We start from the raw sequence: 57,671 nt of genomic DNA, 5'->3' as shown, positions 1-57,671 counted from the left end.
GTTGGAAATGCACTTTTTAAATCATTTAAGTGAGGCAGTAGAAAGTCAGAGGCTAAAGACGGTATGGTTTTAATTGTTATCGTATTATTTTGCCTTATAGCTGAAACTGAATTTCGGATATTTACCATTGATTTATCAAGTGAGGCAGCCAACCACAACCCCTTTTCAGTTAAAACAAGCGTGTTATTTTTTCTTTTAACTAGAGCAACTTCCAGCCAATCTTCTAATTTTTTTACCTGTGCTATGACTGCCGAATGAGTTATACACAACTCCTGTGCAGCCTTTGTATAGCTGAGGTTTCTAGCCACAGAGTCAAAATAGTAGATAGCAGTAAGTGGCAATTTCATTTTAGAACCTTAATTTTAGATGTTAGTTTTTCTAACAATAGGCGAATTTTTTCTGACTTGTTAGTAACTTAACAGATGATTAACCTAAAGGAAATTAAATAGTTACATCAACGGAGTAAGAAAAATGTTTACTAAAGCGCTTAAAGATATTGAAAACACTGATTTTTTTGTTCATTGGGGAAATGGAACCAGCCATCGCCTTTTGACTGAAACAGATGGTATGGGATTCACAGTTTGCCATACCAAAGTTAATAAAGGATCTGAATCTGTACTTGAATATAAAAACCATCTAGAGGCATGTTATTGCATTGCTGGACAAGGAGAAATTGAAGACATGAAAGGTAATATCCATAGAATTAGTGAAGGTGTTATTTATGTTTTAGACAAGCATGACAAACATTTTTTGAGAGCTGATGAAGAGCAGGATCTTATTTTGGTTTCAGTATTTAATCCGCCACTCACAGGTACAGAGAAGCACTCACTATCTGCAGATGGATCATCAAGCTACTAACTAAATAGCAAAAAAGGGGCGGACACCTATGAATTACACATACAGCACTTTTGCTATATATCTGCTTGCTATGTTAGGTATTGGCTATTACTTTTACCGTAAAACCAGTACTTCCTCAGATTATATTTTAGGATCTCGAGACTTACCGCCCAGTGTTGCAGCTATAAGCTCTGGTGCTTCCGATTTAAGTGGATGGGCTTTAATGGGGCTTCCTGGAGCATTATTTACCACTGGCCTTTCTGCTATTTGGATCGTTGTATTTACACTTATGGGTGTCTACCTCAACTGGAAACTCGTAGCACCCAAGCTACGTGTTGCCACTGAGGAATTAGATGATTCACAAACAATTCCTGAATACCTTAAAAATCGGTTTAAAACGGACACAAAAACTTTTAAAACGGACTCAAAAACTTTACAGCTAATAGCTTCATTAGTCATGCTCGTCTTTTTTACATTGTATGTAGGCGCAGGACTAAGTGGTGGAGCTGTGCTGTTTGAAAGAGTCTTTAATATAGATTATCACGTCGCTTTATTCATTGGTGCGATTGTTATCGTTTCATATACCTTTATGGGAGGTTACTTAGCAGTATGCTGGACTGATTTTTTTCAAGGGCTAATGATGTCTCTGTCTCTACTCATTACCGCTCTTTGTTTATTTTTTATATTTAACACACCACAAATGAGCCCAGAGTTATCGCAAGTATTAAGTAAACTAACATTTAAAGCGCTAGAACCCAGTGATGGCTGGCTATTTGGACTGATTTCTTTTAGTGGCTGGTGTATTGGTTATGTAGGTCAGCCCCATGTGCTTGTTAGGTTTATGAGTGTTAGGTCTTTAGAGGATGTAGCAATTTCACGAAAGATAGCCATAGTATGGTCTACAATTACAATGATTTCAGCTGTAGTAGTAGGAGTATTCGGCGCTGCCTATTTTGGAAGTGAGCTTAGCGACCCTGAAACTGTATTTATTGCACTAGCCCAAGCCTTTTATCATCCATTTGTTGCTGGAATCATCATCGCAGGTATATTAGCGGCCATAATGAGTACTATAGATTCGCAATTGCTTATTTGCTCTACAACCATTTCTGAAGATTTATATAAAACCTACTTTCGGAAAAATGCGAATGATAAAGAAGTTATTTTAGTTGCACGCATGGGTCTATTAATCGTTACTTTAATAGGTCTTGCCTTAGCTTTTAATAAGGCAGATAAAACTCTGTTGAGTATGGTCGCTTTTGCTTGGGGTGGATTTGGCGCAGCATTCGGCCCTGTTATTATATTTAGCTTGTTTTGGCGGTCTATGACATGCCAAGCGGCGATATGGGGCATGATCATAGGTGCAGTAACATCACTAATTTGGGAAGTATTAGAGGGAGGTATATTCGATATGTTTGGAGTTGTTCCTGGTTTTATCGGGGCTAGTATCACTATAGTTCTTATAACATTGTTTTCTAACTATCGTGCTAAACACCAACAACTTAGTTAAGCGTTAACTTTATAAAAAAAGTCCAGCATTGCTGGGCTTAAAGTCATTTTAGGAGTAGTGATTTACTTAATTAAATGACACCGTAATGATGTTATAACATGCATTTTCAATTAGACATAATTGGTAATCGTACGATGATAATGTAGTACCACGTATATAGTCACGGTAACGGCCGCTATCTAAAGCTATATCTACTAGCTCACCGTTACGGTATACACTTAATGATTCAGCGCCTACATGATCCCAGCTTGGATCAACGCGCATACTATCAAAGCGAGACTTATTAGCACATTTTAAGATCAGCACTAATCCTCATCAACCAAAACCCAACCACCATCGTTATCCACGACCGACTCATCAAACACTCTCACAAATCCTTGCTTCACCAATTCAATACGCGATACTTCAGGTTCACCATCAACTTTGATAATGGGTGCGTCTATAGGCGTAACAGATTGCCATGGCGACGCTTGTCTTATTTTATTTGCCAATACAAAACTAAAGAACGCAGTGTCGCCTGCCATCATACGCAGGTCATCAACGACCAGCTGGACGTCTTGTTTGTTCGGTTCAACAGCGTCATCAAGCATCGTTTGAGTTCGGTAGCCTGTCCAATCACCAGAGAACCAATCCAGCCTGTGTGCATAGGGCTGGCTCGCTATTGGTAAGTTTGCACGTAGCGTCTGCGAATTATCATACTGCGTCAGATAGCGATACTCAGGTAAGCGACTGTCTAAAATGCTACCGCGCATTTCAATCAATCTATTTTGATCGTCTTCAGCGACCGTACGCCACATCAGGATAGTAGGTAGCACAGGCATAGTTTTGATACGGGCTATATTGTCTATTTTGGCAGCTGCTAACGTTTGCTCAGCTTTGTCTTGCGCGTAATATTTTAGACCTAACGAGAGCATCAAATAACCACTACTGATCACCAGCATCCAAATAGCAAGCCGTTGGCAATGGGTTAATAAGCCTGTTTTAAAAGTACTAAGCTTGCTGCCTTTTGTCAGCCCTATAATCATGGCGATGAGCAATGGCAACGTATATAGCGGATCGATGATAAACATCGAGGCAATACTAAAAGGCGTCAGCGATAAAGACTCTTGTAGCGGCCACAGTAATTGCGTGCCATAGACCGTGAAGCTGTCTAAAATTGGGTGGGTCGTGAGCGCCAGCGTCATGGCCGTTGCCAAGCGCGTTGTAGAGTAAGGTAGTGGCATGTTGCGCCACGCATGATAGCGACTGATTAACCACGCACCCACGATGCCGACTGCCGTCAGGACAATTAGCGAATGACTAAAACCACGGTGATACGTCATATTGCTGATGGGATCAGGATAATTTATTAAGACATCCAAATCGGGCAAAGTGCCCAGCATGGCCCCGTATAGATAGGCTTTGCGTCCTTGGTATTTACCCAGTACCGCACCTTGTACACTAGCGCCTAAAACAATCTGACTGAGTGAATCCATGGTTATCTACTTGTGTGGTTTTTTATTTGATTGCTTATTTGATTGCTTATTTGCTTTCTTATTTAGGTATGAGCAATGATTGACTATCGCACAAGGCAATTTCTGGTTCAAAAAACCTCAAAATGGTGAGCGGATAATGCCTCACGTAGCATCGCAATATTATAAAAAGCATGCGCATTGACAGTGTTTTGAAAGAAGATATAGAGCGTATCAAAATGCTGACGCTGATTGGCAATCGCTTGCGCCCAGTCCTGCATCTCCGCCTCGTTATAACGATAATCATGACGGTCAGCCGCGCTCATCGCATCCCACCAGTTTAGGTTATTACCATGCATGCGCAGATAGCCAGTGCGTTCGGTAAATATCAATCGTGATGGTGGTATGCCATTCACCTTTGGGTAATCAACGCTGCACCAAATGAGACCTTGCTGCCGAAAGCTATCGACCACTTGCGGCGTGTGCCAAGCGTTATGACGAAACTCAATGGTGAGTGGGTAGTCTTGAAACCAACTGACAAGCTCTGCCAGATAGAGACGATGCTCGCGAGTACGATCAAAGCCGTGTGGGAACTGTAGTAATAAAGGTGCTAAAGCATTTGCTTCGATAAGTGGAGATAAGGCGTTTAGAAATGCTTGTGCATGCTCGCTTGTGCCTTTGCGTGCATGAGTAAAGTCTTGATGCAGCTTAACGGCGAACTTTAACTCGCTGTCGGCTTGTACATAAGCTTTATCAACCATACCAGCAAAGGCCTTTTGTCCAATAGGCGCATAGAAGCTGCTGTTGATCTCCACTGCGCCATATTGCTTGGCGTACTCACGTAAAAAGTCCGTTTTTTTAGTGCCAGTGGGATACAGCGTACCGAGTAGATCGGTATCGCTATAGCCACCAGTGCCAAGATAAATACGCGGGGTAAGGTTACTGTCCATGTTGACCACTCACTGCCGTTTGGGTGATAAAATTTGCTACGATATCTTCTATCGCCTATTATTCGCCAGCTACTTTTTACGCGACCAGAGCCATTCAATCAGTGCCAGTAGCGCATCATTATTTGTGCCAATGTTATCTTTATTGTCGCTAAGCTCACGACTATTTAGTTCATGAGAAATGGCTGCGCGTCCGTCATTAAACAGCGACTGCGCATAGTCAGTCGCCTTATCCACGCCCATGAATTTTACATAGGTAGACTTGTCTAATTTTTCATCGCTACCCGCAGGCTTACCAAGCGTATCAGTCGTCATCGTGACGTCTAGCACATCGTCTTGAACTTGAAAGGCCAGACCGATATGTTGGGCGCACTCTTGTAGTGCCATGCGCTGCGGAGCCGTTGCACCAGCACAGACACCGCCCATGAGCATCGCTGCTTCAATCAATGCGCCTGTCTTATCTCGGTGGATGGCTTCTAAATCACCCTGCACGATACTGGCACTGGCTTCTGCATTGAGGTCTAGCATTTGACCCGACACCATGCGTCTGGCACGCGGTGCAAATATTGCCAATAGCTGACTTGCGATGGCGGCATCAAATGGCGCAAAAGTTGGCATCTCTGCGGTCAATACTTCAAAGGCGAGCGTTTGTAGCACATCCCCTGCCAGCAGTGCTGTCGCTTCATCAAAGGCGATATGAGCCGTCGGCTGGCCACGACGCAGCTCATCATCGTCCATACACGGCAAATCATCATGCACCAACGAATAGGTATGCAGCAGCTCCACCGCCAATGCGGCACGGCGCGCCATATCATAGTCAGCGTCATTTTCTAATAGTGACGCTAAGTCATCGCTGACTGCAGTGTCTTTATTAACATTCTTATTACTGTGATCATTCACATTGACAAAAGCACTGGCGACCAGCAGTGGACGTACCAATTTACCTTGACCTGTCATGACATAACGGCAGGCATCGGCTAGTGGGCTAGGGAGCTTGGCATAAGCAAACAGCACGTCGATATCTTGTGCCAATTGCTCGCGTACCATGCTATGAAATTGTTCATTATTATCAAACGATATAAAGCCAAAAGGAGTAGGGTTTAGCGTAGAAGAAACAGTCATAGTCCAACCATTTATAGGGATACAGTTTATAGGAATGCAGTAAAAATTATTAAGGATAAGGTAAAACGACATTAGTGTAGCATGATAGAGCGTATGGCTTGTGTGTGACAAAGTATCAATCGATTGTTTTTCGCGACTGTTTTTCGCGACCATAATATTCTAACAATCTCTCGTTACGTATCATTGATTTCACTGATGGATTGAATGTGTTGTGATAAAGGCGTATGTTTGATGGTTGCTGCTATTATTTATGCGCTGCAAGACAATATTTACTCAAAGCCTGACAGTGCCACGCTTGATTTGAGTATACAATCATTTACTAAAGCACTTTGCGCATAAGGTAAATGCTTACAGGTGATTTAAGAGTGACTTGCGAGTATGGTATTAGCTTGTGACAGTAAGGGGCATAATCCCCTACACTAATTGGCGTAGAGATAGTCTGATGATGAAAACATGGGTTTTATACCTGTATCTAAACTAAGTGGATAACTCATATAAAACCAAATCACAGTCAGTATTTATAACATCAATACTTGCAGCAGTAGCACCTTGAAAGAAATTATATAAATGAAGCGCCGTATTTATTTGTGTTAAAGAAACAATATAGCCATAAATACATAATGATAAGCGCTAGATAATAAAGACATCTTCACTGGTTAATCTGCCATGTTGTTTGTCATGATGACGTTATTTTTGTCTGTCATGATGAGAATACAGACCAATCAGTGCTATTACTTACTTTACTAACAATAACCGGCTATTTTTTACAGTCTAAAAAGTAGCTTTATAAGTTATAAACTTTATAAGTCATAAATTTTATTACATCGTTTTTATTACAATAGAAAGGAGTTCCACATGGTATACCAAGGAAATCGCATCACGGTGACAATGCTAGAGGATGGCATCGCCAATATGCAGTACAACGCCGAAAATGAGAGCGTGAACAAATTTGATGCTGAGACCAATAAGCAGTTTGGTGAAGCAGTTAGTGCGCTAGAAAAAGCGGACGACGTAAAAGGTCTTATCGTTACTTCAGCCAAAGGCGTGTTTATCGCTGGTGCTGACATCACAGAATTCGTGGGTTCTTTCAAGAAGTCAGAAAGCGAGATCAAAGATTGGGTCGTTCATGTCAATGACGCTTTCAATCGTTTTGAAGACCTGCCGTTTCCAAAAGTAGCTGCCATTAATGGTGCTGCAATGGGCGGCGGTTGTGAGATGACCTTGGTTTGTGAATATCGTGTCATGAGCGATAAAGCGATTATCGGTCTACCAGAAACCCAATTGGGCATCTTCCCAGGTTTTGGTGGTACGGTTCGTAGTACGCGTATCATTGGTATCGACAATGCACTTGAGCTTATCGCGACTGGCGCTCCTAAAAAAGCACTAGCAGCACTAAAGCTAGGCTTGGTTGATGCAACGGTTCCTGCTGATGACTTGCAAGATGCGGCAATTGACTTGGTCAAAAAATGTATCTCAGGTGAGCTTGATTGGAAAGCAAAACGTGAAGAAAAACTGGTTCCTGTTAAGCTAAATCAGCTTGAGCAAGCCATGGCATTCAACAGTGCCAAAGGTATGATCTTTGCCAAAGCCAATCCTAAGCAGTACCCAGCACCAGCGCTAGCAATCGCAGCGATTGAGAAGCACGTTAATTTACCACGTGACAAAGCAATCGAAGTAGAAGCCGCTGGTTTTGCAAAAGCGGCTAAAACCCCACAAGCAGAGAGCTTGGTTGGTCTATTCTTAAACGATCAGTTGGTTAAGAAGTTAGCGAAGCAACACAGCAAAAAAGCACATGAAATCAATGAAGCCGCTGTACTAGGCGCTGGTATCATGGGTGGCGGTATTGCCTATCAAGCAGCCAGCAAAGGCTTGCCAATCATCATGAAAGACATCAAGTCTGAGCAATTAGACCTTGGTATGGGTGAAGCCAGCAAGTTACTTGGTAAAATGGTCGATCGCGGCAAAATGACCCCAGCAAAAATGGGCGAAACCTTAAGCCGTATCCGTCCAACGCTTAACTATGGCGACTTTGCTGAAACTGATATCGTTATCGAAGCGGTAGTCGAAAATCCAAACGTGAAGCGTGCGGTTCTAAAAGAAGTAGAAGGCTTGGTTAAAGACGATTGTATCCTAGCGTCAAACACCTCAACCATCTCTATTACGTTCCTAGCAGAAGCGCTTGAACGTCCAGAAAACTTCGTTGGTATGCATTTCTTCAACCCAGTACATCGTATGCCATTGGTTGAAGTTATCCGCGGTGAGAAATCATCTGAAGAAGCCGTTGCGACTACCGTTGCTCTTGCAACTAAAATGGGTAAAGTGCCAGTAGTTGTAAATGACTGCCCAGGTTTCTTAGTTAACCGTGTTCTGTTCCCATACTTTGGCGCGTTTGACTTGCTACTTAAACAAGGTGCTGACTTTGCTCATGTTGATAAAGTTATGGAAAAATTCGGCTGGCCAATGGGTCCTGCATATCTAATCGACGTCGTCGGTCTAGATACTGGTGTTCATGGCGCAGAAGTCATGGCAGAAGGTTTCCCTGATCGCATGAAGCCTGATTATAAAGGTGCTATTGAGCTTTTATATGAAAACAAACGCCTAGGTCAGAAAAACGGTGTTGGTTTCTATAAGTATGAAATGGACAAACGCGGCAAGCCAAAGAAAGTCGCTGACGAAGCCACTTATGAGCTACTAAAAACCACGACTGATAGCGAAACGCAGACGTTTGACGATCAAGCAATCATTGATCGCACCATGATTGCATTCTGTAATGAAACAGTGCGTTGCTTAGAAGACAACATCGTGAGCACGCCTGCTGAAGCTGACATGGCGATGATTATGGGCGTAGGTTTCCCACCATTCCGTGGTGGCCCTTGCCGTTATGTCGACCAAATGGGTCTAGAGAACTACTTGGCATTGTGTGAAAAATACGCATATCTAGGCAAAGCTTATGAAGCCCCGCAAAAGATTCGCGACATGGCAGCCGCAGGCGAGACCTTTTACGCAACAGCGTAATAGGCAGTCACTACTAGGATGAAGTGCCGTACGTTTGCTATTTTTGCATGAAAGCAATTGAGACATGAATCGTCTCCAATAGTGAACGTACGATTATAGTTGGTTCAATTCAATACTAGTACCAAGAAATCGAGCGCAAATGTACCTATTGTACTTTAAGCGAGATTGACGAGTTTATAGTAGTAAATTGGCCTGACTACACTGACAATAAAAATTGAAAAGGAAGATAGTATGACAATTTTAAGTCCAAAAGACGTGGTCATCGTAGATGGCGTACGCTCAGCGATGGGTAAAACTAAAAACGGTATGTTCCGCCACGTTCGCGCTGATAGCATGTCTGCTGAATTGGTACGTGCATTGGTCGAGCGTAACGACTTTGACCCACGTGACGTTGAAGACATCATCTGGGGTTGTGTCAACCAAACGCTAGAGCAAGGCCTAAACATCGGTCGTAACATCGGTCTACTAGCTGGTATCCCAAAGACAGCGGGCGGCCAAACAGTTAACCGTCTGTGTGGTTCTTCTATGCAGGCGCTTCACACTGCTGCTGCTCAAATCATGACCAATCAAGGTGATGTTTTCATCATCGGTGGTGTTGAGCATATGGGTCACGTCGGCATGATGCACGGTGTTGATCTAAACCCTGCTGCTTCTAAGCACTATGCAAAAGCCTCAAACATGATGGGCTTGACCGCTGAGATGTTGGGCCGTATGAATGGTATCACTCGCGAAGAGCAAGATGCTTTCGGTCTTGAGTCACATCGCCGTGCATGGGCTGCGACTACCGAAGGTCGTTTTGATAATGAAATCATCGGCATCGAAGGTCATGATGCTGCGGGTCGTTTGCAACTGTGTACGGTTGATGAAGTAATTCGTCCAGACGCAACGATGGAACAAATGCAAAAGCTACGTCCAGCGTTTGATCCAAAAGGCGGCACGGTTACTGCTGCTACGTCATCTGCATTGTCTGACGGTGCGTCTGCTATGCTAGTGATGAGCGCCCAAAAAGCCAAAGAGCTAGGTCTAAAGCCTCGCGCTCGTATCCGTAGTATGGCAGTGGCTGGTTGTGATGCTGCTATCATGGGTTATGGTCCTGTACCTGCGACTCAAAAAGCACTTAAACGTGCTGGCATGAGCGTCGATGATATGCAAACCATCGAGTTAAACGAAGCATTCGCAGCGCAAGGCCTGTCAGTACTTAAAGCCTTAAACTTGTCGGACAAGCAAGACATCGTCAACATCAATGGTGGCGCGATTGCATTAGGTCATCCACTAGGATGTTCAGGCGCTCGCATCACGGTTACCTTGCTAAACGCAATGGAGCAGTCAGATACTGAAATCGGTCTAGCGACGATGTGTATCGGTCTTGGCCAAGGTATTGCTACTATTATTGAGCGTGTATAATTTTTAGCTAATGTCCAAATAGCAGTAAATATCGATAAAGCTGATATTTGTCGATTAAATTTGTACTAATGTCTTGTAAAATGAGCGCCTCTCACTTAATGTTGGAGGCGCTTTTTTGTGCTCGTAGCAATATAAAATAATATAAGTAATTATGCTAAACCCTAGCATACCGTTATCGGTTGAGTGAAAAAGGTTATCAAAATTAGAACGTGGTTTATTATAAGTGAATGGTGATAGTGCATGGATGATAACAATAAGCGAGGCCAATATAGATATAAGAATAAAAACAGAAATAGAAGCAGAGTAGGTAAACAGGAAAGACGTAAACTTGCTAAGCGCAAAGAACAGAAAGCCAAACGTCCCAAAGGATCGATTAAACTAAAATTAAAGCAGGTATTTTTACCTTATTTAGGTTTGAGTATTCTGACCATTCTACTTTTTGGTGCTTTGCGTTGGTTGCTAGATATTTATTTAGATGTTCTACCTTTAAAGGAAAGCTACTGGGATCTTATCATTCCTTGTTTATTACCCGTCTTGGTCGTTACCATCTGGATGTGGCCGAGATACGAGCTTTTGATCTTAACGTCGGATAAGAGCAGTAGTTCGAGCTGTTTCTTTGTTACGATGGTTTTAGCATTAGCGATACCGCTTTTGATCAGCCAAAACTATTTGTCCAAAGCGGCTTACGAGGTCATTGAAGTAAACAGCTTGAACGATGTTCGTCATTATCCAAAACAAAAATACTTCAAAGTTGAGAATGTTGAGCCAGTAAAATCAGAGAGTGTTTCTTATGTAGAGACACAAGTAGTAGTCAATGGACGACGATTCGAATCGACATTGCATATTGACTATTATATTGCTACACCATTTACAGCCGCTGAAAATATTTGGCTAGGTTCCAGCTACCACACGAAATATGATAATCGTGCAGACCAAAATATTAAAGACAGTCAATACTCAGCGTTTATTAGTGACTCACGCTATAAATACGCCGCTGCAGACCTCTCTAATATCAGATATTTTAGAAAGCTGAAGTCATCAAATGACAGAAGCGCCTATTTGTATACTATTTCTAAGGCTAATAAGCAGTCTAATTTATCACCCTTAGTGTTAATACCTGAATCAGAGGTATTCGTTGACAGTTTAGATCGTGACTTCGTCTGGGGATTTGGTTCATTTTTTATTGGTATGGGGCTGTGCTTGTTGCTTATTCTTGTAGCAGATATTGATAATCAAGAAAAAAAGGGCACGCGAAAACATAGAACTATCAAAAGACAAAAGCCCGTAAAAAAACGAGCACCAGTGAGTGATGTATCAAAAAGCCTAGTAGCTTTGTTTAGAAGTAATAAAAAGCGACCTGCAACGTTGGTTTTAATACTGACCTGTATAGGTACGTTTATACTCACCGTATTCATGGGTATGGATATCATTGCCCCTTTATCCAGACAGATAAATAGTGTAGGTGGGTTGACGATGGACGCGCTGCAAACTGGTCAATATTGGCGAGTAGTGACATCGCTTTTCGTACACGCAGGGATTATGCATTTAGCAATGAGTCTGGGGATGCTTTTTTCAGCCGGTTATATTTTAGAAAAAGTATTAGGTCCTGCACGTTTTATGCTTGCCTTTTTTATATGTGGCATCGTTTCCAATGTTTTAGGGATTTTCTATTATGATATGGACATGGCGGGTACTTGGGGCGCTATATTGGGCATGTTTGGTATTGCGATAACGTTAGTTGTTTATAAGATTTTTAACAAAAAATACAGAGGAATATATGGGGCTACTATGGCTGTCATACTAATCATCCTCTCATCCAGTATGTTTGTAGCTTTCATAAATACGCTCAGTTATATGGTGTATTATCTTCTGACCTTATGTATTGGTATGGTTTTCGGTGTGGTCATGGTTATGACCCAGAAACAGTCTTTGCTACGTAATGCTAGGCGACACAATCTATAGTTACTTGCTTTTGGGTGGCGGAAATTTTGAGTCAAGAGTGACAAGTTGTTATTAAAGCGGATGCTGATTGACGCACTGAACAAAGTATGACTAAATAAGAGTTGGTTCAACAATGATAAAACTAAAACGGATTTGAATTATAAACGTCAGTTGTACAAGGAGTGTGCTATGTCTACTATGATTACCGATCGTACTTATCGAATCGCTCGCGAAAATACGCAAGCCATGATTATTGATGTGCAAGAGCGTCTTACCCCGCATATCTATGATCACGAGAATATCGTCAAAAAAACAGTGACGCTTATTAAAGGTCTCCAAGCGCTGAATGTTCCTATCATGCTCAATGAGCAGTATAAAAAAGGTCTAGGCGATACATTGCCGGAGATACGTGAAATATTAGAAGGCACTAATGCCAAAAGCTTTGAGAAAGTCACGTTTAGCGCTTGCGACAACAATGACTCATGGCACTATCTAGCACAGCAGAATCGCAACATTGTTCTATTATTTGGGGTAGAGGCGCATGTCTGTGTGCTGCAAACCGCACTCGATTTACTCGATAACGGTATGCAGCCAGTGATTATTGGAGATGCGGTTGGGTCACGCTTTCCTTATGATAAAAAGCAAGCCATTCGCCGTATCCGCCGGGCAGGTGGTGTGATCACCACGGTCGAAACTATTTTGTTTGAACTGTGCCGTAGCAGCGAAGACCCTGCCTTTAAAACCATTAGCAATTTGATTAAATAACCAATGTCATAGAATTGATTGACTATAACGGGCTAATGATGGTTTCAAATATTTAATTCTCTTTGGACTGTCTTAAAAAATAGCGCTTATGATATAAAGCGCTATTTTTTTATGAGTATTGATAACGAAAGGCAAACTTCCGCTGTAATCAGTCTTAGCTCTAGTAGAATATATAATAGACTTTAGGAAAAATAAGAAAAAAGTTATAAACTTGCTTAAAAAATTATAGAGATAACCATGTCATCAACCAAACCTATTTTATCAATCGATTCAACACGCGCTGTAGACATCGATATAAATGACGTTACCCATTTTTTACTAGAGTTGGATGCATTAAAACGTGTCAATCGCCGCAGCTATGTGACAGGTACCACGCGCTTAGAAAACTCTGCTGAGCACTCTTGGCATTTGGCCATGGCGTGTTGGTCCATCGCTGGGCAGTTTGAGTTAGATGTCAATCATGAAAAGTTATTGAAGTTAGCACTGGTACATGATTTGGGTGAGATTGATGCTGGCGATACGTTTTTGTATGCCAGTACTCGTAGCACTGCACACGTAGAAGAGCGTGAAGGTATTGCTCGGTTACAAGCTGAACGTGGTAATGGTATTATGAATTTAAGTGAAGTTTGGGAAGAGCAAGAGACAGGCGATAGTAAAGAAACGCAGCTGCTAAAAGTAGTCGATCGTTTATTGCCTTTTTTACTCAATCTAAATACCGAAGGAAAAACATGGATTGAGCTGGGTGTCACTCGCTCGCAAGTGAGCGGTGCACATGCATTTATCAAAGACAGCTTCCCTAGCATTCATGACTGGTTATCAGAAAATATCAAATACGCGACTCAGCAAGGGTGGTTGATTGATTTGTAAAGGGACAGGATGATTGTTTAAACATTTTGCAACTTAGCTATCATTTGCACGTGCTACAGTACTGGTGATTGGTTCAACCAAAAAGAGATTGTTAAATGAGATTATCTATAACTTATAGAACATTATGTACATCGCTGGTCTTGGTCAGTGTATTAGGCTTGGCACAAATGGCTCAAGCCGCGACCTCCATCAGTAGTGGTAATAAATTGGCGCACGATGCCAAAAAGCAAATTGGGGTTACCACCAGTTATGATCCCGCTTATCGTAAATTAGAGTTTCCGCGTGGTGATGTGCCGATAGAAAGCGGTGTCTGCACTGATGTCATCATCAGAGCGTATCGTCTGCAAAACATTGATCTACAGCAATTGGTCAATCATGACATGAAGTCCAACTGGTCAAGCTATCCAAAGAATTGGGGACTGAAATCGACTGATAAGAATATTGACCATCGTCGTGTGCCCAATCTGGAAGCATTCTTTGAGCGTCAAGGCCAGACATTATCAATTACGGATAAAGACAGCTTTCAAGCGGGAGATATCGTGTCATGGCGTTTGCCAAAGAGTAACTTGCCGCACATAGGCATTGTCTCGGACAAAGTAGCCGCGGATGGCACACCGTTGATTATTCATAATATCGGCAGCGGTACGCAAGAGGAAAACATCCTATTTGCCTATCCTATCCATAAGCACTTTCGATATTAAGGTGATTTGAATGTCCTTCAATACTGAAGCGCTTTCGTTATGAGCTATTATTTTTAATAATTAGTAAAAAGTAATCAATGAAAAGCCCCGTTAAGCGTTATGATTTACGCTTAACGGAGCTTTTATTTTTTGCAGCTCTTGTTTTGGGAGTCGGTAGTACATTTATTTGGTATCGGTATTGCCCAATAATTGTCCCATTTGTACAACACTATTGGCTTTCATACTGTCTTGCCAAGCAGCTTTTGCGGCTTTTGGTAGCACTACAATGGCGGTTGAGCCTAAGTAAAAACGGCCAAGTTCATCACCTTTCTCAAAGCTCATGTCATGGTCGGCTTCTTGGATATCATCGGTACGTGAAATCTTGCCTGTCGCTACCGTCTCGATACCAGCGACAATCATCGCTCCGACCATCACCACGGCTGCTTTGCCATACTTAGTATCAAACATACAAACCAAACGCTCATTACGTGCAAATAAGTCAGGCACGTTATCGGCAGTAGTGTTATTGACCGAAAACAGCGTACCCGGTACGTAACGCGTCTTGGTTAAAGTACCATCGAACGGCATATGGACGCGGTGATAATTACTAGGTGCTAGATAAACAGTCGCAAAGCTACCATCAGCAAAATACTGGCCGTCTTCGCTATCAGCAAGTAGCTGCCCGACATCGTAGTAGCGGCCTTTGGCTTGGAGCAGTTTATGGTCTTCGATTTGACCCAACTGAGAGATAACACCATCCGCAGGGCTGACGATGCCGTCAGCAGTCGTATCGATAGGGCGAGCATCGTCTTTTAGTTCACGAGTAAAAAAATCATTGAAACTTTCATAGGCATTAAAGCTCTGGCGCTCATACTCGTCTAAACTGACATGATAAGCTTTAGCAAAGCTACGGATAAATGCGCGTTTGACGTAAGGGTGGCGACTTGCGGCTAGACGGCCTGCAACTTTACTTAGCTGCTGCTGCGGGACAAGCTGTTGCAAGGTGGTGAATAAATTCATAATGAGGTTACCAAAGTAAAGTTCAATGTAATAATTAATGGGCAAATGAATGGCTGCATTTTATCATGGACAGCATGTTATTGTATGAGCATAATCTGTAAGGAGTCAGTAAATGAAAGCACTTATACAACGAGTGAAGGGTGCGAGTGTCACCATTGATGAACAGTGTGTCGGTACTATTGAGCAAGGTGTGTTGGCATATATTGGTTTGGGTCATGATGATACGCTACAAAGCGCGCAGAGAATGGTCGATAAAATTCTGACTTATCGCATCTTTGAAAATGATGATGACCCTGCCAAATATGGTAAATTAGATAAAAACGTCCAGCAAGTAGCTGGTGGATTGCTATTAGTATCACAGTTCACTTTGATGGCAAAAACCGATAAAGGTCGTCGCCCTGACTTTGGTGGTGCAATGGCACCCGATATGGCACAGGCATTGTTCGCACAATTGGTCGCTTATGCCAAAACCCAGCATACGAATGTGGCCACTGGTCAGTTTGGTGCTGACATGCAGGTATCGAGCATCAATGATGGGCCGCTGAATTTCTTATTAGAGGTAAAGTAAATCATCGGATTCAATATTAAGGATAAGGCATTTCAAACAAATGTCATTAAGCTGTCATAATTAATCCGTTTAATAGATAAAATATAGCGAGCACCTATCGCCTTGTTTATAAGTTGAGTTTTGTCATCTAACGCTGAGAATACCGTATGTATAATGAGCAAATTTTGATTGTTGAAGATGAACCTGCGATTCGTGAGATGATCGTAATGACACTAGAAATGGCTGGATTTGATAGCTTACAGGCAGCCGATGTATCAGAGGCGCATCAGCAAGTCGTCGATCATAGGCCTGCGCTTATTTTGTTAGATTGGATGCTGCCCGGAGATAAAAGCGGTGTTGATTTTTGCCGTATGCTCAAAAATGATGAGATATTGTCCGAAATCCCCGTCATTATGCTGACAGCCAAAGGTGAAGAAGATAGTAAGGTTCACGGCCTTGATGCCGGTGCTGATGACTATATGACCAAGCCCTTTTCGACACGTGAATTGATATCAAGAATCAAAGCAGTGTTGCGCCGTAGTAGTGCGCTCAGTAGTGATAAGCCTATCGAAATAGGCAATCTGAGCCTAGATACAAAGAGCCAGCGCGTGACAGCCACAGGCAAAGTCATCGAAGTTGGCCCCACTGAGTATCGATTATTGGCATTCTTTATGAGTCATCCAGAGCGCGCTTATACGCGGACACAGCTGCTAGATCAGGTATGGGGTGGCAACGTTTATATTGAAGATAGAACCATTGATGTACATATTAAACGTCTGCGTACATTACTGCGCCCACATGACTGTGATAAGTTGATACAGACGGTTCGTGGTACAGGCTACCGGTTTTCTAGCTTTATTGAACCCAGTTAGTTGACCCTAAAAGTGCCTTGGCAATCGTGGCCCAATATAGCGAATAGTGGTAAGGATAATAAATGAGCAATACTATGCCAATAGAAAATAACCAGCAGGGCACGTTAGAGCCAACCTCTCAGAAGCATGCAACGGATCAACTTAAAAAAATCAGCAGCGCCGTACAAGCATTAAGAGATGCAGTGATTTTAATTAATGGTGATGATGGTTTGGAGTGGTGGAATCAAGCGGCAGAGGATTTGCTGCTATTGCAAGTAACGGATAAAGGTCAAAGTATTTTTGACTTCATCAGCGCCCCTGAATTCCGTCAATATTATCAGTCCACAACGATACCTAACGATGGCGTTCATATAGAATCATGGCGAGATGCTAAGCGCTATCTAAAGTGTGAAATTACACCGTTTGGTGATGAAAAGCTGCTCATCATTTATGACGTGACACGATTGCATAATTTAGAAGAAATGCGCCGCGATTTTGTCGGGAATGTCTCGCATGAATTGCGTACGCCACTGACCGTAATGATGGGGTATTTAGAAAACTTCTCACATCAGCCAGATATGCCACCGCATTGGCGTCGTGGTTTTGAGTTGATGACTCAGCAGACGGCTCGCATGAATAGAATTGTAAATGATTTGCTCTTGTTATCTCGCATTGAAATCGAGGAGGCTCATGAGCTGACTTATATTGATATGACCAAGCTGTTGACTCATGTTTATGATGATGCGCAAGCCTATAACCAATCATATGGCCATACCATTCATTTGCAGATAGATACTTATGACGGGCTACAAGGTTCAGAGATGTACTTAAATAGTGCATTGTCTAATTTGGTGATCAATGCCATTAAATATACCCCAAAAGGTGGCGATATCTCCATCAGCTGGACCAAGACGTCAGAAGGCTGCAAGTTCGCTGTTGAGGACAATGGTATTGGCATTGCACCGCAGCATATTGAGCGTTTGACGGAGCGTTTTTATCGTATTGATAAAGGCCGTAGTCGTGCCACAGGTGGTACAGGTCTAGGCTTAGCGATTGTAAAACATGTCCTATATCAACATGAGGCGAAATTACAAATTGACTCGGTAGAAGGGGTTGGCTCCACATTTAGCATGGTATTCCCAGCAGCTTATGTTCGATCTGCTCCTACGAGTTAAAATCGCAAATATTACTAATTTATAGACGGATAATATGCCCTAATTCTTTTGCAAAAATGGATACGGGTTCACAGCGCTACCATTGATATATATCCCATAATGGACATGGGGCGGTGTGCCTTTTGCATTGCCACTATCACCAACATAACCAATGATATCACCAGCATTCACCCAGTCGTTGGGAGCAATATCGGCATAATCTTCTAAATGCGCATAGTAGTGTCCTGCGCCGCCAGGTCCAACGATGACCACCACGCGACCACCCAAATTATTTTCACCTACTTTGCGGACGATACCTTGCGTTGTCGACTGTATCGGCGTGCCTCGCGCTGCAAAGATATCAATACCTTCATGCGAGCGGCCTTGACTACGCGCAGCACCCCAAGTATCCGTTAGATTCTGCTCTGGTAACGGCGAGGGTAGACTGTCTTCTGTAGGCAGTGCTTGCTGCAATAGACTCAACTGTTGCCACTTTGACACAACGAATGACTGTGTTTGTTGACTGATACTTGGCAGTAGTTTGTCTAATATAAACAATAGCATCACCAACACAGCAGCTCTAATGAGCACGCTTAGTACACGGCGTAAAAATGTGGGTTTGGCTCGCTGATGTTCATCGGCAGGTAGCATAGGGCTCTCTTAAATTTTCTATATTATTGAATACTATATTGTAGAAGTTCTATCCTTCATTTTCTGTATGAGCTTGTTATATTTGGTTTTTATCCCAATAACTATAAATGTAGCAAGCATGTTTCTATTCACTATAACGCTTCTGTTAGGCTATTTCAGCCACTATTGATGACCCATATTCTATGACTGATTTTGACACTGCACTGATTATCGACACCGAAACAGATCAAGGTCGTGATCCAAGACCTATTCAAGTTGCGACTATTAATGTGGCGACAGGGTTTGAGTGGATGAAATACTTTAATAGTGGTCGTGCCATATCACCAATTGTCATCAAAGTGCATGGCATTACCGATGAGGATGTGGTTGGTCTTGAGTGTTTTGAATTAGACCAATTTGAATTGCCTGAATATCTGATTGGTCATAATGTACGCTTTGATTGGAGAGTGATTGGCAGCCCCTCTGCCAAGCTTATATGTACGGTGCGGCTGGCGAGGGTAGCCTTTCCAGAATGGAGTGCTTACGGTCAGTCCAAGTGTATCGATCAGCTATTGGGGAAGTCTGAAGCAAGTAGAATGACGGTGGCTGCTCATGATGCACTAGGCGATGCACGCATGTGTTATTTGCTATATAAGGCTTGCTGCGAACGTCTAGAGATTGCTCCGACAGATTTTGCAGCGGCGCATGCTATTTCTAATAAAGCGACCCCTGTGAGTAAGATGCCGTTTGGCAAGCATAAGGGCAAGCCAATTAAAGAGGTACCTATCAGCTATGTCAAATGGATGATAGGCAATATTCATAACATGCAGCCGTCGCTGTATTCTGCGTTGACGAAACGTGTTAAGGCAGAAGAGAACGAAAGCTCAGAAAAGTAAATACTCCTCTTAAAGTAAATATCCCTCTTAATGCTGCTTACTAAGCCAATCAACTGCCATCTGCCAAAGCTCTGGTGCTTTGGCATTGGTTTTGCTACTAAAATAACGCATGTGACCGATATGATTTAGCCCGAAATCTTTGGGTTCTAAAAAGCGCTTTTCTACTGGCATTTTTGTAAATACGCGAATCATATCATCCATGTTTTTGCTATTGGCGATATCGTCATCGCTAAAGCCCAACCAAAGCGCTGGCATGCTCAGTTCATCATAAAAATGCGTGTGTATGCTCTTGCCAAAAGCGGTCTTGATATAGCCTGCACCATTGCACCAATCACGCCACTGTCGAGCTACACCGCGCGGTAATGGCTCACCCATGCCGATTTTATCCGATGGTGTATAGCCCAATGTTAAGTTAGCGAGCGGAATAAACGCATCCATAAATCCCATCGCCTTGAGCTTATAAGGCATGCCCATGTTTTTGATACGGCCTGAAGAGCAAGCAACATTGAAGACTGAGGTAATCGCCTGATAGTTGGGCATTAAGCCAATCAACTGACCGCCTGCGCTATGACCGATAAGGTGATAAGACGCATTAGGAAATTCATCTTGCAGCGCATCAAGGACGGCTGGCATGTCATGGCGACCCCAGCTAATCAAAGATGCATCACATTTAGATAACTCAGAAGAAAGCGATTCACCGATACCTTCATTGTCAAAGGTCAGCACCCCAAAACCACTCTCTGCGAGATACCTCGCAAAATGATGATAAAAATGGCGCTTGATACCTGTGGCTGGTGCCATCATGATTGCTTTTTTCGTCGTATCTCTAGGACGATAGACAGTGGCTGCCAATGCCTTATTACGGTCTGTCATGATGCTCAGAGAGTAAACATCTATTTGAGAGTCAGTATCTATTTGATTATTGATAGGGCTGTTTTCCATGGTTTGGCCTTAGGATGTTTTATCATTTTTATCATTTTTATCATTTTTATCATTTTTATCATTTTTATCATTTTTATCATTTTTATCATTGCGTTTGATGAGTAAAGAATCGCTAACCGTCTTGGGCATGTAGTCATTGCGTAGTGATAAATCGTTGCTGATATCTGATAGGGTTGCTTATGTTAAAATAAATCTTAGTGAGGAAGGCACTCGAAGATGACTTCCAAGTTCTATTTTTTTTATTTTAAATGCTATTATCTATCAATGTTTTCATAAAAATCTATTTTTGAATTGAGGGCATGCCCCAGTATACATACACTTTTTAATAACTAAATTTTTAATCAATAGACATTCAATAAAAACAATCGATGTAACATTAAGGAAGCTATATGCAAATGAAGATTAATAACGATACGTATGAAGTTATCACTAGCCAAGACATCACTAACATTGAGCAAGCAGTGAATAAATCAGCATTGACAATGCCGTTAGTGGCAGTGTATTGCGGATCACGTCTCGGTAATAAAGAAATTTATGAGCAAGCAGCACGCGAGCTAGGTCGTGCGTTAGCAGATAACGGTATGGGTTTGGTCTACGGTGGCGCTAGTATTGGGTTGATGGGTGCCGTTGCAGATGAAGTGATCAAGGGCGGTGCACAAGCGATTGGGGTGATTCCAACCTTTATGCTCAAACATGAGATTGCTCATGAACAGCTAACTTGTCTACACTTGACCGATACCATGCATACTCGAAAAACAGTGATGGCAGAGTATGCGGATGCCTTTATTACTTTACCTGGTGGTCTTGGTACATTAGAAGAGATCATGGAGATTGCTACTTGGCGTCAGCTATATCAGCATGAAAAGCCGATGATTATCCTCAATATCAATGGTTTCTATGATCGTATGGTTGAGCATTTAAAATATACTACTGACCAAGGTTTTATGAAGCAAGAAGATCTTGAGCGTTTGGTGGTGTGCAATACGATTGATGAAGCCATTGACCTATTAAAAACCGTAGTAACCATCGATAGTGCTGTCGATACAGAAAAAATGGCTGGTAATTAAGTTCGAGCCTATGCGGTATTTAGCTTGTAATAGATTCAAGTTAAAGGTAGTACAAGGCAGTCAAGCGTAGAGGTATAAAAAAGGAGAGAGTGGCCAATAATATGCCACTCTCTCCTTTTTTTTACTCAATTTTTAAATAGCCAATGATAAGGCTTAAGATAAGCCTGATACCGTATGTCATTTATATGTATATGAGATTGACTATACCGTATCTAAGTCCTTCTTAGGAATACTATGATTCACGCCCGCCATCGCTATGGGAAAGCCACGTTCTTCAGCCAAACCACGAGCGACTCTATCAATAGTTACGCTGTCGTTATGTACTAAATAAGACCACTCATGAGCACCGCGATTTCGATTCGCAGGCGTATCAGGATTAACCAAGCCAAGTTTGGTCAGCTCGTCGACGATTTGATCAGCAGCGATCAGAGTCGATGACGCTTTGACGTTTTCAGCACGCGCATAACGAATATTGGAATACAGGCTCACATCAGCGACTCGCAAGGTGTCATCTTGCCCGGGTATTTGTTGCCCGCCATATAGCGCATTACCAACTGTACGCGCGCTATGGAAGGTCGGTACAAACTCAGCCACATAATCAATCGATTGTTGACTGCGCGCTTGTAACGGTGCCTTGTCCCAGCCGTCTTCGATATAGTGTACATATTGCGGTGGCAATTTGGGTTGGGCGCTGTCTTTGCTAGAAGCGACCAATCCATCATCGAATAAAGTGATGAATTTACTCATGCCATGTATTTGAAAGTAGCCGCCTGGATAAGGGGTCAACTGCGCCATGCCTTCTGGTGTGCCTCGATTGCCATAGACGATAATCTCTGGTATCTGTCCACCAGCATTATCCCAATGCGTAATATAAGAGGATTTAAACTCGACCATGCGAGTCACTTTGACACCGACCATATCGTCGATCACACCAGTACGAAAGCCACAAGCATTGATCAAGTAATCTACTTCGATAGACTCAGTTTGAGGCTTTGATTCGAGGGCTGATTCGAGATTTGATTCGTAACCAGCAGCTTGTTGATAGTCAATACGCCATTTGGTGACATGGTGATCCGCGTTTGAGCAGTTTTCACAGTCGACAGGCATGACTTGCTGTACTTGAGTATCGGTAAAGACATGGGCATGGTCATAATCTGCTAATGCCAATTGTGCAGAGGCCGCTAAGCGAAAGATGTTCCAGCCGTACTCTTGTACGACGATTAATGGAAATTTGACTTTGTTCAAATCCAGATATTTAGCGACTGGTATCATCCATTCATCAACGGTCGTTGGCACAGCAACTTGCTCGCGCTCGGACAGCTCAATCAACTGCTCATGGCTATAAAGCTGATAGTAGTCTTCTGGCTCACCCAGTACTTTATTATTGTCATCTTGAGCGATAAGCTCCCGATAGGCATCGGTCAATATATCGAGGCGTGGCAGCAAGTCTTCGGGTAGGCCACCATCTCGTGTCGGCACGGCAAATACAGTTGGACGTACGTCGATGGTGTAAGGATAAAGACGCAAAATATCGATACATTGTTTTAGTAGGGCGACACAATCCTCGTCAGGTATCTCGCGATATAGATTGCCCCCTGCATGTAGATGACACATCGGTGGGCCATCAATCAGCGATTTGTTTTTTTCAAATAAATACGTCTCAAGCCCTAACGCTGCAAGGCGAATAGCAATAGTTGCTCCAGCCGTACCACCACCTAGAATACCGACGCGTTTGGTAGGATGCGTTTGATTTTTGATAACAGATTGAGTCATTGTCGTTGTTGTATCCTTAATAGCATTCACAGCAAATAGTGCTCGATGTATTCATTAAATATCTTGTGTCTAAATAACTTATAACTGTTGATATGCGTGCAAAGTTGCCAACTTCAATATGTATATTGGGCCGCAATGGTAATATTTTCTATTGTTTAGTAACTCTTAAACTCCATAGCGTTATTTTACGAAAAACTACAACTAATATGACGGCAAATAAGTAAGTGAATACATGAGTTTTGTCAACGAGTAGGTAGGACTGTCTATCCAGTGCGATGGATTTGTTGGCTTGTTCCGTAGGATATAAGCAGTTTTGTAAAGACCACTCTGTATAAAAACAACTGTCTATATGCCCATGCTATATTAAATAGCTTGAAGTCAGGATTGGGTCATTTTTGCTTCTACTTAAATCACATGTAATCAAAGCACATGTACTCAAGTCGTATGATTGTAAGCAAACTCTAAATAAAATTAACCATGACAATAACAAGGACGTTATCATGAAACGTATGCTCATATTATCGGCGTTGACAGGTGTTTTGACGCTCACTGGTTGTTCAACGTTAAATAATGTAACAGGGAAGGATGGTTCTGGCATGCATGAAGTGCAGGCTACTAATAATAATACGGCACCCATTACGAGCAAAAACGGTATGTTGGTTGATGCGAACAATCACATGACCTTATATACTTTTGATAAAGATGCTATGGGGAAATCAGAATGTGGCGCCGCGTGTTTGCTAGTATGGCCAGCATTTTTAGCACCTGATAATGCGAAAGCCTCAGGTCAGTTTGCTGCATTTCAGCGCGAAGATGGTAAGTATCAATGGGCCATGAATGGCAAACCTTTGTACTTCTATGCCAATGATACTCAGGTAGGTGATAAAGATGGCGATAATAAGTTAGGTGTTTGGCACATCGTTGAAATGAAATAAACACACCTACTCTCAATAAAAAAAGCAGCCATCATCGTGGCTGCTTTTTTGTTTGCTAATATTTGCTGAGAGTAGGTAAGTCTGCTTATCAAACACTAACTAGAGATTCAGTGCCTTCAGCTTCCAATACCGTTTCTTTGGTTGGCTCTTTTCTATACAAAGGGAAAAAATCTGAGCTTAAATCGTTTTCAGTAAACCAATTATTCGCAATCAACGCGGCATATTTAGATGAATTGACAACGAGTCTATAGGTCTTAAACAACAGCTCTTGTGAGCTAAACCCTTTTTTGTACTCATATAACGAATCTAGGTTGGAGCCTAGGCCGCCACCAAGATGGAGTAAGTTATAATTATTTTCTCTGCCCCAATTGCGAGCAACATGAGTAATAAGTTTAGACGGCTGTAGATGTGTATAGGCGTTGAGTGTACCACCGAGATGGAACTGCATAATGCCTGATTCTCTACAGGTTGTGTATATCGATGAACCAATGGCTTTGCCGTCTTGATAAGCTGTTATTAGTAGTATTCTGTCTTGAAGGTTCTCAAATAAATTGAAAAAATAGTTGTCATCAAAAAAGTAATACTGGCTAGCATTAACATGTTCCATCGTTTCTTTATAAATGTTTGAGAACACCATGGCGCTTTCTTTGGTTAGGGATTCAATTTTTGTGACAACCTCCATTTTCATGGCTTTTTTGATGCCTCGACGATGACGGTTTTGAGTCTCGCTCCAGTGTTCTTCTTCTGATTTTGTTAAGTCAGACATTAATGTCAGGCCGTGAGTAAGCGCTTTTCCAACGGTAGGCAGCCATTCTTTATTGATGATTGGATGCAGTCGCATGAATAATGACACACAACCCTTTTCAAAGAGAAAAGCTCTTATGCCTTCTAGTACGAGATCGAGCTGGGCATCGGTTAGCGTCTTGTCCATCACAGGACCGCCGTAACCATATGTAGAAGTAGCATCCCAATGCTCTGAATCTATCTCTCGTATGATAATAGGTAAAAACACTTTCTTATCTTTATAGTGAGCGACTATACCTTGAGGCATGCCTTTATCGACGACGGCTGATGCCGAAATCCAGCCAGATAAATGGTATACGTCAAAATGATAGTCTGATATTTGCTTATCCCATTCTTTATCTATATCTATAAAATCAACTTTTATTGTATCCATTTTTCTGCTTCCTCAGTGATATGTATTATATTCGTAAATTCACATATATGAATATAACAATAAATTTCGAGGTTAACAAGCCTACCAAAAGCTTTTATGCGTTTTATTGAATATATAGTTCAATAATAAAGCCGTTATTTTTATATCAATAAAAAAAGCAGCCATCGAGTGGCTGCTTTTAGCTATTTTGGTAATAGTTTTGGTACTTATTTTAGTAAGCAGGTTTAAGTCTAAATCTCATTTTTTGATAGTTTGTGAGTGATAGGTTTTGGTTGAGGATGCTTTAAATTCAATAAACCATACAAGAGTAGTGTGCCCATTGTCACGACCGCTGCTGATAGATATAGACCAGGGTTATAACTTCCGTAAATTTTAACAATATAACCGGTACAGACGGGTGCAATGATTTGAGCTGCACCATACGATAACGTCATTGTTCCCATGAATTTAGCAGGATCACTGGGGAAGAATTTACCAGCCATCGTCAATACTAAACTCACACAAGCAATGAAAGTACCGCCAAATAACACTGCACTGATTATGACCGTCGGTAAGCTGTTATTGAGGGCAGGCAATATGATGCCGATTATTTGCACCAGATAAGCGGCGATTAGTGTCCTAAGATAACCAAACCTCCGAGCAATACGATCCCATATAAGTGCAGCTGGGGTGGCGGCTAAACCAATCAATAAAAAGACAAAACCTCCTTGTCCTTGCAAGCCTTTTGTACTCTCTACAATATCGACGATAAAGGTAGAGCTGACTGCATAACCATAACCTGCACAAAAATAAGCCAGCATCATTAATGATTTGAAAGTCTTGCTTGGTGGATTGTCCTCAATCACTTCTTGATTTTTACTATCGGTGGAAGGGTGTGGCATCCATAACCATGCAGGCACAGCAAAGATAATCGCCAACACAGAGAGTGCTAACCATTGCTGTTGCCAATCTGCTGATATTGACTGCATTGCCTCAAACAATAACGAGGTAATCACAATGCTCAAACCTGCACCTGCGAAATGAATCCCGAGCTCAGCACGGTGGTTATTCTTTACCAGCCATTTCAATATCAATCCTGAAGCAATAATAAATCCGCCTGAAGCACAGACGCCAGCGAGGAACCTTAATATCGCCCAAGTGGTTATATCTGTGGTCAGAACCATAGCTGCAGAGGTGACTACACTTAAAACAAGGTAAACACGATGTAAGTTATATTTGTAATTCAGATTATGCATGCTCGCAGCAATCAAAACGCCAAACATATAACCCATAAAGTTCGTGCTGGCTAACCACCCGCCACCTAACTCTGTCAAGCCAGCGCCTTCTTGCATGACTGGTAGCAATAGACTATACGAAAATCGAGCAACCCCTACGGTCACTATCAAGCTGCAAATTCCAGCCATGTATACACGGACTTTCGTGAGTTCTATAGACATTTTTATTACTTCATATCGGAAAGTTATTAACAAAGAATACGTGACTCTGTTAATCTTAAAAATTGAATTATCTAGAACAAAGTATTCTCATTATAAGAACTGTTTAATAAGTGAATAAGGATTTTCACATGGAGATTTTGACGTTAAAGACGTTTAAAGCGGTGGTTGATGAAGACGGTATTAAAGGGGCTGCTGAAAAACTGCATACCGTTCAGTCGAATATTACCAACCGCATCAAAAAACTAGAAAGGGAACTAGATACCAAGCTATTCAATATCATTGGTCGAAAGCTGCAATTAACCCCGAGTGGGCGACAGCTGTGCGATTATGCTGATCAAATTTTACAGTTAGAGTATCAAGCCACATCGGCCATGCTCCGAAATAAAGACAGTTATGAATTAATAATCGGTATGCCTGAGACATTTGCTGCTGTTCATATGCCATTGGCATTGAAACAACTTAAGTTAAACCACTCTGAAATCCGTGCCAAAATCTATACAGATACCAGTGATAGGTTGGTCTTGGCGGTTTTGAATAATAAAGTAGACTGTGCGGCAATCGGCAATGCACCCAAACATAAAGATCTGGTGGTGATTCCTGTTGTTAGAGAAGAGCTGATGATGGTGACGCCATTAGATAGTGAGCATGATCCTGTCTTATTCGTACGTGATGAAGGTTGTGGTTACAGGACACAGGCTATTATTTGGCAACAAGAAGCAGGCAGAGGGTGTGATGAGCTGATGCTGATGAGTAGCGCTGACGGTGTATTGGGGTGTGTCGCTGCGGGATTAGGCTACACGATCATTGGTAAAAACATGGTGGTCGGCAGTCGATATGAAAAATCATTGGTCATGACGCCACTCAGTCATGGGTCAAAGCAAGTTCAGCTATCGATTGTTTATCGTAAAGACAGCCCACTGGCATCAGGGGTATTAACGCTAGCCAAATTGCTAACGGAATAATATGGCATGCTATGGTCTATTCACTATATAACTATGATGCAACTACTACGATATTCATCTCGCTCACTACACTATGGCATCGACTGCTACGGCTTTTACTACCATTGATACACTATTCTTTGGTATTCTAAACCTGATTGGTCTTTATCAAGATTGTATGGGCATATCATTACAGTCTTAGCGCCCGACTGACTTGCATCGGACGTCGAAAACCGTTAAAATCGCGGTTTGATTTTCCCGCTGGGGAAAGGCTAAGTGAGCAGAGGAATGGTGTTGGGTGCTGGAATAAGCCAGTGATGCAGCTGCCATACTTATAAATGTCCTTAGTGCCTCAGTTACGTATGCCATTGTTGATTTGGCACATCATTTAAGATGTTGCTCAAAAGCACTATACATACATCGGACATAGAGAGTTTATTATGCGTAAAGATATCCATCCTAATTACCAAGAAGTTTTATTCCACGACACTAACGCTGACGTTTTCTTTTTGACTCGTTCAACTGCTAAAACCAAAGCTACTCGTGAATACGAAGGTACAGAATATCCATACTACCCACTTGATATCTCAAGTGCGTCGCATCCATTCTATACTGGCGAACAACGCAAAACTTCTACTGAAGGCCGTGTTGCTAGCTTCAACAAACGCTTTGGTGCGTTTGGTGGCCGTAAGAAAGCTGCTGATACTGACGCTGCAGAATAATTTACACTTATTGTGTAAATATATTTCGCAAAGCAATAAAAAACCGCTGAATATTCAGCGGTTTTTTTTTTGAATTTTAGGGTAGTATTTTTGAAAGGTGAAATTAAGATAATCCCTAAGCAATCGGCGTGTCTAGCACCTGTACTATCAGCTCTGATAATTGCTGTGCCCAATAGCCATACATTAGGCTGCTAGGATGAAAGCCGTCACTGGCAAACATCACGGCGATATCGACAGGTTTGCCATCAAAGTGCTCTTCTATCATCTTTGCAAAGTCAGTTTCCATATAAGTGACACTGTCATGCTCGGCACAGACTTGCTGCAGTATCCTGTCCAAAGTAGATGCTTTGGCACCAATAAAATTATTGAGTGGGGTAGGTATTGCAGGCATTTGTGCCATCGGTGGTAGACTTGAAAAAATCAATTCTCGCACACCAAACTTGCGCTGAGCAATAGCAATGATCTCTTCAATTTGCTGCTGCCATTTACGCGCAGAGACATTAGCAGTGGTGTCATTAACTCCGACACTCAATACCATGACATCAACCGCTTGGCTAGGAGCAGGTAGGATATAAAGCCGACGCAAGATATCAAAGCTAGTGTGCCCCGTAGTTGCTTGCAATGACCATGTTAGCTCATCAAACTGAGTATGAATAGCAGACTGCTGCTGCAGAGCAGGGATCAGCTTGCCTACTAGTGCTTCTTGCTGTGTTTGACTACCAACACCAGCGGCGGCCGAGTCACCAACCACCATGATGTTTAGCGTTTTTTGGACGCCATCTTTTTGTGTATTAGCAGACAGGGTATTAGCAGATTGGTTTAATTGAACATGACCATGCCTTTCGCCATGTGGCTCAGGTAAGCGAACCGTCTCACGCTTGATTCTGCGACCTTGATAAAGATAAACAGGGGCAAGGAGGACATCTCTTGCCACTGTCGCCATTTTATTACTATTTATCATATTGCTACCATCCAGCACGCTCTCGAATAGTCGTTAGGTTATCTTCAATTAATAACTGGCCATCGACATAAACGTCACGCAACAGGTTTTCTGCATCGGCAGATAAGTCATCTGCTTTGATGGTTTTTAGTTTTCCGTTGCTGTCTTTGACCAAAGCCAATCGACCTTTTTTTGAGCGTTTCGAACGGCTAGTGATCGGATCTTTGTAGATGTCTTTCCAGACACCATCGATAGAGATAGAACTGGCTTTCATTGCCCAGCTCATGGTGTCACGGTTGACTTGTTGTAGTAAGCCACCGCCCATACCAAAGGTGACATTTTCAGCGCTGAAGCCTGCTTTCATGATGACATCAATAATTTTGGTTAGGCTTTGCGGACTGATACCATCACCTTGGATGACTCGTACATAATCTGGTAGTACCTTATAGCCTTTACTATTAACGGTCGTTCCGAATTTCACTGCCAAGCGCTCTAATGCTTCGCGGACAACTTTGGTAGGCTCGCCACTGTCTGGTCTAATGACCAGTGTGCCGCCCATGTTTTTTACGTCGTCTTTTAGGCTGCCACCCCAGATATTATCGATGGCATTCCATAAGTCATAACTGTCTGAGACCACTGAGAAGCTTTTACCTTCGCCACCAAACTGTTCAATCATATTGGCAAAGGCTGCTGTCTCACCGTCACGGCCCCATGCAGTCATCGTGCTGTGTTCAGCTGCAGGGATAGAAAACGCTGGCATGTCTTTATCCATTTGATACCAGCGACTGGCAGCTACTAGTGCCGTCATTGAATCCGTGCCCGCAAAGTTTACCAGATGCGCCAAGCTGCCGAGTGCCACAGATTCCTGACTAGATGCACCACGCGAGCCGAAATCATGCAGCCTGAACGTAAGCGACTCTGTGTTGTCTGCTGATTTTTCTAAAGCTTTACGAATGATGTCTTTGCAGTAATGCGAGACGCTGGCGACCGTTGATGGATACCAAATAGCACGTAATAGTGCGGTTTCGATATAGCTTGGCAGCCAGTAAAATTCAGGATCGGTATTGATGACTTGGCAGACGACGTTGGACACTGGCACGATACTGCCTTCGGGTACGGCTTGGATACGTAATGGTAGATAACCATTGTGTTTGTCCACCAAATGCTCCCAACCAGCACGATTGAAAGTCAAGCCGTGCGCTTGAACGACCATTTCGGCTTCGTCGATATCTTGGTGGGTAATAGGGGTGCTTAGGTATTCTTTAATAAAGGCTTGCAAGCCAAAAAATACCACATCATAGTCGCCTTTACGCGCCTCAATGTAGCTTGACAGATACTCACTACCGCTTGGATATTGCACCCAATGTGAGGTTTTATAGCTGTCGCTGTTAAGAATTAAATTATTTAGATTACTGGTATACATCACAGAACTCCTCTGCTTTGAAATGCCGCAGCTGCTTTTATGAAAGAACAGTTGCAGCGGTGAACCCTTGCCGTCTATCGACTTGGGCGGTGAAAGCTGTTGTACAAAAACGTGTGCAAAAATGATAAATCAGGTTTAAAAATAAAAAACTAAGAAAATAAATTATATAGACTGTAGTTGATTATAAGGTTGTAAATCATGTACTAGTCGGTCAACGTTATGTAAATTTACAATCCAACCATTTTGGTAATAATCGCATAGTGGTCTTCGAACATCATGGTGGCATCAAGCTCTGCCAGCGGTAACCAAAAAGCTTTAGCTGCGTCATCGCCACCTTTTACTTTTGGTAGACCTTTTGGATCATTTTTAAGCTGAAAATAAAATGCTTGGGTAATCGTACGACCACGTGCCGAGCGATATGGGTCATCAAAAGTATGCTGACTGTGACAAGAGCCACGCAATACTGGCTCAGGAACTTTGAGACGCGTTTCTTCACGCAGCTCACGAATACAAGCATCAAATAAGGTCTCTTTCGGATTTAAGAACCCACCAGGTAATGCCCACAATCCACGCCCTGGCATACTACGGCGCTCTACCAACAGGATATGTCCAGACTGTACAATCAAAGCATCAGCCGTCATAAATGTAGGCGGATAGGGGGCTGATTCCCACTGTCTTTTATACTTATCAATGAAATCTGCTTCTTCATGCAGCTGATGGTAATCGTCAGTTTTTTTGAAATCATTCAGCACTTTGCGAGTTGACTCGGGCGTACGCTCAGGTGTCGGTGTAGCCCCCATCAGATAGCTATCTCGAATAGGTGTGGCTGATAAATTGTGATAGTTGGGCACCGAGACTGAGTCCCAGTTGGGGAATAGCGATAAATAATAAGATGAGCTGTCTTTTGAGTGACCAATCAACCCAATATCGCTCTGCAAGTCACCAGTGACAGACTTGACGCCTGCTTGCACATACTGTAGCCAGCGGGTGTCGTTGTAGAGTGCATCGTCTAGACCCACGCAGTGAATACGTGCCGCTTCCTCTGCTGAGTAGGCGTCTTTAATCATGGCAGCACGCTCAGCGACGCTAAATGGATTGCGTAAGCTGCGTGGCAGGTTGGCTGAGCCAATAAGCATAATCACATCATCCGAGCGCTTTAATGCCTCGTCGATGACGGCTTTATGTCCACGATGGAACGGCTGAAAACGCCCAATGAAAACCAAATAACGATAGTGTTTACTGCTTTTCTGATCAGGGGTTTGTGTGTCTGAACTTTGCTCTGATAATTCACTCATAGACGCCAATTTCCTACGACTTATATTTCATTGGTAAAAAATTAATAATGCCAATACTGACACAGCCGATGACTCGCTGACAAGTGGAAAGATGTTTGGGATAGTATAACGGTCAATGATGATGTGACGAGTCCAGATAAATACACCCATAATTTTAAGTAGAATGCTGTTCAATCCAACCGGTCACCGTTGGCCAAATCTCTTTGGCAGCGTTACGGCTGATCATAATGCGGCTGTGAGTATAGTCGTCTAAATCACCATCTCTATACGGACAGCAGCCACGGTTTTAGGGTTTAGCATGTTCTCAAGATTTACCCAAACGGCGTGATAGCCAAATCCACCAGCGACCATTTCTTGCTTAGCGTGTTCAATAGACCACTCTTGCTCAATGATTCTATACATAGCGATAATCAGTCCCGTACGGTCAGCACCATGATAGCAGTGTACCAGTACGCTCTTATTTTGTGCCTGCAAATCTTTTATCGTATTTAAGGCTTTAGCGATTTCTTTTGGAGTAACATACCATGATTTAAGCGGTTGATTATATAAGTCTAAGGACGTCTCATTAACAATATCAGCTAGTAATTTTTCATCATCATTTCGATCAAAAAAGCGTAAATTAAGGATAGCGTCAATACGATTGGCTTTAAGTAAAGGGATATCAGCTGCACGTAATTGCTCACTTCGAAACAGTAGCTTATCAACTTGATATAAATTGGTCGCCTTATTAATCAAGACTGCATTTTGCGGTAAGGATGGGGGAGTCGTAAGTTGAGTAGTAGCAGTTGACTGGCAGCCGATCATCAGACTGGCTAGACTCATAGAGCCTGCGACTAATATTGACTTGTAACGCTGTTGCCAGCGATGGTTGTGGTCTATGACACCTTCGTTCGACCTAGTGCTCAAAAGCTGGTTCATAAGCATAATTCTCATACCATTAGTTTTGATTGGTTATCATTCTACCGCTACAGACTATTTGATAGCCACTATCAGCCATAATAGTTTCAACCCTTGCAGTTGTTGTACATAATAAAGCGTTCATTATAGTAAGTGGCTAAGTGGCTAAGTGGCTAAGTGGCTAAGTAGCTAAGTGGCATAGTAACTACCGAGCATGACGCTCAATCCAATCGGTCACCGTTGGCCAAATCTCTTTGGCAGCGTTACGGCTGATCATAATGCGGCTGTGAGTGTAGTCGTCTAAATCACCATGGCTGAGCGCGTATTCGCGAAAGACATTGGCAGGGTTTTTAAAATCATCAAAGAGCATCTGACAGCCATGAGTAGGGGAGATGAATGTATCTCCTCTGGCACTGATGGCGTATACAGGTATGGTGATGTTTGGCATCTGATGTCGATAGTCTAAAAGCTCGTCGTCAGTGGCAGTTGTATCAGTGCTCGCTTGATTAACAATACTTTCATTAAATGCACTTTCATTAAACGTGCTTTGTTTTATGAAGCTGCTTTTAAAGTTCCTTTGCAGATTCCAGTTGTACCACTGACTCATCGTATAATAGCTTTCGTCACAAGCGCCCATCTTTAATTTTCTGGCAGGGATGAAGCCAAGCAGTCGCGTGAGTATTTTGGCTGCAATAATTTTCGCATGACTGATAGGCTTTGACGCTGCACCATAAGCTTGGCAGGCGAACATGCTGATGCTGTTTAGTTTATCGATATAGCGTGGGTTTTGAATTAAAAACATAATCAAACCAATACCGCCGCCACTATGAGTAATACAATGTAAATTATCGAATTTTAATTCATCAAAAAAATAGCGGAAAGTTGCTTCATAGTCATAAGTAGCAACCGTCTCGAAATTAAATTGTTCTTTTGGCATTGAGCTATCACCATGACCGCGCCACTCCATGATGTAGCAGTGGTGTCCAAGGCCAGCCAGATACTCAGCGATTTTTAAGCAAGTTTGTTTGTCCGAAAAGGTCCCGTGCGTCAAAAATATATTTTGAGGTTTTATAATAGGCAAGCTGTTTTCTAATGTGTTGGCTATCGTACTGTCTTCTATAGTATCAACTACTTTCCAAACGGCAATTTTCTCATCATCCTTGGTAGTTATTAGGTGCAACGTCCGTGTCATCATAAAAATTATCCTATCCGAAAAATACGTAATATTTATACAAGGCCATCAAAGCTACCATGCTCATAAAGCCAGTGCACAAAGTTATTCAAACTATCAATACTACGTCAAATCTAAATGACTTGCTCAAACGAGATGTGAACGGTATCGCATAGCGAAAATGCTGAGTATGCTTGATAAATGGTATAGCTGTCTTTATATAGAGAATAGCTTAATATAGAGAGTAACTTGGCAGCCAACACAACTATTAGGCATGTTTGTTTTTCATTGTTTAAATATTGAGTTACTTTGCCAGTAGGTAGCATCATTAAAAAAATCAATGACAACCATTTACAGCGCCCACCGTTCAATTCACAGTAGCGTGGTCGGAATTAATGCTTGATTCAGGTATAATGAGTGCTATAGACGAATTAAACTTTATACTCATGGCGGGCAGCGTCATACAATAATAAATCTCAAATATTGCTAGCCTGCATGTTTTATACAAGCCGTAAAAATTTTAAACATTCAAATTCACGACACAGTAGCCATAATAGATATAGCGTTTGTGTCATAACGCATAGGAAACATTATGAGTGAGCATGACCAAGTTGATAGCCCAGTAGCGCCATCAGCAGACTATGAATCAGCGCTAGATACTGATCAGACTGAAGCAAAAAGTAATATTACTATTACTGAGTCAGCCCAAGGGTACTTAGCGGATTTGTTATCTAAGCAAGATACAGACGGTATCGGCGTACGTATTTTCGTTGAGCATCCAGGCACCCCTCGTGCAGAGTGCTGTATGGCCTATAACCAACCGGGCGAAGAAGACAGCGCTGATTTGCGTTTTACGTATGACAGTTTTTCTGCATTTATCGAAGCGGCTTCAGTTCCTTATCTAGAAGATGCCGTTATCGATTATAATAAAGACCGTTTCGGTGGTCAGCTGACTTTCCGCGCGCCAAACTCTAAAGTACCTAAAGTGGGTGCTGATGCCAGTGTAGAAGAGCGCATCAACTACGTATTACAGTCGGAGATTAATCCCGGTCTGGCCGCCCATGGTGGTGACGTGCAGTTGCTTGAGCTGATTGATGAAGAAGGTGTTGGCCTTACAGCGGTATTGAAATTCGGTGGTGGTTGCCAAGGGTGCTCAGCAGTCGACATGACCTTGCGTCAAGGCGTTGAAGTACAGCTCAAGCAGCAAATACCAGAGTTGACCCAAGTCATTGATGAGACGGATCATACCCGTACTGAAAACGCTTATTACAAATAAAAGTCTAGCTGGAAGTTGCAGACTTAAGTAATAGCGAAAAGTTATTTTAATTAAAAAGCCAAGTTTTGATGAACTTGGCTTTTTTTATTGCTATGATTTGGTAGAGTGTTTTTTAGCTGAATTTTCAGTGGTAGATTGTTGATTAATAATTTGTTGATTAGTCATTTATTGATTAATAACTTTTATCGAAATAAAGGAATATATAATGAGTGATGGACAAGCAGACAAGCAAGCAGCCCAAAAATCAGAGACCCCTCAGCGTCTTGAGACCTTGGCAATTCATGCCGGTTATAGTGTTGAGCCAACGACCAAAGCCGTTGCAGTGCCTATCTATCATACGAGCTCGTATGCTTTTGACAACACCCAGCATGGTGCGGATCTCTTTGATCTAAAGGTCGCAGGTAATATTTATACCCGCATTATGAACCCAACCAATGCCGTTCTAGAAGAGCGCGTCGCAGCGCTTGAAGGTGGTATCGGTGCGCTTGCTGTGGCATCTGGTATGGCTGCCATCACGTATGCGATTCAGACCATCTGTGAAGCGGGTGATAATATCGTTGCTGTGTCGACCTTGTATGGTGGTACTTACAATTTATTTGCTCATGCTTTACCACGTCAAGGCATCGAAGTACGCTTTTTTGACCACAAAAACCCTGAAGCGATTCGTGATTTAATCGATGATAAGACGAAGATGGTCTTCGCAGAAAGTATCGGTAACCCATTGGGTAATATCGTGGACATTCAGGCACTAAGTGATATTGCTCACGAGTATGGCGTGCCAGTCGTGATTGATAGTACGGTTGCGACACCTGCGCTATGTCGCCCGTTTGAGTTTGGTGCAGATATTGTCATTCATTCACTGACCAAGTATATGAGCGGAACGGGGACGTCGATTGGTGGCGCAATTGTCGATAGTGGTAAATTCGCATGGGGTGATTATCCTGAGCGTTTTCCATTATTAAACACGCCAGATCACAGTTATCACGGTGTGAACTTTGTCAAAGACGTGGGCGCAGCGGCATTTATCGCTCGTGCTCGTGTGGCACCGCTGCGTAATACTGGCGCGGCACTTAGCCCATTGAATGCTTTTAGTATTTTACAAGGCTTGCAGACACTGGGTTTACGTATGGAGCGCCATGTACAGAATGCTCAAGCCGTTGCGGAATATCTACGTGACCATGATAAAGTTGCTTGGGTGAAATATGCAGGGTTACCTGATCATCCTGAGCATGAGCTTGCTAAGAAGTACATGAAAGGCACACCATCTGCTATTTTGACCTTTGGGGTTAAAGGTGGTTTGGAAGCTGGTGCACGCTTTATCGATGCGCTGCAACTGATTACTCGTTTGGTCAATATCGGTGATGCCAAATCACTAGCTTGTCATCCAGCGACGACCACCCATCGCCAGTTGAATGAGCAAGAACTTGCTAATGCTGGTGTGAGTACTGATATGGTACGACTGTCGATTGGTATCGAACACATTGAAGATATCAAAGCAGACTTAGAGCAGGCACTAGCTTCAGCTTAATATTAGAAGACTCTCATTGAACTGAATAACTTGCTTATTGAGTGACAAAAAAAGCCCATATCAAATCGATATGGGCTTTTTTTATTAACATCAAAAACGTTTATTTATATCACGCTGATAAGATACGCTGAGCGATATCTTTATAGTCTTGCGAGGCAAGGCGCGGCCCAAACTGTTGGATAATTTGTGCCGATACTTCGCTGGCAAGTCGACCACACTCTGGCAGACTATATTGCTGCGATAATGCATATAAGAAAGCACCCGCGTAATTATCACCTGCACCATTGGTATCAATAACATTGGCAACTACTGGGGTAGCAACTTCATAAACCTCAATGTCTGAATCGTCATCAGATTTATGGGCGATAATAGCACCATTGGCACCATCGGTTACGACTGCAGTTTGGCAATATTCAAGTAAGGCACGTGCGGCGGCTTTAACTTGTTTTTTATCCGTAAACAATTTAGCTTCTTCACTGTTGCAAAATATAACGGCAACTTTATTACCAAGCATATTAAGCAAGCCTTCTTTCGCAAACTGCACCACCGCAGGATCAGCAAAGCTCACCGCAATTTTTGCATTATGAATACCGGCTTGTTGACGTAACTGAGTCATCGCTGGCTGGATGCTCTCAGACATCGCTAGATAACCTTCTAGATATAGCCAATCTGCTTGCGTCAACGCATCAAAATCAACATTGTCGGCGACAATCTCACTTGAGGTGCCAAGATAGGTCTGCATGGTACGCTCACCATCTTCTGTAACCGCGACGACACATGAACCGGTCACACCGCCTGCATGGATAGATTTATCTGAGGTAGCCACGCCTGCTTCGTGCAAGTCTCTGAGGTAAAATGCGCCCTGATCGTCATCACCGACACGGCACGCATAAAAAGGCTTGCCACCTAGACTGGCAAATGCATACATCGCATTGGCAGCTGAGCCGCCGCCTGCTTGTTTTGATGGGTCAATGTTAGCAAGTTTAAAATAAGCGAGTAATTGTTGTTGTTCTTCGATACCAGCCAGCGTCATATGACCTTTGGTCAGTTCTGTCTCATCTAATGCTGCATCAGACAGCACATATTCGTGATCAACCAACGCATTCCCTATCGCCATTACATCGTACATTGCTTACTTCTCCTCAATTAAGTGATAAACGCACATTTTTATATTTAAAAGCTATTCAGCCTGTAGTTCAAGTAGGCGTTGATATAGCGCATTCTTTTTGACGCCTGTGATATCAGCACCCAATGCTGCAGCTTTTTTGACCGATAAGTCTTCTAGCAATCTTTGCAATAATTTATCATGGATACTGATGTCATCTGAATCCTGAGCCACATTCACGCCAGCGACGACAACGACTATTTCACCGCGCTGTTGATTGTCATCTGCTTTGACAAACTCAACCAAATCGCCAAGTGTACTCTTACGTACCGTCTCAAAGGTTTTGGTCAATTCACGGCAAAACGCGACTTCGCGATCTGCACCAAATATCGTTGCCATATCTTCTAAGCTGGCGATAATACGGTGCGGTGCTTCGTAAAATATCAGGGTTTCGGTACGAGCGATTAATGCGCTCAGTTGTTTTTGACGACCATGAGTTTTGGCTGGCAAAAATCCAATAAAGCTAAAGCGATCTGACGGCAATCCTGCAACTGAAAGCGCGGCAATAGCAGCAGAGGCACCAACGATAGGTGACACGGCGACGCCAGCGGCATGTGCTGCTTGTACCAATTGATAGCCAGGGTCGCTGACTAGTGGCGTCCCAGCATCACTAATCAAAGCAACCGAATGACCTTGCTCAATCATCTCAATAATCTTCGGTGTTTGAATCGCGCTATTGTGCTCATGGTATGCCCACAGCTTATTGTGGCCTTTTTGTTTTGAAGTGGTTTCCGTATCGTCGGCACCACTGTTTTCATTATGATGAGGCGTTGATGCTTTTGCATCGTCAGTTTTGCTGCCTTTGGTATCAATACCAAAGTGTGACAGTAGCTTACCTGAGGTACGGGTGTCTTCACAGGCAATGATGGCGACTTGCTTTAGGACATCAATGGCATGCGGCGTCATATCGCTCATATTGCCAATCGGCGTGGCAACGATATATAGACAAGCTGGCATCGCGGTAGGGCTAGACATGAAAACCTCGGAGTATTAAAAGCGGGAATTAAAATATAATGTGGCGAGCTGACTGACAAAACTGGTTAAAAATAGAACTTAAGCAAAGCATAAAAAACCATACCAGCATCCGCACGCGAAAGTGGCTAGTTTAGCATGATGTGCTATGATAATTCTGAAATGTTAACCAGACCAATCGACATCATGGCGAACCATAAACCTTTGACACTCACTTCACCAAAACAGCGCCAAGGCAGTCTGTTTGAGCAGCACGCACGTGAGTTTTTGCAGGCGCAAGGGTTAAGGCTAATTGTCCAAAATTGGCAACAGCCGAAAGTGGGCGAGCTAGATTTGGTTATGATGGAAACAGGGCGGGCATGGTCAACGCTAGTATTCATCGAAGTTCGTCAGCGCAAGCAGTCAGGATTTGGCGATGCTGCCATTAGTATTACAGCGAGTAAGCAACGCAAAGTTATCAAAGCTGCGTGCTATTTTTTGCAACAGCATCCTGAATATAGCGATTATGAATGTCGGTTTGATGTGATTGCTTATAATACGGCTAGCAGTGTGAGCAAAAAAAACCAACATATAGATACTCAACCAGAATGGTTTCGGGGTGCCTTCGTAGCAGAGGCATGGTGAGAATATATAGAAGCGGTACGGCTAAACAGTGGATAGAACTAATAAAACAGCATATAGAATTTGGTATCTAGCTATCGTTACCAAAAACCTAACCCTCTTCAGCAAAAATTCAGTAAAGTAGCTATGTTATAAGTAGCTGTATTACAAGTTGTTATAAGCAGCTATGTTAAAAGCCGCTAGATCAAAATTGTTCAATCCATTAAATTTATATAATTGTCACAATCATGTCCTAAGAGGTAAATCATGACACGGATGCATCTGCGCACTGCTATTTTTGGCTCATCAAGCCGCACAGCGATTGGTATGATACTACTATCCAGTATCGCTGTTACTGGCTGTACGACCAACTATCTGACCAATAGCACAGAAGGCACGTATGGTGTGCCGATGACAGAGCGCACTATTCCGCAGCGTCTGCTTGATCGCAGTATCGAACACACTGCCAAAATCAATGTCTATGGTCTACAAGAAAACCTACAACAAACCAGCCGTATGGGCATTGATAGCTTCAACAGTGAAGTGTTGCTGACAGGTGAAGTGCCAACTGAAGCCATTAAAACAGAAATAGAAAAAGTCGTTACCTCTATGCCTGATGTGCGCCGCGTTTATAACGAATTGAATGTCAGCGCCTCAAAAGGTTATAGCTCTACCGTGCAGGATGGTTATATCACCTCAAAATTGCTAGCAAAAGTGGCCGCTAGTAACGGTGTTAGTTCTTCACAGGTTAAGGCAGTGAGCGATAACGGTGTGGTTTATATTATGGGACGTATGACCCCCACTCAACAGAGTAATCTCATTGATATTGCCAACACGACGGTCGGTGTGACGGAGCTGGTGCTACTGACGACAGTCGTGGATGATCGAGGTGTGAAGATAAACGAAGACGACATTATGACTGATAATAACTTGGGCAATGCTGACTCAGCACCAGTCGTTGAAGGTGCCGCTGCTACTAATGATTTTAGTCCTAGCAACTCTGTAGGAAACAATACAGCCACTACCGCAACGCCAGTTATAGTGACAGAAGAGGGCACAACAGGTGAGCAGCCATCCTCTAGTCCATATATTGAGCTATACAAGAATCAATAGTAAGGCCAAAGTTGATAAAGTAGTTATGTTGACAAAGTAGTCATTATTTATAAACTAGCTAGATAAGTGATGGCTATTAAGCGATTGGATTTCAATGACAAGAAGACTAAACAGCACTAACAGGAAAAACACGATAAATCCTTAGCGAGCCAGTAATATATAGACAGTCAGCAATAGAACAGCCAGCCAAATAGTAAATGGTACTTTTAGTGAATAATAGTAATTTTAGTGAATGATATTTTATAAAGTGGCTGTGGTAATGCTCATCATTGTTTATAAATATAATAGGAATACTGGTAAATGAAGAATTTAGAGAAACCCCTACAGCAGAGCGTAAACAATCATAGCAATACATCTAATGAACAAGCCTCTAATAGCAAAGCGCCTTATAAAAAGCTACGCACGCTAAAACTCACCGGAGCAGGATTCACAGCAGTGCTAGCAATAGGTGGTATCGCGCTAGCGTCACATAGTGCGCAAGCTGTATCACCGCTGACTATCGTAAATGGCATTACATCGAGCGGCGGTGTTGGCGTTAGTAAAGATATCCTCTACGGTGATGAGCCTTCACAAGATTTAGATATCTATTACCCGAAGCCTTTGGCAAAAGCCATGAAAGCCGAGACTGCGATTAAGGATACTTATCCTATGGTCGTGTTCGTCTATGGTGGATCATGGGAAAACGGCACCAAAGAAGAATATGCTTTCGTCGGTAAGAGTCTGGCGCGAGCAGGCTACGTGACCGCAGTGATTAATTACCGGAAGGCACCCGAGCATCCATATCCTGATTATGTAGAAGACACAGCAAAAGCTATTGCATGGAGCTATGACAATGCCAAAAGCCTGCATGCAGATCCTCAACGTATGGCTATCATGGGACAATCGGCTGGAGCGTTTAATGCTGTAGCAGCAGTGTCTAACGAAGAATTTTTAGCACCTTACGGTATCAAACCAAAAGATATCAAAGCAGTTGTTGGCATCGCAGGCCCTTATAGTTACGATTTTAGGAAGTTTGATAGCGCCACTGCTTTTCCTGCCGATGCGACTCCTGAGCAAGTTATGCCCGACAGACAGTTAAAAGGCGAGCAGCCGCCTTATCTATTATTGACCGCTGAAAATGACAAAATTGTCTATGACACCAATACGATCAATATGACAAAAGCGCTAAAAGACTATGGTGCTAGGGTAGAAGTCAGTGAAATAGAAGGTGCCAGTCATGCGACCAGTATCGGTGCGATGGCACCACCATTACGTTGGTTAAACGATGTGCGCTCGCAGGTGCTGACGTATTTGGATAAAGAGCTGAAGTAGTTTTAAGTACTGATTACTTAAACACTTACTGCTTTCATTGTTCAGCAGGTATTGCATATATAGTTCAGATTTTCTTATACACAGACAGTGCTGTAAGATGTTCAAACTCTTGTTATAATACCTGCATTCAAAATAAAACCCTTTTTTACCGCTATTAACAGGATATTCTATGAGCATGAACGCTGACGATTTGATTGCCTTTTTACAAACACACTTCCCAGATGCTTTTATTCAAGCTGCCAATCAAGGTAATAAGTTTGATGTACGTGTAGTTGATGCCAGTTTTGAGGGCAAGCGTGCCGTTCAACGTCAACAAGCGATTTATGCATTGGTCAATGATAAGATTGCGAGTGGCGATATTCATGCGCTCAATATTCAAGCATTAACGCCTGCTGAATGGGATATCCAGTCAAAAGGCTAAACCGTTATATATATGATTGAACATTTTAAACTGACCGTTTAGGTGGTTGGTTATAAGTTTAATTTTCACCATTTTTTACACTCATCGCTAGGTTGTCACCTCTATGGATCAATTTTTAATCACTGGTAGTAGTCGTATCGCAGGGGAAGTTACTATCTCAGGCGCCAAAAATGCCGCGTTGCCGTTACTTGCGGCTATGATATTAGCCGAGACTCCAACGACATTACACAATGTGCCATCGCTACAAGATGTGCGCACATTGATTGAATTGATCGGCGGCATGGGCATCAAAATCCAAAAACAGGGCGATACTGTTACGTGCGATACCAAAGATATCGATAATTTTTATGCACCGTATGATTTGGTCAAAACCATGCGTGCGTCGATATTAGTGCTTGGGCCATTGCTGGCGCGTTTTGGCGAAGCAGAAGTGTCATTGCCAGGCGGTTGTGCCATTGGTTCACGCCCTGTTGATCAGCATCTAAAAGCTTTTGAAGCGATGGGTGCTACGATTAGCGTAGAGAATGGTTATGTCATAGCGCAGGCACCAAAAGGTGGCAGGCTAATAGGCTGTAACTTCTCATTTGATATGATTACCGTGGGCGGTACTGAAAACGTGATTATGGCAGCGGCACTTGCCAAAGGCACGACCGTTTTAGGTAACTGTGCATTAGAGCCAGAAGTGGTTGATTTGGCCAATATGCTGGTGGCGATGGGCGCTAAAATAAGCGGTATCGGTACATCAGTCATGACCATTGAAGGCGTTGAACGCTTGCATGGCTGTGAGTATTCAGTTGTACCAGATCGTATCGAGACAGGTTCTTACCTTGCTGGCGCGTTGATGACTCGCGGTGATGTATTGACCAAAAATACATCTGCACTATTATTAACGCCAGTGTTAGAAAAATTTGAAGCCATGGGCGCCGTGATTACCACTGGTGATGATTGGATTCGTGCGCAGATGAAAGGCCGTCCATTGGCTGTTGATATTCGCACCCAACCACATCCAGGTTTTCCGACTGATATGCAGGCGCAATTGATGGCGATTAGCTGTCTTGCGGATGGCACGAGTACTTTTATCGAAAATATCTTTGAAAATCGCTATATGCATGTCCCTGAGCTTAATCGCTTAGGTGCTTCTATTCAGGTTGATGGTCATACCGCTGTGGTCAAAGGTGTTGAGAAATTTACTGCTGCACCAGTCATGGCGACTGATTTGCGTGCTTCTATGTCATTGGTCATGGCGGCGGCGACTGCTGAAGGCGAAAGCTTAATCGATCGTATTTACCATATTGATCGTGGCTACGAAGACGTTGAAAACAAGCTACGCGCGCTAGGTGTGAATATCGAACGTATTAATACCAACGATTAATATTAACTGGCTTGTCTAGCACCAATTCGTCCACTACGGATGTAATTGGTGTTATCACGAAAAGCTCAGTAATATACAACTAAAAGCCCCCTTCAGTGGGGCTGTCAACTGTACATGGATACGATGTCATTATGACTGAAGCAACCAAAGCCTTACCAACCAGCGGTGTATTAAACGAAGTAAATGATGAGTTTTCAGGCTTAACATTGGCGTTATCAAAAGGCCGTATTCTAGAAGAAACTATGCCACTGCTACGCGCAGCTGGTGTTGAGTTATTAGAAGATCCTGAAGCCTCGCGCAAACTTATTTTCCCAACCTCAAATCCCAATGTACGTGTATTGATTTTGCGTGCCAGTGATGTGCCGACCTATGTAGAACACGGTGCAGCTGATTTTGGTGTGGCAGGTAAAGACGTTTTGCTTGAGCATGGTGCCAATCATGTTTATGAGTTGTTGGATTTGCAAATTGCTCAATGTAAGCTGATGACTGCTGGCGTAAAAGATGCGCCACTGCCAAATCGTCGCCTACGTATCGCGACCAAATACGTCAATGTGGCACGCGCTTACTTTGCTAGCCAAGGTCAGCAAGTAGATGTCATTAAGCTGTACGGCTCGATGGAGCTTGCTCCGTTGGTCGGTCTCGGTGATTTGATCGTGGATGTAGTCGATACTGGCAATACTTTACGTGCGAACGGGCTTGAAGCTCGTGATCACATTTGTGATGTTTCATCTCGCCTTATCGTCAATCAAGTCAGCTATAAGCGTAAATTTGCACTACTTGAGCCGATTTTAGATAGCTTTAAAAACAGTATTGCTAGTGCATCGTAAGCCACTGGCAATCATTGGTAATATAAAGCATGGTTATGCAAATTTTTAAACCAGTTTAGTGCTCTATGATAGATATAGCGTGCTAAACTGGTTTTTTCATATTTGCTTGTCAGAGAATAAAAGCCCAGTATAATCTGATGTATAAGGCATCAAATTATTGTTAATATTCAATACACGCTACCATTACATTATTAATTTCAGCCATAGGATTAGGTCATGCGCCAACTAAGTACCCAAGATGCCGATTTTGACAGTCAATTGACAGAGTTGCTTGCTTTTGAAACCGTTAATGATGCCGACTTGTTGAAGACCGTTGATGACATCATCGCGCAAGTTCGCCATGATGGTGATAGTGTGGTGCTAGCCTTGACTCAGCAATTTGATCAGCATCCAGCGACGACGATGCAAGAGCTAGAGCTGTCCAAAGAATCGCTTGCTGAGGCATTTGCCAACCTTGATGAGACCGTCAAGACGGCATTGACGACAGCGGCCACACGCGTACAGACATTTCATGAGCGCCAAGTACAAGAGACGTGGCAATATGAAGATGAGCTAGGCAATCGTCTCGGTCAAAAAGTCACACCGCTTGATCGTGTGGGTATCTATGTCCCTGGTGGTTTGGCCTCTTATCCGTCATCGGTATTGATGAATGCCATTCCTGCTAAAGTAGCAGGCGTTGCCGAAGTCATCATGGTGGTGCCAGCGCCTAAAGGTGTGCTAAACCCATTGGTATTGGCAGCAGCGCATTTGGCACAGGTTGATCGTGTCTTTACTATTGGTGGTGCACAAGCTGTGGCCGCATTGGCTTATGGAACCGCGACAATTCCAGCAGTGGATAAAATTACAGGGCCGGGCAACAAGTATGTGGCAGCCGCCAAACGTGCAGTATTCGGTCAAGTCGGCATCGATATGATTGCAGGCCCTTCTGAAGTGTTGGTATATGCAGAGGGTGAAGCGCAAGATCGTGCAGATTGGTTGGCGATGGATTTATTGTCACAAGCTGAGCATGACCGTATTGCCCAAGCTATTTTTGTGACGACTAGTGAAGAGCAGCTAGCTGAAGTTGCTTCTGAGATCGAAAAAGCATTGGCAGAATTACCAAAAGCTGATATTGCTCGTGATTCATTGCAAAACCGTGGTGCGCTTATCTTAGTTAAAGACCGTCAAGAGGGCATTGAAGTGATCAATCGGGTGGCACCTGAGCATTTAGAGCTGTCAGTAGACAATCCTGATGAGCTGCTCAATGACATTCGTCACGCTGGCGCTATCTTTATGGGTCGTCACACGCCTGAGGCGATTGGTGACTACTGTGCAGGTCCTAACCATGTGTTACCAACTTCTGGTACCGCACGTTTTTCTTCACCACTAGGTGTCTATGACTTCCAAAAGAAATCATCTATTATTTATTGTAGTGAAGCAGGCAGTAAACCATTGGCTGAAACGGCAGATATTTTAGCGCAGCGTGAGGACTTAGATGCCCATGCGCGCTCTGCTCGTTATCGTTATCAGTAATATTTTTTGAATACTGTAAAATTTAATTTTGTCATGGATTTTGACATCTTTTTTAATAATTTTTGTGGCTAATAGTAGGATAACTTATGAGTGAATTAAAGATAGACACGAGACTTTGGTCATCTAAAGCACGTAATTTGTCACCTTATACACCAGGTGAGCAGCCGCAACACGACAATTTATGCAAACTAAACACCAATGAAAACCCATTTACACCTTCTCCAAAAGTAGGGGAAGCCATCGCTAAAGTGTTGGAACGTCAAGCAGATGATTTGCGCTTGTATCCAGCACCTGAGTCTGATGAATTGCGTAGTGCATTGGCAGGATTATATAACCTCGATGTCAATCAAGTATTCGTTGGTAATGGCTCAGATGAAGTATTGGCATTAGTGTTTGCTAGCTTTTTCTTAAAAGAGCGTCCTGTTTTAGCACCTGATATTAGCTATAGTTTCTATCCGGTATATGCGCATACCTTTGGTATCGAGCTGGTACAAATTGCCTTAGATGCTGATTTTAGTATCAGTCCAGATGCGTATCGTCAGCCTTGTAGCGGTATCATTATCGCCAATCCTAATGCCCCAACTGGATTGCTACTATCACTTGCGGATATCAGCAAATTGGCGAGTGAGCATTCTAATTCAGTGATCGTGATTGATGAAGCTTATATTGACTTTGCCCAGATAGAAGCGGATAGCTCAGATGCTACTGTCTCAGCCATAAGCTTAATCAATGATTATGACAATATTCTTGTGACGCAGACCTTTTCAAAGTCACGCTCGCTCGCTGGATTGCGTGTCGGTATGGCCTTTGGTAATGCCTCATTGATTGAAGCATTGACCCGTATGAAAAATAGCTTTAATAGCTACCCATTAGACAAGTTAGCGCAAGCGGGTGCGACTGCCAGTGTCTTAGATGTTGAATACTTTGAGCAAACGCGTCAGCAGGTTATTGACCTGCGGGAGTCACTAACAGCAGATCTAGTAGCCTTGGACTATAAAGTGCTGCCGTCACACGCCAACTTTGTATTTGTACGTCCAAAAGAGGGCAATGCGAGTGCTGTGGCCAGTGCGTTACGTGAGCAGGGCATTATCGTTCGACATTTTGACAAACCGCGTATCAATGAGTACTTGCGTATTACCGTTGGTACAGCAGATCAGAATGAGCGTTTGATCAATGCATTAACTATGCTGCGCGCGATGAGCGCATAGATGAAAAATCTGAATGTGATTCGTAATTTACCATTGATTTGTACTATTGATCACGTTTTCAATGAGCTGGAATGTGAGAAACTCATTGAAAAAAGTGAAGTTCAGCAGTATGAGCAGGCACAAATTACGTTAGGCAACGATCAGTTTCGGACAGATACGAGTGTTCGAAATAATGACCGTATCATATTTGATGATACTGACTTAGCAAAAGAGCTCTTTGACCAAGTGGCGTGTTATTTGCCAAAAACATGGGATGAGGGTTTATGGGAGTTGTCGGGGCTAAATGAACGTTTCCGTTATTATCGTTATGGTGAAGGCCAAACGTTCAAACCACACTTTGATGGTGCTTATGAGCAAGATGAATTTCATAAGAGCTTCTTAACGCTATTATTTTACTTGAATGACGACTTCGAAGGTGGTGAGACAAAATTTTATCAATGGCAAGGTGGTTGGTATAATAACGATACACCTAACTATATTGTTACGCCGAAAAAAGGCCAAGCATTATTGTTTGCACATCAACAGTTCCATGAAGGTGCGCCAGTGATATCTGGTGTTAAGTATGTACTACGAACGGATGTCATGTATCGAGCAATATGTCTTTAATAAATGATTTAACAACACTACATGCTGATACTGAATTGGCTACGAATTAACGAATCGTCCCTGTTGTATTGATACTGACTAATAAAAGTAAAGCCTGCCAACATTGTGTTGAGCAGGCTCTATTTTTATGTACTTCTCAAAACAACACTCAATGTTGTTTACTCAGATTCTTTTGGGCAAGTACTGAAAGTAGATTACCTACTTTATCTAAACATTCTTGGTACTCAGCATCGCAATCAGATGCAACTGTAATACCACCACCAGCCCATAAGCTGATGTGTTTTTCTCTATTCAAATCATTATGTGATGAAGCGTTGGCTTGCAGCGTACGAATCAGTACATTCCATTGACCACTACCATCAAAATTCATATAACCCATAGTGCCGCAATAGGCACCACGTGGTGCTGTTTCTAGTTCAGATATAATCTCAACGGCACGTTTTTTTGGTGTGCCAGTAATAGATCCAGCAGGCAAACTGCCGAACAATACTGCCAACGGATGGGTGTTTTCTTTGAGCTCAGCAGTGATAGTGCTGACCATGTGATGCACATTGCTAAAGCTTTCTATTGCAAATAGCTGTGGTACTTTTACGCTACCAATTTTGGCATATTTGCCCAAATCGTTACGCAATAAATCGACAATCATGACATTTTCAGCACGATCTTTTTCACTATCACTGAGTTGGTTTTTATAGCCGTTATCTTGTTCATTCGTTGCACCACGCGGCATCGTACCTTTAATAGGTTTAGTGATGATGTGATGTTTGCCAGTGTTGGCATCTTTTTTAAAGGTAAAAAATAACTCAGGCGAGCAGCTTAATAATTCAAAAGGATTCGCGAGTCTATTAGGAGTATTTGTACTGTCATTCATGCCACTAACCGACAGGTATCCGGCAAAGGGCGCCTGCGTATTACGATAGAGCATAGGCAAATAATCAATCAGACTGGATGTTGATTGGGTATTGCTTGTTTTATGAGCGAGCTGACCACGCCATTCTTGCGTTAGATTGATTTGATAGCAGTCACCTTGTTTCAGATAGTCTTGGGTGCGATCAAAAGCTTGCTGATAATCATGCTTGCCCCATCGTGCTTGCAATATTAAAGGAGCAGGTTTTGATGATTCAAGGTGTTTTTGACTCAGGCATGTGTCAGAAAATTTTTTATCTAGTCTGTCTAAGTATGAGATAAGCGCTATGACCGCTTTGTCACTACACTCGTCATCAACGGTTTTGCCTGGACTGTTAGCCGTTGTATTGACGGTTAACTGCCAACCAGTTCTGCTATTTTCTTTAGGTGACAGGTAAATATCGTAATGACCCAATACCGCACAAGGCTGTGCTGCCAGTTCAATATTGGCAGCTGGACTTAGCTCATGAGCCGCAATGTCATAGCCAATAAACCCTATTAGGCCATGATGATAATTGGGATTTTTAGTGATATCAGTTGTCGATATCACGTCATCAGTTTCAGTCTCATAATCTTTACTATAAGTCGTTAAGCTATTTTGCCATTCCTCATAGCTCATATAGGCCGTTGTGATGGCATTACTATTATCGGCATCGTTAGTCGTTTCAACATCACGGCACTGTCGAATAACTTTATAAGTAGCTGATTGCTCATTAGGTAACTGATTATTAGCAATATTAAAATAAACAGACCAGCTCATTTTAGGAAGTAAGCCAATGACAGGCCGTCCATTATTATTCAGCCAAACCAGCTGCCAATTTGCTTTAGCATCTTGTGCTAGCAGATAACGCTGTAAATGTGGCATTAATTCTGCAGCAGGCAGCTCACCAAAACGCCAGCTAGGATTAGTAGCTGGCGATAGAGCAGAATCAGTCTGCTTAGTAGTCTTATGGTTTTTTGCGTGCATCGATTACGCGTCGAACTTTTTGATGATTAGCGTTGCGTTCGTACCACCAAAGCCAAAGCTGTTACTCATAAGTGTCTCAAGCTTCGTTTCACGCATTTGGGCGACGATATCAAAGCCTTCAGCAGCAGGGTCTAATTCTTCGATATTGATACTTGGTGCGATAAAGCCTTCTTGCAGCATTAGTAAGCAATATATTAATTCTTGAGCACCGACCGCACCTAAGCTATGACCAGTCATCGATTTGGTTGAGCTGATAGCAGGGACTTTACTGACATCACCACCAAACGCTTTAGCAATTGCTTTAAGCTCAGTGATGTCACCTAAAGGCGTACTGGTACCATGAGTATTGATGTAGTCGACGCTGTCTAATCCAGCTTCAGCTAATGCTTGCTGCATACAACGTACGGCGCCTTCACCGCTTGGCGCTACCATTTCAGCTCCATCAGAGCTAGCACCATAACCGACGATTTCAGCCAAGATATTGGCACCGCGCGCTTGTGCATGCTCTAGACTTTCTACGACGACCATCGCGCCACCCGCTGCAATCACAAAGCCATCACGGTTTTTATCATAGGCACGTGAGGACTGCTTAGGCGTGTCGTTATATTGAGTGCTCATCGCACCCATTGCATCAAACATGCATGATTGAGTCCAATGCTCAGCTTCACTACCACCTGCTAGAACAACATCAGCTTTGCCTAGTTGAATAAGCTCGGCAGCATGACCGATACAATGCGTAGAAGTCGCACATGCAGAAGAGATAGAGTAGGAGATACCATGGATTTTTAGACCTGTTGCGAGCGCTGCTGATACTGAGCTGCCCATAGTCTTAGGTACTGCCATTGCGCCGACACCGCGTAGACCTTTTTCACGCATGGCGTCGACAGCAGCGACTACATTTTCTGTTGAAGCGCCGCCAGAGCTGGCAACCACACCGACACGTGGGTTTTGGCTAATCACATCAAGCGACAATCCAGATTGTTTGATAGCATCTAACGCACTAACATAAGCATAGAGACTGGCATCACTAAAAAACCTTTTAAGCTTACGGTCGATAGCAGACGTGTCCAGTACTGATTTATCAATACTACCACTGACCTGTGACTTAAACTCATGCTCAGCATAAGAGTCATTGAACGTAATACCAGACTGTCCTTGCTTAAGAGCAGCAGTAACAGTGGCTAAATCATGTCCGATACAAGAGACAATCCCTGCTCCAGTGATAACAACGCGGCGCATATTCTATTCCTTATAAATAACGATTTTTTGATAATTACTGTTAATAAATTATTTCTAATAACCGTTTTTAATATCTACTTCTATTATTTGATCTCAAACGTACCACTCTCTCATAACCACAATGTGTCAAAACAGTGTGTTAAAGAATATGTTAAAGAAAGCGTATTTTTGACTATCAAATGCTTCTGTTGCAGCTATAATTGCTGTCATAATTAAACGATGTATTGTCTATATATATTGTCTAGATGTACTGTACAAAAAGTATTTTATAAATCCGAGTACAACTGTACTGTGAATTATGGCATATGATAACGTATCAGGCGTCCAAAATCTTTGTACAAGTGCAAAATAACGACAAAATAGCGCTTAAGGTTAAATGTTATCCAAAAACTAAATACATAAAAGGCAGTATGAAGAAGGCAGTCATCGATACATCGACCAGAGACATATGGGACTGTACTTGAATATAACTGAACAAATAAACTTTAACATAGCATCAACTAGTGATTAAGTTATACTTTTAGATACAAAGTTTGTAATGGCGATAACATTGTTCGCACTGACACTCAATACAGTCATTCGATAAGATAGCATATCAATTATAAGTAAAAATCTATTATTATAAAATCAATCACCACATTAAGGACATCACGATGGCAAAGCGTAGCATTCTTTCTAAAAGCATTAAAACAGTTGGCTCTCTGACCCGTAATAATCTAGAGCGCGTGGGTGCAATCATTGACGGTGTCAATGCTAAGACGAGCAAGCCGCGTCAATATAAAGCGGTTAACTTGGGCGATGAAGACTACCAGCAAGACTTGTTTCGTGAGCAAACACTTAAAGCGACTCAGCAATTGCTAGGGCCACGTTTTGCGACTTATGGCAAATATGCCAAAAAAGTAGTGCCAAATAGCTTTTTTCAGACAACCGTTGATGGGGCTTTTGCGCAAATAGCAAAGCTTGCGTCTAACTGGAGTCAGATTGATTTACCTAGTGAGCATCGTTTTGCCAATATCGCTAGTTTAGATGATGAAGAGCGTTATGCGCTAGCCACGGATATCGCCAATCAAAACCGCGCACTTGCGACCATAGGTGGTTTGACAGGATTGGCTGGTCTGCCCGGATTGCTAGCTGATACATTGTGGTTGTTACTAGTATCATTACGTACCGTCTATCAATTGGCGGCAGTTTACAACAAACCACTGACAGGCAGCCAAGGTATTAAGATGGCTTATGAATTGCTATCAAATGCAGATCTAAGCAAGATGCAAGAAAAACAAGCATTGCTTGCTGGTATCGGTATTGGTAAAGGCTTGCTTGATAATGCACAAAATAGTGGTTTGCATAACGAGCTCAAAAATCTAGGCCTGAAAAACAAAAACGTTAATTTTTATGCAGAACAAGTTGATAACATCGCCAGTCAGGTTGGCATTGATTTGGATCAAATCAACTTATCATGGGTACGCCGTTTCTTACCAGCCACAGCGGTCGTCATTGGCATGCACTATAACAGCCAGTTAATTGATGAAGTAATCGGCGTGGCTCAAGCGACTTTCGCACCAGAAGCCAAGCTGGCAAATCGTGCAATTACGGATGATAGCAGTAGCGAAGCAAAAGTAGATAAAGCGGCTAGCAGTGATGAGCAAGAAAGTACTGATAAGCATACCAAAGATAGCAATACTAAAAATAAAGATGGCACAGATGAGCAAGATGAATCATCTGATAGCCCGTCAAGCGACGCAACAGATAAGTCTGCTGATAAGCAAAGTAAATAAAGACAATTTAAACATCTCTCTATTTTTTAGTTTTCTATATAAGGTTGCGTTTATAAGTCATTATAGGCCAATCGCTAACTATTAATATTGGTGGTATTATCTTTTAACTCTTGAAAATTTAGATAATATCGCCATTTACTTACCATAGATGTCTATTTATCACCAAACATCTTATTCAGACCACATGTGATATTGTTTTTTATGCCACGTTTAGTGACTTATTTTCTAGTTGGCTTTTAATTAAAGGCAGCTAAGTGGGTACAGCAACAGGCTGAATGCATATCTATCAAATGTTGTAAAGTACAATCACTCATAAGTGGTTGAAATAGCAGCAACAACTCTTTATAATACACTGTCCTAAAAATGGGTGCTCCGAAAATCTGTCATTAACGTCAGATGGATGGTGCATTACCCCATTTTTTTGTTTTATACCAAACGGGAGAAGGATGCCTCATGGCAACAACTAACCAATTGATTCGTAAAGGTCGCAAAACCATCAAGGAAAAGTCAAAAGTTCCTGCGTTGGAAGCGTGCCCACAGCGTCGCGGCGTATGCACTCGTGTATATACTACGACTCCTAAAAAACCTAACTCAGCCATGCGTAAAGTATGTCGTGTACGTTTGACTTCAGGCTATGAAGTATCAAGCTACATCGGCGGCGAAGGTCATAACCTACAAGAGCACAGTGTTGTTCTTATCCGTGGTGGTCGTGTAAAAGATCTACCAGGTGTACGTTATCACACCGTTCGTGGTGCATTGGATTGCGCAGGCGTAAAAGACCGTAAGCAAGGTCGTTCTAAATATGGTGCTAAGAAGCCTAAAGTTTAATAACTAATCGTTATTAGATAAGCTTTTTATACCAAACATTAACTGTGCATGGGTCTGGTGTTGACAGTATTATTAAATTAGTAATCCACTGTTAAAACATACCGCCGTGCAGTAAGGCTGACTGACAACTCGATATAACGCCACCTGATTAATAACTGGTGCGAGATTGTGAATGTCAGACACTCCTGAAGACAAGGAAATTTATTATGCCAAGACGTCGCGTCGTTGCTACCCGTGAGATCCTACCGGATCCTAAGTTTGGTAGCCAAACTGTTGCAAAATTCATCAACCATGTAATGAGTCATGGTAAAAAATCTACTGCTGAGCGTATCGTTTACGGTGCACTTGAAACAGTAAGCGAAAAACGTAAAATCGAAGATCCAGTATCTTTCTTCGAAGACGTTTTAGAAAATGTACGCCCAATGGTAGAAGTAAAAGCTCGCCGTGTTGGTGGTGCAACCTACCAAGTACCAATGGAAGTACGCCCCTCCCGTCGTACTGCATTGGCTATGCGTTGGATAGCTGAAGCTGCTGCTAAGCGTTCTGAGAAATCAATGGCACTGCGTTTAGCAGGCGAATTGAATGATGCTGCTGATGGCAAAGGCGCTGCTATGAAAAAGCGTGACGAAGTTCACCGCATGGCAGATGCTAACAAAGCATTCTCTCATTACCGCTTCTAAGCTACTGTTTACTAGTAGCTTTAGACTGGTTGGCTAAAGTTAACCAGTCTTACACTGTTATTTATTCTATTGATTGCCGCCATCATTTATTTAGTTGCTAATAGTCAAAAGCTATTTACAACTAAGATGGCGGACATCTATCAAGATGCTTCTCTAAAAAGACACTATTTAACTATTAACTAGGTTTAACGAGAGAGTATCCCAAATTTGATGCCACACTATTCTTAGTATTTGCTCTTTTTTTGTCCGTATTAGGCTTAATAATCAGTAAGTAATATTACGAAGTTGATTGCTTTGTCATGAAGCTGACCGCTTTGTCATAGAGTATGAGGTAGTGACACAATACATTATTATATACACGACTTTTCCTAGGAAAACACTATGGCTCGTAAAACTCCCCTAAAACGCTATCGCAATATTGGTATCTCAGCGCACATCGATGCTGGTAAGACAACCACTACCGAACGTGTTTTATTCTATACCGGTGTTAGCCACAAAATTGGCGAAGTACATGATGGCGCAGCCACCATGGACTGGATGGAGCAAGAACAAGAGCGTGGTATTACTATCACCTCAGCGGCAACTACTTGCTTCTGGTCAGGTATGGCAAAACAGTTTGATGAACATCGTATCAATATCATTGACACCCCAGGTCACGTTGACTTCACGATCGAAGTTGAACGTTCTATGCGTGTACTTGATGGCGCTTGCATGGTTTACTGTGCAGTAGGCGGCGTTCAGCCACAGTCTGAGACTGTTTGGCGTCAGGCTAACAAATACAAAGTTCCACGTCTTGCATTCGTAAACAAAATGGATCGCGTTGGTGCTGATTTTTATCGTGTAATCGAACAGATCAAAACTCGTCTTGGCGGCAAGCCAGTACCATTGGTTATCCCAATTGGTAAAGAAGAAGATTTTGAAGGTGTTATCGATCTAGTAACCATGAAAGCTATCTATTGGGACGAAGCGTCTCAAGGCATGGAATACGACGAGCGCGATATTCCAACTGAACTACAAGACAAAGCGGAAGAGTATCGCGAGTATCTAGTAGAAAGTGCTGCTGAAGCAAACGAAGAGCTCATGAATGAGTATCTAGAAAACGGCGAATTGACTGTAGATCAAATTAACAGCGCTATCCGTGAGTTGACTATCGATAACCAAATCATCCCATTGCTTTGTGGTACTGCCTTTAAGAACAAAGGTGTACAGAAGATGTTGGATGCGGTTATTCAGTATCTTCCAGCACCAATGGATGTACCTGCTATCCGCGGTATCCTTGATGACAAAGATGAGTCAGAAGGCTTCCGTGAAGCATCTGATGATGTACCGTTCTCAGCTTTAGCATTCAAAATCATGAATGACAAATTCGTTGGTAACTTAACCTTCGTTCGTGTTTATTCAGGTGTTTTGACGCAAGGTAGCAGCGTATATAACCCAGTTAAAATGAAGCGTGAGCGCGTTGGTCGTATCGTACAGATGATGGCTAACTCTCAAGAAGAGTTGCAAGAAATCCGTACTGGTGACATCGCTGCATTGGTTGGTATGAAAGACGTAACTACTGGTGATACGCTATGTGATGAGCAAAATGTTATCACGCTTGAGCGTATGGAATTCCCAGATCCAGTTATCAGCCTAGCGGTTGAACCTAAGACCAAAGCTGACCAAGAAAGAATGTCAATCGCTTTAGGTCGTTTGGCTAAAGAAGATCCATCGTTCCGTGTACATACTGACGAAGAATCTGGTCAGACAATCATCAGTGGTATGGGTGAGCTGCATTTAGAAATTCTTGTTGACCGTATGAAGCGTGAATTCAACGTTGAAGCTAACATCGGTGCACCACAGGTTGCTTATCGTGAAACGATTCGTAACACTGTTGAACAAGAAGGCAAGTTCGTACGTCAAACAGGTGGTCGTGGTAAGTTCGGTCATGTTTGGTTACGTCTTGAGCCACTTGATCCAGCTGGCGATACTGAGTATGAATTCGCTGAAGAAGTTGTTGGTGGTACTGTACCAAAAGAATTCCATGGTGCCGTTGATAAAGGTATCCAAGAGCGCATGAAAAACGGCGTACTTGCTGGTTACCCAGTAGTTGGCGTAAAAGCGACTTTGTATGATGGTTCTTATCATGATGTCGATTCTGATGAATTGTCATTCAAGATGGCTGGTTCTATGGCCTTCAGAAAAGGTTTCATGGCAGCTGACCCAGCACTACTTGAGCCAGTAATGAAAGTAGAAGTTGAAACGCCTGAAGATTATATGGGCGACATCATGGGCGATCTTAGCCGTCGTCGTGGTTTAGTACAGGGTATGGAAGACTTGCCTGGCGGTACTAAACAGATTCGTGCTGAAGTACCATTAGCGGAAATGTTTGGTTATGCCACACAAATGCGCTCAATGTCACAAGGCCGTGCTACTTATTCAATGGAATTCCAAAAGTACGCTGAGATTCCAAAATCAGTTGCTGCTGAAATCATCTCTAAGTTCAACAATAAAGATGATGACGAGTAAGTAAAAATTTATTAAAGACGGCAATATAGCTAATATCATTATATCGTCATCGAAAAATACGCCAATAACTTGTTAAAAGACTTGTTATTGGCTGTTATTTTCTTATAATATCTGCACATTAGTATGTGTGATTTTTTAACAATTATCTTAATGAGGTCAAGATTGCCTTAGTTGTCGTATTTATACGAGCCAAGCATTTGATCCCAAAAAAAGAGGAAATACCCATGGCAAAGGCCAAGTTTGAACGTCTAAAACCGCATGTCAACGTTGGTACCATCGGACACGTTGACCACGGTAAAACAACCCTAACAGCTGCTATCGCGACTGTAGCTGCAATCACTTCAGGTGGCGAAGCCAAAGACTACGCGTCTATTGACTCAGCACCAGAAGAAAAAGCACGTGGTATCACCATCAACACCTCACACGTAGAATATGACACAGATGCACGTCACTATGCTCACGTAGATTGCCCAGGTCACGCCGATTATGTTAAAAACATGATCA

51 protein-coding genes (1 of these 51 running past the window's edge) are annotated in these 57,671 nt (G+C 42.6%); 32 read left to right on the top strand and 19 right to left on the bottom strand.

Annotated features, from left to right (window positions below; all coding sequences use genetic code 11):
• Positions 1-347 carry the start of a LysR family transcriptional regulator gene (locus I6E83_RS13200; RefSeq protein ID WP_197102520.1) on the bottom strand. 517 nt of this gene lie to the left of the window's left edge, so only the first 347 of its 864 coding nucleotides appear in the window; its start codon is at positions 345-347; the stop codon falls past the left edge of the window.
• 124 nt (positions 348-471) lie between these two features.
• Between I6E83_RS13200 and I6E83_RS13195 the strand changes: the two genes are divergently transcribed.
• Together I6E83_RS13195 and putP are read left to right on the top strand one after the other, a co-directional pair.
• The gene (locus I6E83_RS13195) at positions 472-858 is read left to right on the top strand and encodes an ectoine synthase (RefSeq protein ID WP_197102518.1); all 387 of its coding nucleotides are present in this window, start codon (positions 472-474) and stop codon (positions 856-858) included.
• Between the two features lie 28 nt (positions 859-886).
• Positions 887-2,344, top strand: a complete 1,458-nt coding sequence (gene putP / locus I6E83_RS13190) for a sodium/proline symporter PutP (protein WP_197102517.1) — start codon at positions 887-889, stop codon at positions 2,342-2,344.
• 305 nt (positions 2,345-2,649) lie between these two features.
• Here putP and I6E83_RS13185 read toward each other — a convergent pair whose 3' ends face one another.
• The 3 genes from I6E83_RS13185 to I6E83_RS13175 all read right to left on the bottom strand — a co-directional run bounded on the left by I6E83_RS13185 (position 2,650) and on the right by I6E83_RS13175 (position 5,864).
• Positions 2,650-3,819: a metal-dependent hydrolase gene (locus I6E83_RS13185; protein WP_197102516.1), complete on the bottom strand. Its 1,170-nt coding sequence runs from the start codon at positions 3,817-3,819 to the stop codon at positions 2,650-2,652.
• A 107-nt stretch (positions 3,820-3,926) separates the two neighbouring features.
• Positions 3,927-4,745 carry a DUF72 domain-containing protein gene (locus tag I6E83_RS13180; RefSeq protein WP_197102515.1) on the bottom strand — a complete coding sequence of 273 codons (819 nt, stop codon included), beginning with the start codon at positions 4,743-4,745 and terminating at the stop codon, positions 3,927-3,929.
• A 69-nt stretch (positions 4,746-4,814) separates the two neighbouring features.
• Positions 4,815-5,864, bottom strand: coding sequence for a polyprenyl synthetase family protein (locus tag I6E83_RS13175; RefSeq protein ID WP_197102514.1), 1,050 nt, complete (start codon positions 5,862-5,864; stop codon positions 4,815-4,817).
• An 855-nt stretch (positions 5,865-6,719) separates the two neighbouring features.
• Between I6E83_RS13175 and fadB the strand changes: the two genes are divergently transcribed.
• The 6 genes from fadB to I6E83_RS13145 all read left to right on the top strand — a co-directional run bounded on the left by fadB (position 6,720) and on the right by I6E83_RS13145 (position 14,557).
• On the top strand, positions 6,720-8,879 hold the full coding sequence (gene fadB, locus I6E83_RS13170) for a fatty acid oxidation complex subunit alpha FadB (protein WP_197102513.1): 2,160 nt from the start codon (positions 6,720-6,722) through the stop codon (positions 8,877-8,879).
• Between the two features lie 231 nt (positions 8,880-9,110).
• Positions 9,111-10,283 (top strand): acetyl-CoA C-acyltransferase FadA, encoded by a 1,173-nt coding sequence (gene fadA, locus I6E83_RS13165; RefSeq protein WP_197102512.1) that lies wholly within the window; start codon positions 9,111-9,113, stop codon positions 10,281-10,283.
• Between the two features lie 240 nt (positions 10,284-10,523).
• Positions 10,524-12,245, top strand: a complete 1,722-nt coding sequence (locus I6E83_RS13160) for a rhomboid family intramembrane serine protease (RefSeq protein ID WP_197102511.1) — start codon at positions 10,524-10,526, stop codon at positions 12,243-12,245.
• 168 nt (positions 12,246-12,413) lie between these two features.
• Positions 12,414-12,989, top strand: coding sequence for an isochorismatase family protein (locus tag I6E83_RS13155; RefSeq protein WP_197102509.1), 576 nt, complete (start codon positions 12,414-12,416; stop codon positions 12,987-12,989).
• A gap of 237 nt (positions 12,990-13,226) precedes the next feature.
• Positions 13,227-13,856 carry an HD domain-containing protein gene (locus tag I6E83_RS13150; protein WP_197102507.1) on the top strand — a complete coding sequence of 210 codons (630 nt, stop codon included), beginning with the start codon at positions 13,227-13,229 and terminating at the stop codon, positions 13,854-13,856.
• Between the two features lie 95 nt (positions 13,857-13,951).
• A complete protein-coding gene (locus I6E83_RS13145) occupies positions 13,952-14,557 on the top strand; it encodes a DUF1287 domain-containing protein (RefSeq protein WP_197102505.1) in 606 nt (201 codons plus the stop codon).
• A 162-nt stretch (positions 14,558-14,719) separates the two neighbouring features.
• Here the strand turns inward: I6E83_RS13145 and asd are convergent, their stop codons facing one another.
• Positions 14,720-15,556 (bottom strand): archaetidylserine decarboxylase, encoded by an 837-nt coding sequence (gene asd / locus I6E83_RS13140; protein ID WP_197102503.1) that lies wholly within the window; start codon positions 15,554-15,556, stop codon positions 14,720-14,722.
• Between the two features lie 112 nt (positions 15,557-15,668).
• On the opposite strand from asd, the gene dtd reads away from it, so the two are divergent.
• The 3 genes from dtd to phoR all read left to right on the top strand — a co-directional run bounded on the left by dtd (position 15,669) and on the right by phoR (position 18,129).
• Entirely contained in the window at positions 15,669-16,124 is a 456-nt protein-coding gene (dtd, locus tag I6E83_RS13135) for a D-aminoacyl-tRNA deacylase (protein ID WP_197102501.1), read from the top strand.
• Between the two features lie 146 nt (positions 16,125-16,270).
• Positions 16,271-16,975, top strand: coding sequence for a phosphate regulon transcriptional regulator PhoB (phoB, locus tag I6E83_RS13130; RefSeq protein ID WP_197102499.1), 705 nt, complete (start codon positions 16,271-16,273; stop codon positions 16,973-16,975).
• Positions 16,976-17,049: 74 nt separating this feature from the next.
• Positions 17,050-18,129, top strand: coding sequence for a phosphate regulon sensor histidine kinase PhoR (phoR, locus tag I6E83_RS13125; RefSeq protein WP_197102568.1), 1,080 nt, complete (start codon positions 17,050-17,052; stop codon positions 18,127-18,129).
• Positions 18,130-18,168: 39 nt separating this feature from the next.
• Here the strand turns inward: phoR and I6E83_RS13120 are convergent, their stop codons facing one another.
• Positions 18,169-18,759: a M23 family metallopeptidase gene (locus I6E83_RS13120; protein ID WP_197102497.1), complete on the bottom strand. Its 591-nt coding sequence runs from the start codon at positions 18,757-18,759 to the stop codon at positions 18,169-18,171.
• 182 nt (positions 18,760-18,941) lie between these two features.
• On the opposite strand from I6E83_RS13120, the gene I6E83_RS13115 reads away from it, so the two are divergent.
• A complete protein-coding gene (locus I6E83_RS13115) occupies positions 18,942-19,634 on the top strand; it encodes a putative quorum-sensing-regulated virulence factor (protein WP_197102495.1) in 693 nt (230 codons plus the stop codon).
• A 27-nt stretch (positions 19,635-19,661) separates the two neighbouring features.
• On the opposite strand, the gene I6E83_RS13110 is transcribed toward I6E83_RS13115, so the two are convergent.
• Positions 19,662-20,576 carry an alpha/beta fold hydrolase gene (locus tag I6E83_RS13110; protein ID WP_197102493.1) on the bottom strand — a complete coding sequence of 305 codons (915 nt, stop codon included), beginning with the start codon at positions 20,574-20,576 and terminating at the stop codon, positions 19,662-19,664.
• Positions 20,577-20,965: 389 nt separating this feature from the next.
• On the opposite strand from I6E83_RS13110, the gene I6E83_RS13105 reads away from it, so the two are divergent.
• Positions 20,966-21,643, top strand: coding sequence for a TIGR00730 family Rossman fold protein (locus tag I6E83_RS13105; protein WP_197102491.1), 678 nt, complete (start codon positions 20,966-20,968; stop codon positions 21,641-21,643).
• A gap of 201 nt (positions 21,644-21,844) precedes the next feature.
• Here the strand turns inward: I6E83_RS13105 and I6E83_RS13100 are convergent, their stop codons facing one another.
• On the bottom strand, positions 21,845-23,416 hold the full coding sequence (locus I6E83_RS13100) for an FAD-dependent oxidoreductase (RefSeq protein ID WP_197102489.1): 1,572 nt from the start codon (positions 23,414-23,416) through the stop codon (positions 21,845-21,847).
• A 500-nt stretch (positions 23,417-23,916) separates the two neighbouring features.
• Between I6E83_RS13100 and I6E83_RS13095 the strand changes: the two genes are divergently transcribed.
• The gene (locus tag I6E83_RS13095) at positions 23,917-24,351 is read left to right on the top strand and encodes a hypothetical protein (RefSeq protein ID WP_197102487.1); all 435 of its coding nucleotides are present in this window, start codon (positions 23,917-23,919) and stop codon (positions 24,349-24,351) included.
• Between the two features lie 88 nt (positions 24,352-24,439).
• Here the strand turns inward: I6E83_RS13095 and I6E83_RS13090 are convergent, their stop codons facing one another.
• Together I6E83_RS13090 and I6E83_RS13085 are read right to left on the bottom strand one after the other, a co-directional pair.
• Positions 24,440-25,528, bottom strand: coding sequence for a GNAT family N-acetyltransferase (locus I6E83_RS13090; RefSeq protein ID WP_197102485.1), 1,089 nt, complete (start codon positions 25,526-25,528; stop codon positions 24,440-24,442).
• A gap of 230 nt (positions 25,529-25,758) precedes the next feature.
• Positions 25,759-26,931, bottom strand: a complete 1,173-nt coding sequence (locus I6E83_RS13085) for a YbfB/YjiJ family MFS transporter (RefSeq protein WP_197102483.1) — start codon at positions 26,929-26,931, stop codon at positions 25,759-25,761.
• Between the two features lie 161 nt (positions 26,932-27,092).
• On the opposite strand from I6E83_RS13085, the gene I6E83_RS13080 reads away from it, so the two are divergent.
• Both I6E83_RS13080 and I6E83_RS13075 read left to right on the top strand, forming a co-directional pair.
• Entirely contained in the window at positions 27,093-27,926 is an 834-nt protein-coding gene (locus I6E83_RS13080; protein ID WP_197102482.1) for a LysR family transcriptional regulator, read from the top strand.
• 419 nt (positions 27,927-28,345) lie between these two features.
• Entirely contained in the window at positions 28,346-28,627 is a 282-nt protein-coding gene (locus I6E83_RS13075) for a type B 50S ribosomal protein L31 (RefSeq protein WP_110924187.1), read from the top strand.
• Between the two features lie 115 nt (positions 28,628-28,742).
• Here I6E83_RS13075 and I6E83_RS13070 read toward each other — a convergent pair whose 3' ends face one another.
• The 5 genes from I6E83_RS13070 to I6E83_RS13050 form a co-directional block, all read right to left on the bottom strand.
• A complete protein-coding gene (locus I6E83_RS13070) occupies positions 28,743-29,588 on the bottom strand; it encodes an SGNH/GDSL hydrolase family protein (RefSeq protein ID WP_227680951.1) in 846 nt (281 codons plus the stop codon).
• 4 nt (positions 29,589-29,592) lie between these two features.
• Entirely contained in the window at positions 29,593-30,990 is a 1,398-nt protein-coding gene (locus I6E83_RS13065) for a nicotinate phosphoribosyltransferase (protein ID WP_197102481.1), read from the bottom strand.
• Positions 30,991-31,217: 227 nt separating this feature from the next.
• A complete protein-coding gene (locus tag I6E83_RS13060; protein WP_197102480.1) occupies positions 31,218-32,285 on the bottom strand; it encodes a bifunctional nicotinamide-nucleotide adenylyltransferase/Nudix hydroxylase in 1,068 nt (355 codons plus the stop codon).
• Between the two features lie 249 nt (positions 32,286-32,534).
• Positions 32,535-33,203, bottom strand: coding sequence for a dual specificity protein phosphatase family protein (locus I6E83_RS13055; RefSeq protein WP_197102479.1), 669 nt, complete (start codon positions 33,201-33,203; stop codon positions 32,535-32,537).
• A 184-nt stretch (positions 33,204-33,387) separates the two neighbouring features.
• Positions 33,388-34,377, bottom strand: coding sequence for an alpha/beta fold hydrolase (locus tag I6E83_RS13050; protein WP_110924190.1), 990 nt, complete (start codon positions 34,375-34,377; stop codon positions 33,388-33,390).
• A gap of 568 nt (positions 34,378-34,945) precedes the next feature.
• On the opposite strand from I6E83_RS13050, the gene nfuA reads away from it, so the two are divergent.
• Both nfuA and I6E83_RS13040 read left to right on the top strand, forming a co-directional pair.
• Entirely contained in the window at positions 34,946-35,629 is a 684-nt protein-coding gene (gene nfuA / locus I6E83_RS13045; RefSeq protein WP_110924191.1) for a Fe-S biogenesis protein NfuA, read from the top strand.
• 205 nt (positions 35,630-35,834) lie between these two features.
• Positions 35,835-37,157, top strand: coding sequence for an O-acetylhomoserine aminocarboxypropyltransferase/cysteine synthase family protein (locus tag I6E83_RS13040; protein ID WP_197102478.1), 1,323 nt, complete (start codon positions 35,835-35,837; stop codon positions 37,155-37,157).
• Between the two features lie 109 nt (positions 37,158-37,266).
• Here the strand turns inward: I6E83_RS13040 and I6E83_RS13035 are convergent, their stop codons facing one another.
• A complete protein-coding gene (locus I6E83_RS13035) occupies positions 37,267-38,286 on the bottom strand; it encodes an adenosine kinase (RefSeq protein ID WP_197102471.1) in 1,020 nt (339 codons plus the stop codon).
• Between the two features lie 51 nt (positions 38,287-38,337).
• Positions 38,338-39,297: a 16S rRNA (cytidine(1402)-2'-O)-methyltransferase gene (gene rsmI, locus I6E83_RS13030; RefSeq protein ID WP_197102469.1), complete on the bottom strand. Its 960-nt coding sequence runs from the start codon at positions 39,295-39,297 to the stop codon at positions 38,338-38,340.
• A 135-nt stretch (positions 39,298-39,432) separates the two neighbouring features.
• Between rsmI and I6E83_RS13025 the strand changes: the two genes are divergently transcribed.
• From I6E83_RS13025 to I6E83_RS12985, 9 genes are all read left to right on the top strand, one after another.
• A complete protein-coding gene (locus I6E83_RS13025) occupies positions 39,433-39,918 on the top strand; it encodes a YraN family protein (RefSeq protein WP_197102467.1) in 486 nt (161 codons plus the stop codon).
• A 243-nt stretch (positions 39,919-40,161) separates the two neighbouring features.
• Positions 40,162-41,007, top strand: coding sequence for a BON domain-containing protein (locus I6E83_RS13020; protein ID WP_197102465.1), 846 nt, complete (start codon positions 40,162-40,164; stop codon positions 41,005-41,007).
• A gap of 300 nt (positions 41,008-41,307) precedes the next feature.
• Positions 41,308-42,318, top strand: coding sequence for an alpha/beta hydrolase (locus tag I6E83_RS13015; protein WP_197102463.1), 1,011 nt, complete (start codon positions 41,308-41,310; stop codon positions 42,316-42,318).
• Between the two features lie 169 nt (positions 42,319-42,487).
• Positions 42,488-42,739, top strand: a complete 252-nt coding sequence (locus I6E83_RS13010; RefSeq protein WP_110924198.1) for a BolA family protein — start codon at positions 42,488-42,490, stop codon at positions 42,737-42,739.
• Between the two features lie 103 nt (positions 42,740-42,842).
• On the top strand, positions 42,843-44,111 hold the full coding sequence (gene murA, locus I6E83_RS13005) for a UDP-N-acetylglucosamine 1-carboxyvinyltransferase (protein WP_197102461.1): 1,269 nt from the start codon (positions 42,843-42,845) through the stop codon (positions 44,109-44,111).
• A 131-nt stretch (positions 44,112-44,242) separates the two neighbouring features.
• Entirely contained in the window at positions 44,243-44,938 is a 696-nt protein-coding gene (gene hisG, locus I6E83_RS13000; protein ID WP_197102459.1) for an ATP phosphoribosyltransferase, read from the top strand.
• A 216-nt stretch (positions 44,939-45,154) separates the two neighbouring features.
• Positions 45,155-46,450: a histidinol dehydrogenase gene (gene hisD / locus I6E83_RS12995; RefSeq protein ID WP_197102453.1), complete on the top strand. Its 1,296-nt coding sequence runs from the start codon at positions 45,155-45,157 to the stop codon at positions 46,448-46,450.
• 86 nt (positions 46,451-46,536) lie between these two features.
• A complete protein-coding gene (gene hisC, locus I6E83_RS12990) occupies positions 46,537-47,658 on the top strand; it encodes a histidinol-phosphate transaminase (protein ID WP_197102452.1) in 1,122 nt (373 codons plus the stop codon).
• Positions 47,659-48,264 carry a prolyl hydroxylase family protein gene (locus tag I6E83_RS12985; protein WP_197102451.1) on the top strand — a complete coding sequence of 202 codons (606 nt, stop codon included), beginning with the start codon at positions 47,659-47,661 and terminating at the stop codon, positions 48,262-48,264. It begins immediately after the preceding gene.
• Between the two features lie 148 nt (positions 48,265-48,412).
• On the opposite strand, the gene I6E83_RS12980 is transcribed toward I6E83_RS12985, so the two are convergent.
• Both I6E83_RS12980 and I6E83_RS12975 read right to left on the bottom strand, forming a co-directional pair.
• Positions 48,413-50,137: an anthranilate synthase component I family protein gene (locus tag I6E83_RS12980; protein WP_197102450.1), complete on the bottom strand. Its 1,725-nt coding sequence runs from the start codon at positions 50,135-50,137 to the stop codon at positions 48,413-48,415.
• 3 nt (positions 50,138-50,140) lie between these two features.
• Positions 50,141-51,376 (bottom strand): beta-ketoacyl synthase N-terminal-like domain-containing protein, encoded by a 1,236-nt coding sequence (locus I6E83_RS12975; protein WP_197102449.1) that lies wholly within the window; start codon positions 51,374-51,376, stop codon positions 50,141-50,143.
• Positions 51,377-52,029: 653 nt separating this feature from the next.
• Here I6E83_RS12975 and I6E83_RS12970 point away from each other — a divergent pair.
• The 5 genes from I6E83_RS12970 to I6E83_RS12950 form a co-directional block, all read left to right on the top strand.
• Positions 52,030-53,151, top strand: a complete 1,122-nt coding sequence (locus I6E83_RS12970) for an EcsC family protein (protein ID WP_197102447.1) — start codon at positions 52,030-52,032, stop codon at positions 53,149-53,151.
• Between the two features lie 453 nt (positions 53,152-53,604).
• Positions 53,605-53,979, top strand: a complete 375-nt coding sequence (gene rpsL / locus I6E83_RS12965; protein WP_011281154.1) for a 30S ribosomal protein S12 — start codon at positions 53,605-53,607, stop codon at positions 53,977-53,979.
• A gap of 206 nt (positions 53,980-54,185) precedes the next feature.
• Complete coding sequence (gene rpsG / locus I6E83_RS12960) at positions 54,186-54,659, top strand: 30S ribosomal protein S7 (RefSeq protein WP_110924207.1); 474 nt, start codon at positions 54,186-54,188, stop codon at positions 54,657-54,659.
• A 381-nt stretch (positions 54,660-55,040) separates the two neighbouring features.
• A complete protein-coding gene (gene fusA / locus I6E83_RS12955) occupies positions 55,041-57,167 on the top strand; it encodes an elongation factor G (protein ID WP_197102445.1) in 2,127 nt (708 codons plus the stop codon).
• A 224-nt stretch (positions 57,168-57,391) separates the two neighbouring features.
• Positions 57,392-57,671: GTP-binding protein (locus tag I6E83_RS12950; RefSeq protein WP_227680777.1), on the top strand; the 280-nt coding region annotated here is incomplete at its 3' end.

It is taken from the genome of Psychrobacter sp. SZ93C1, assembly GCF_015864635.1.
Classification (GTDB): Bacteria; Pseudomonadota; Gammaproteobacteria; order Pseudomonadales; family Moraxellaceae; genus Psychrobacter; species Psychrobacter fozii.
This window is presented reverse-complemented; position numbering and strand designations above follow the sequence as displayed.

Coding starts and splice junctions, on each gene's coding strand:
- I6E83_RS13195 (WP_197102518.1), top strand. CDS start 472: ATGTTTACTAAAGCGCTTAAAGATATTGAAAACACTGATTTTTTTGTT.
- putP (WP_197102517.1), top strand. CDS start 887: ATGAATTACACATACAGCACTTTTGCTATATATCTGCTTGCTATGTTA.
- I6E83_RS13185 (WP_197102516.1), bottom strand. CDS start 3,819: ATGGATTCACTCAGTCAGATTGTTTTAGGCGCTAGTGTACAAGGTGCG.
- I6E83_RS13180 (WP_197102515.1), bottom strand. CDS start 4,745: ATGGACAGTAACCTTACCCCGCGTATTTATCTTGGCACTGGTGGCTAT.
- I6E83_RS13175 (WP_197102514.1), bottom strand. CDS start 5,864: ATGACTGTTTCTTCTACGCTAAACCCTACTCCTTTTGGCTTTATATCG.
- fadB (WP_197102513.1), top strand. CDS start 6,720: ATGGTATACCAAGGAAATCGCATCACGGTGACAATGCTAGAGGATGGC.
- fadA (WP_197102512.1), top strand. CDS start 9,111: ATGACAATTTTAAGTCCAAAAGACGTGGTCATCGTAGATGGCGTACGC.
- I6E83_RS13160 (WP_197102511.1), top strand. CDS start 10,524: ATGGATGATAACAATAAGCGAGGCCAATATAGATATAAGAATAAAAAC.
- I6E83_RS13155 (WP_197102509.1), top strand. CDS start 12,414: ATGTCTACTATGATTACCGATCGTACTTATCGAATCGCTCGCGAAAAT.
- I6E83_RS13150 (WP_197102507.1), top strand. CDS start 13,227: ATGTCATCAACCAAACCTATTTTATCAATCGATTCAACACGCGCTGTA.
- I6E83_RS13145 (WP_197102505.1), top strand. CDS start 13,952: ATGAGATTATCTATAACTTATAGAACATTATGTACATCGCTGGTCTTG.
- asd (WP_197102503.1), bottom strand. CDS start 15,556: ATGAATTTATTCACCACCTTGCAACAGCTTGTCCCGCAGCAGCAGCTA.
- dtd (WP_197102501.1), top strand. CDS start 15,669: ATGAAAGCACTTATACAACGAGTGAAGGGTGCGAGTGTCACCATTGAT.
- phoB (WP_197102499.1), top strand. CDS start 16,271: ATGTATAATGAGCAAATTTTGATTGTTGAAGATGAACCTGCGATTCGT.
- phoR (WP_197102568.1), top strand. CDS start 17,050: ATGCCAATAGAAAATAACCAGCAGGGCACGTTAGAGCCAACCTCTCAG.
- I6E83_RS13120 (WP_197102497.1), bottom strand. CDS start 18,759: ATGCTACCTGCCGATGAACATCAGCGAGCCAAACCCACATTTTTACGC.
- I6E83_RS13115 (WP_197102495.1), top strand. CDS start 18,942: ATGACTGATTTTGACACTGCACTGATTATCGACACCGAAACAGATCAA.
- I6E83_RS13110 (WP_197102493.1), bottom strand. CDS start 20,576: ATGGAAAACAGCCCTATCAATAATCAAATAGATACTGACTCTCAAATA.
- I6E83_RS13105 (WP_197102491.1), top strand. CDS start 20,966: ATGCAAATGAAGATTAATAACGATACGTATGAAGTTATCACTAGCCAA.
- I6E83_RS13100 (WP_197102489.1), bottom strand. CDS start 23,416: ATGACTCAATCTGTTATCAAAAATCAAACGCATCCTACCAAACGCGTC.
- I6E83_RS13095 (WP_197102487.1), top strand. CDS start 23,917: ATGAAACGTATGCTCATATTATCGGCGTTGACAGGTGTTTTGACGCTC.
- I6E83_RS13090 (WP_197102485.1), bottom strand. CDS start 25,528: ATGGATACAATAAAAGTTGATTTTATAGATATAGATAAAGAATGGGAT.
- I6E83_RS13085 (WP_197102483.1), bottom strand. CDS start 26,931: ATGGCTGGAATTTGCAGCTTGATAGTGACCGTAGGGGTTGCTCGATTT.
- I6E83_RS13080 (WP_197102482.1), top strand. CDS start 27,093: ATGGAGATTTTGACGTTAAAGACGTTTAAAGCGGTGGTTGATGAAGAC.
- I6E83_RS13075 (WP_110924187.1), top strand. CDS start 28,346: ATGCGTAAAGATATCCATCCTAATTACCAAGAAGTTTTATTCCACGAC.
- I6E83_RS13070 (WP_227680951.1), bottom strand. CDS start 29,588: ATGATAAATAGTAATAAAATGGCGACAGTGGCAAGAGATGTCCTCCTT.
- I6E83_RS13065 (WP_197102481.1), bottom strand. CDS start 30,990: ATGTATACCAGTAATCTAAATAATTTAATTCTTAACAGCGACAGCTAT.
- I6E83_RS13060 (WP_197102480.1), bottom strand. CDS start 32,285: ATGAGTGAATTATCAGAGCAAAGTTCAGACACACAAACCCCTGATCAG.
- I6E83_RS13055 (WP_197102479.1), bottom strand. CDS start 33,203: ATGAACCAGCTTTTGAGCACTAGGTCGAACGAAGGTGTCATAGACCAC.
- I6E83_RS13050 (WP_110924190.1), bottom strand. CDS start 34,377: ATGATGACACGGACGTTGCACCTAATAACTACCAAGGATGATGAGAAA.
- nfuA (WP_110924191.1), top strand. CDS start 34,946: ATGAGTGAGCATGACCAAGTTGATAGCCCAGTAGCGCCATCAGCAGAC.
- I6E83_RS13040 (WP_197102478.1), top strand. CDS start 35,835: ATGAGTGATGGACAAGCAGACAAGCAAGCAGCCCAAAAATCAGAGACC.
- I6E83_RS13035 (WP_197102471.1), bottom strand. CDS start 38,286: ATGTACGATGTAATGGCGATAGGGAATGCGTTGGTTGATCACGAATAT.
- rsmI (WP_197102469.1), bottom strand. CDS start 39,297: ATGTCTAGCCCTACCGCGATGCCAGCTTGTCTATATATCGTTGCCACG.
- I6E83_RS13025 (WP_197102467.1), top strand. CDS start 39,433: ATGATGTGCTATGATAATTCTGAAATGTTAACCAGACCAATCGACATC.
- I6E83_RS13020 (WP_197102465.1), top strand. CDS start 40,162: ATGACACGGATGCATCTGCGCACTGCTATTTTTGGCTCATCAAGCCGC.
- I6E83_RS13015 (WP_197102463.1), top strand. CDS start 41,308: ATGAAGAATTTAGAGAAACCCCTACAGCAGAGCGTAAACAATCATAGC.
- I6E83_RS13010 (WP_110924198.1), top strand. CDS start 42,488: ATGAGCATGAACGCTGACGATTTGATTGCCTTTTTACAAACACACTTC.
- murA (WP_197102461.1), top strand. CDS start 42,843: ATGGATCAATTTTTAATCACTGGTAGTAGTCGTATCGCAGGGGAAGTT.
- hisG (WP_197102459.1), top strand. CDS start 44,243: ATGACTGAAGCAACCAAAGCCTTACCAACCAGCGGTGTATTAAACGAA.
- hisD (WP_197102453.1), top strand. CDS start 45,155: ATGCGCCAACTAAGTACCCAAGATGCCGATTTTGACAGTCAATTGACA.
- hisC (WP_197102452.1), top strand. CDS start 46,537: ATGAGTGAATTAAAGATAGACACGAGACTTTGGTCATCTAAAGCACGT.
- I6E83_RS12985 (WP_197102451.1), top strand. CDS start 47,659: ATGAAAAATCTGAATGTGATTCGTAATTTACCATTGATTTGTACTATT.
- I6E83_RS12980 (WP_197102450.1), bottom strand. CDS start 50,137: ATGCACGCAAAAAACCATAAGACTACTAAGCAGACTGATTCTGCTCTA.
- I6E83_RS12975 (WP_197102449.1), bottom strand. CDS start 51,376: ATGCGCCGCGTTGTTATCACTGGAGCAGGGATTGTCTCTTGTATCGGA.
- I6E83_RS12970 (WP_197102447.1), top strand. CDS start 52,030: ATGGCAAAGCGTAGCATTCTTTCTAAAAGCATTAAAACAGTTGGCTCT.
- rpsL (WP_011281154.1), top strand. CDS start 53,605: ATGGCAACAACTAACCAATTGATTCGTAAAGGTCGCAAAACCATCAAG.
- rpsG (WP_110924207.1), top strand. CDS start 54,186: ATGCCAAGACGTCGCGTCGTTGCTACCCGTGAGATCCTACCGGATCCT.
- fusA (WP_197102445.1), top strand. CDS start 55,041: ATGGCTCGTAAAACTCCCCTAAAACGCTATCGCAATATTGGTATCTCA.